Source organism: Arachnia rubra, from assembly GCF_019973735.1.
GTDB lineage: Bacteria > Actinomycetota > Actinomycetes > Propionibacteriales > Propionibacteriaceae > Arachnia > Arachnia rubra.
Window position 1 is genome coordinate 3,252,019 of the sequence record NZ_AP024463.1, and the last position, 57,671, is coordinate 3,309,689.

51 protein-coding genes, 1 tRNA gene and 1 riboswitch (1 of these 53 running past the window's edge) are annotated in these 57,671 nt (G+C 62.7%); of the genes, 31 read left to right on the forward strand and 21 right to left on the reverse strand.

The window, feature by feature from the left end:
• Positions 1 to 64 precede the first annotated feature (64 nt).
• From SK1NUM_RS14805 to SK1NUM_RS14810, 3 genes are all read left to right on the forward strand, one after another.
• Positions 65 to 511, forward strand: a complete 447-nt coding sequence (locus SK1NUM_RS14805) for a hypothetical protein (protein WP_212323723.1) — start codon at positions 65 to 67, stop codon at positions 509 to 511.
• A gap of 264 nt (positions 512 to 775) precedes the next feature.
• The gene (locus SK1NUM_RS15285) at positions 776 to 904 is read left to right on the forward strand and encodes a hypothetical protein (RefSeq protein WP_263407056.1); all 129 of its coding nucleotides are present in this window, start codon (positions 776 to 778) and stop codon (positions 902 to 904) included.
• 148 nt (positions 905 to 1,052) lie between these two features.
• Positions 1,053 to 1,274 (forward strand): helix-turn-helix domain-containing protein, encoded by a 222-nt coding sequence (locus SK1NUM_RS14810; RefSeq protein ID WP_212323725.1) that lies wholly within the window; start codon positions 1,053 to 1,055, stop codon positions 1,272 to 1,274.
• A 258-nt stretch (positions 1,275 to 1,532) separates the two neighbouring features.
• Here SK1NUM_RS14810 and SK1NUM_RS14815 read toward each other — a convergent pair whose 3' ends face one another.
• A complete protein-coding gene (locus tag SK1NUM_RS14815) occupies positions 1,533 to 1,772 on the reverse strand; it encodes a hypothetical protein (protein WP_212323726.1) in 240 nt (79 codons plus the stop codon).
• Positions 1,773 to 1,896: 124 nt separating this feature from the next.
• Between SK1NUM_RS14815 and SK1NUM_RS14820 the strand changes: the two genes are divergently transcribed.
• Positions 1,897 to 2,133 (forward strand): ribbon-helix-helix domain-containing protein, encoded by a 237-nt coding sequence (locus SK1NUM_RS14820; RefSeq protein WP_212323727.1) that lies wholly within the window; start codon positions 1,897 to 1,899, stop codon positions 2,131 to 2,133.
• Positions 2,134 to 2,150: 17 nt separating this feature from the next.
• On the opposite strand, the gene SK1NUM_RS14825 is transcribed toward SK1NUM_RS14820, so the two are convergent.
• The 3 genes from SK1NUM_RS14825 to SK1NUM_RS14835 are packed head-to-tail and all read right to left on the reverse strand — an operon-like array spanning position 2,151 to position 6,715.
• Positions 2,151 to 4,121 carry a glycosyl hydrolase gene (locus tag SK1NUM_RS14825; RefSeq protein ID WP_212323728.1) on the reverse strand — a complete coding sequence of 657 codons (1,971 nt, stop codon included), beginning with the start codon at positions 4,119 to 4,121 and terminating at the stop codon, positions 2,151 to 2,153.
• Positions 4,118 to 4,861: an HlyD family efflux transporter periplasmic adaptor subunit gene (locus SK1NUM_RS14830; protein ID WP_212323730.1), complete on the reverse strand. Its 744-nt coding sequence runs from the start codon at positions 4,859 to 4,861 to the stop codon at positions 4,118 to 4,120. The genes SK1NUM_RS14825 and SK1NUM_RS14830 overlap by 4 nt, the downstream gene beginning before the upstream one ends.
• Positions 4,862 to 4,864: 3 nt before the next feature.
• On the reverse strand, positions 4,865 to 6,715 hold the full coding sequence (locus SK1NUM_RS14835) for a glycosyltransferase family 2 protein (protein WP_212323732.1): 1,851 nt from the start codon (positions 6,713 to 6,715) through the stop codon (positions 4,865 to 4,867).
• A 465-nt stretch (positions 6,716 to 7,180) separates the two neighbouring features.
• Between SK1NUM_RS14835 and SK1NUM_RS14840 the strand changes: the two genes are divergently transcribed.
• From SK1NUM_RS14840 to SK1NUM_RS14855, 4 genes are all read left to right on the forward strand, one after another.
• Positions 7,181 to 8,041, forward strand: a complete 861-nt coding sequence (locus SK1NUM_RS14840; RefSeq protein ID WP_212323734.1) for an N-acyl homoserine lactonase family protein — start codon at positions 7,181 to 7,183, stop codon at positions 8,039 to 8,041.
• Positions 8,042 to 8,226: 185 nt separating this feature from the next.
• Positions 8,227 to 8,610 carry a Cd(II)/Pb(II)-sensing metalloregulatory transcriptional regulator CmtR gene (cmtR, locus tag SK1NUM_RS14845; RefSeq protein WP_212323737.1) on the forward strand — a complete coding sequence of 128 codons (384 nt, stop codon included), beginning with the start codon at positions 8,227 to 8,229 and terminating at the stop codon, positions 8,608 to 8,610.
• Positions 8,607 to 10,646, forward strand: a complete 2,040-nt coding sequence (locus SK1NUM_RS14850) for a heavy metal translocating P-type ATPase (protein ID WP_223927646.1) — start codon at positions 8,607 to 8,609, stop codon at positions 10,644 to 10,646. Before cmtR ends, SK1NUM_RS14850 begins: the two co-directional genes overlap by 4 nt.
• Before the next feature lie 432 nt (positions 10,647 to 11,078).
• Entirely contained in the window at positions 11,079 to 12,347 is a 1,269-nt protein-coding gene (locus SK1NUM_RS14855; RefSeq protein WP_212323739.1) for a hypothetical protein, read from the forward strand.
• Between the two features lie 52 nt (positions 12,348 to 12,399).
• Here the strand turns inward: SK1NUM_RS14855 and SK1NUM_RS14860 are convergent, their stop codons facing one another.
• Positions 12,400 to 13,092, reverse strand: a complete 693-nt coding sequence (locus SK1NUM_RS14860; protein ID WP_212323741.1) for a metal-dependent transcriptional regulator — start codon at positions 13,090 to 13,092, stop codon at positions 12,400 to 12,402.
• A 300-nt stretch (positions 13,093 to 13,392) separates the two neighbouring features.
• Between SK1NUM_RS14860 and SK1NUM_RS14865 the strand changes: the two genes are divergently transcribed.
• Entirely contained in the window at positions 13,393 to 13,965 is a 573-nt protein-coding gene (locus tag SK1NUM_RS14865; RefSeq protein ID WP_223927647.1) for a manganese efflux pump MntP, read from the forward strand.
• 102 nt (positions 13,966 to 14,067) lie between these two features.
• Positions 14,068 to 15,039 (forward strand): sugar-binding transcriptional regulator, encoded by a 972-nt coding sequence (locus tag SK1NUM_RS14870; protein ID WP_212323744.1) that lies wholly within the window; start codon positions 14,068 to 14,070, stop codon positions 15,037 to 15,039.
• 270 nt (positions 15,040 to 15,309) lie between these two features.
• Here the strand turns inward: SK1NUM_RS14870 and SK1NUM_RS14875 are convergent, their stop codons facing one another.
• Positions 15,310 to 16,608: an AAA family ATPase gene (locus tag SK1NUM_RS14875; protein ID WP_212323745.1), complete on the reverse strand. Its 1,299-nt coding sequence runs from the start codon at positions 16,606 to 16,608 to the stop codon at positions 15,310 to 15,312.
• Between the two features lie 237 nt (positions 16,609 to 16,845).
• Here SK1NUM_RS14875 and SK1NUM_RS14880 point away from each other — a divergent pair, with 237 nt between their 5' ends.
• Entirely contained in the window at positions 16,846 to 17,757 is a 912-nt protein-coding gene (locus SK1NUM_RS14880; protein ID WP_223928030.1) for an enoyl-CoA hydratase/isomerase family protein, read from the forward strand.
• Positions 17,758 to 18,028: 271 nt separating this feature from the next.
• The gene (locus SK1NUM_RS14885; protein ID WP_212323747.1) at positions 18,029 to 20,146 is read left to right on the forward strand and encodes a prolyl oligopeptidase family serine peptidase; all 2,118 of its coding nucleotides are present in this window, start codon (positions 18,029 to 18,031) and stop codon (positions 20,144 to 20,146) included.
• Positions 20,147 to 20,204: 58 nt separating this feature from the next.
• On the opposite strand, the gene SK1NUM_RS14890 is transcribed toward SK1NUM_RS14885, so the two are convergent.
• Genes SK1NUM_RS14890 through SK1NUM_RS14900 form a run of 3 tightly spaced genes read right to left on the reverse strand, consistent with a single transcriptional unit; the run spans position 20,205 to position 21,753 of the window.
• Positions 20,205 to 20,513, reverse strand: coding sequence for an AzlD domain-containing protein (locus SK1NUM_RS14890; RefSeq protein ID WP_212323749.1), 309 nt, complete (start codon positions 20,511 to 20,513; stop codon positions 20,205 to 20,207).
• A complete protein-coding gene (locus SK1NUM_RS14895) occupies positions 20,513 to 21,166 on the reverse strand; it encodes an AzlC family ABC transporter permease (RefSeq protein WP_223927648.1) in 654 nt (217 codons plus the stop codon). Before SK1NUM_RS14895 ends, SK1NUM_RS14890 begins: the two co-directional genes overlap by 1 nt.
• A 26-nt stretch (positions 21,167 to 21,192) precedes the next feature.
• The gene (locus tag SK1NUM_RS14900) at positions 21,193 to 21,753 is read right to left on the reverse strand and encodes a TetR/AcrR family transcriptional regulator (protein ID WP_223927649.1); all 561 of its coding nucleotides are present in this window, start codon (positions 21,751 to 21,753) and stop codon (positions 21,193 to 21,195) included.
• A gap of 212 nt (positions 21,754 to 21,965) precedes the next feature.
• On the opposite strand from SK1NUM_RS14900, the gene trxB reads away from it, so the two are divergent.
• From trxB to SK1NUM_RS14925, 5 genes are all read left to right on the forward strand, one after another.
• On the forward strand, positions 21,966 to 22,898 hold the full coding sequence (gene trxB / locus SK1NUM_RS14905; RefSeq protein ID WP_212323755.1) for a thioredoxin-disulfide reductase: 933 nt from the start codon (positions 21,966 to 21,968) through the stop codon (positions 22,896 to 22,898).
• Positions 22,899 to 22,931: 33 nt separating this feature from the next.
• Positions 22,932 to 23,252, forward strand: a complete 321-nt coding sequence (trxA, locus tag SK1NUM_RS14910; protein ID WP_212323757.1) for a thioredoxin — start codon at positions 22,932 to 22,934, stop codon at positions 23,250 to 23,252.
• Complete coding sequence (locus tag SK1NUM_RS14915; RefSeq protein ID WP_212323758.1) at positions 23,252 to 24,088, forward strand: hypothetical protein; 837 nt, start codon at positions 23,252 to 23,254, stop codon at positions 24,086 to 24,088. Before trxA ends, SK1NUM_RS14915 begins: the two co-directional genes overlap by 1 nt.
• 82 nt (positions 24,089 to 24,170) lie before the next feature.
• Positions 24,171 to 25,469 carry an aminotransferase-like domain-containing protein gene (locus SK1NUM_RS14920; protein WP_212323760.1) on the forward strand — a complete coding sequence of 433 codons (1,299 nt, stop codon included), beginning with the start codon at positions 24,171 to 24,173 and terminating at the stop codon, positions 25,467 to 25,469.
• 73 nt (positions 25,470 to 25,542) lie between these two features.
• The gene (locus SK1NUM_RS14925) at positions 25,543 to 26,481 is read left to right on the forward strand and encodes a D-alanine--D-alanine ligase family protein (RefSeq protein ID WP_212323761.1); all 939 of its coding nucleotides are present in this window, start codon (positions 25,543 to 25,545) and stop codon (positions 26,479 to 26,481) included.
• A 235-nt stretch (positions 26,482 to 26,716) separates the two neighbouring features.
• On the opposite strand, the gene SK1NUM_RS14930 is transcribed toward SK1NUM_RS14925, so the two are convergent.
• The 11 genes from SK1NUM_RS14930 to rpmH form a co-directional block, all read right to left on the reverse strand.
• Positions 26,717 to 27,637, reverse strand: coding sequence for a ParB/RepB/Spo0J family partition protein (locus tag SK1NUM_RS14930; protein WP_212323762.1), 921 nt, complete (start codon positions 27,635 to 27,637; stop codon positions 26,717 to 26,719).
• Positions 27,637 to 28,647 carry a ParA family protein gene (locus tag SK1NUM_RS14935; RefSeq protein ID WP_280526532.1) on the reverse strand — a complete coding sequence of 337 codons (1,011 nt, stop codon included), beginning with the start codon at positions 28,645 to 28,647 and terminating at the stop codon, positions 27,637 to 27,639. Before SK1NUM_RS14935 ends, SK1NUM_RS14930 begins: the two co-directional genes overlap by 1 nt.
• 2,323 nt (positions 28,648 to 30,970) lie before the next feature.
• Entirely contained in the window at positions 30,971 to 31,165 is a 195-nt protein-coding gene (locus SK1NUM_RS14940; RefSeq protein ID WP_212323763.1) for a hypothetical protein, read from the reverse strand.
• A 1,638-nt stretch (positions 31,166 to 32,803) separates the two neighbouring features.
• The gene (locus SK1NUM_RS14945) at positions 32,804 to 32,947 is read right to left on the reverse strand and encodes a hypothetical protein (RefSeq protein ID WP_212323764.1); all 144 of its coding nucleotides are present in this window, start codon (positions 32,945 to 32,947) and stop codon (positions 32,804 to 32,806) included.
• A gap of 1,310 nt (positions 32,948 to 34,257) precedes the next feature.
• Entirely contained in the window at positions 34,258 to 34,659 is a 402-nt protein-coding gene (locus tag SK1NUM_RS14950) for a hypothetical protein (protein ID WP_212323765.1), read from the reverse strand.
• Positions 34,660 to 36,961: 2,302 nt separating this feature from the next.
• On the reverse strand, positions 36,962 to 37,609 hold the full coding sequence (rsmG, locus tag SK1NUM_RS14955; RefSeq protein WP_212323767.1) for a 16S rRNA (guanine(527)-N(7))-methyltransferase RsmG: 648 nt from the start codon (positions 37,607 to 37,609) through the stop codon (positions 36,962 to 36,964).
• Between the two features lie 44 nt (positions 37,610 to 37,653).
• The gene (locus SK1NUM_RS14960; RefSeq protein WP_212323768.1) at positions 37,654 to 38,124 is read right to left on the reverse strand and encodes a Jag family protein; all 471 of its coding nucleotides are present in this window, start codon (positions 38,122 to 38,124) and stop codon (positions 37,654 to 37,656) included.
• 36 nt (positions 38,125 to 38,160) lie between these two features.
• Entirely contained in the window at positions 38,161 to 39,252 is a 1,092-nt protein-coding gene (gene yidC / locus SK1NUM_RS14965; RefSeq protein WP_212323771.1) for a membrane protein insertase YidC, read from the reverse strand.
• Positions 39,253 to 39,528 (reverse strand): membrane protein insertion efficiency factor YidD, encoded by a 276-nt coding sequence (yidD, locus tag SK1NUM_RS14970; protein ID WP_223927650.1) that lies wholly within the window; start codon positions 39,526 to 39,528, stop codon positions 39,253 to 39,255. It abuts the gene before it with no gap.
• 8 nt (positions 39,529 to 39,536) lie between these two features.
• A complete protein-coding gene (rnpA, locus tag SK1NUM_RS14975) occupies positions 39,537 to 39,881 on the reverse strand; it encodes a ribonuclease P protein component (RefSeq protein WP_212323773.1) in 345 nt (114 codons plus the stop codon).
• Positions 39,882 to 39,889: 8 nt separating this feature from the next.
• Positions 39,890 to 40,027, reverse strand: coding sequence for a 50S ribosomal protein L34 (rpmH, locus tag SK1NUM_RS14980; RefSeq protein WP_212323775.1), 138 nt, complete (start codon positions 40,025 to 40,027; stop codon positions 39,890 to 39,892).
• A 382-nt stretch (positions 40,028 to 40,409) separates the two neighbouring features.
• On the opposite strand from rpmH, the gene dnaA reads away from it, so the two are divergent.
• The 5 genes from dnaA to SK1NUM_RS15005 all read left to right on the forward strand — a co-directional run bounded on the left by dnaA (position 40,410) and on the right by SK1NUM_RS15005 (position 45,641).
• Positions 40,410 to 41,744 (forward strand): chromosomal replication initiator protein DnaA, encoded by a 1,335-nt coding sequence (gene dnaA / locus SK1NUM_RS14985; protein WP_212327895.1) that lies wholly within the window; start codon positions 40,410 to 40,412, stop codon positions 41,742 to 41,744.
• Between the two features lie 532 nt (positions 41,745 to 42,276).
• Positions 42,277 to 43,437, forward strand: a complete 1,161-nt coding sequence (dnaN, locus tag SK1NUM_RS14990; RefSeq protein ID WP_212323786.1) for a DNA polymerase III subunit beta — start codon at positions 42,277 to 42,279, stop codon at positions 43,435 to 43,437.
• Positions 43,438 to 43,576: 139 nt separating this feature from the next.
• Positions 43,577 to 43,810, forward strand: a complete 234-nt coding sequence (locus SK1NUM_RS14995) for a hypothetical protein (protein WP_212323788.1) — start codon at positions 43,577 to 43,579, stop codon at positions 43,808 to 43,810.
• A 117-nt stretch (positions 43,811 to 43,927) separates the two neighbouring features.
• The gene (gene recF / locus SK1NUM_RS15000) at positions 43,928 to 45,097 is read left to right on the forward strand and encodes a DNA replication/repair protein RecF (protein WP_212323789.1); all 1,170 of its coding nucleotides are present in this window, start codon (positions 43,928 to 43,930) and stop codon (positions 45,095 to 45,097) included.
• Complete coding sequence (locus SK1NUM_RS15005) at positions 45,090 to 45,641, forward strand: DUF721 domain-containing protein (protein ID WP_212323790.1); 552 nt, start codon at positions 45,090 to 45,092, stop codon at positions 45,639 to 45,641. Before recF ends, SK1NUM_RS15005 begins: the two co-directional genes overlap by 8 nt.
• A gap of 53 nt (positions 45,642 to 45,694) precedes the next feature.
• Here SK1NUM_RS15005 and SK1NUM_RS15010 read toward each other — a convergent pair whose 3' ends face one another.
• The gene (locus SK1NUM_RS15010; protein WP_212323791.1) at positions 45,695 to 46,192 is read right to left on the reverse strand and encodes a YfbM family protein; all 498 of its coding nucleotides are present in this window, start codon (positions 46,190 to 46,192) and stop codon (positions 45,695 to 45,697) included.
• A gap of 330 nt (positions 46,193 to 46,522) precedes the next feature.
• On the opposite strand from SK1NUM_RS15010, the gene gyrB reads away from it, so the two are divergent.
• The 9 genes from gyrB to SK1NUM_RS15055 form a co-directional block, all read left to right on the forward strand.
• The gene (gene gyrB, locus SK1NUM_RS15015; protein ID WP_280526533.1) at positions 46,523 to 48,565 is read left to right on the forward strand and encodes a DNA topoisomerase (ATP-hydrolyzing) subunit B; all 2,043 of its coding nucleotides are present in this window, start codon (positions 46,523 to 46,525) and stop codon (positions 48,563 to 48,565) included.
• Positions 48,566 to 48,594: 29 nt separating this feature from the next.
• Positions 48,595 to 51,234, forward strand: coding sequence for a DNA gyrase subunit A (gene gyrA / locus SK1NUM_RS15020; protein WP_212323792.1), 2,640 nt, complete (start codon positions 48,595 to 48,597; stop codon positions 51,232 to 51,234).
• A complete protein-coding gene (locus SK1NUM_RS15025; RefSeq protein WP_223927654.1) occupies positions 51,227 to 52,405 on the forward strand; it encodes a DUF3566 domain-containing protein in 1,179 nt (392 codons plus the stop codon). Before gyrA ends, SK1NUM_RS15025 begins: the two co-directional genes overlap by 8 nt.
• 51 nt (positions 52,406 to 52,456) lie before the next feature.
• Positions 52,457 to 52,530: transfer RNA gene (locus SK1NUM_RS15030), tRNA-Ile, on the forward strand.
• Between the two features lie 649 nt (positions 52,531 to 53,179).
• Positions 53,180 to 53,361, forward strand: a riboswitch (cobalamin riboswitch).
• A gap of 147 nt (positions 53,362 to 53,508) precedes the next feature.
• Complete coding sequence (locus SK1NUM_RS15035) at positions 53,509 to 55,047, forward strand: ABC transporter substrate-binding protein (protein ID WP_212323793.1); 1,539 nt, start codon at positions 53,509 to 53,511, stop codon at positions 55,045 to 55,047.
• A gap of 3 nt (positions 55,048 to 55,050) precedes the next feature.
• On the forward strand, positions 55,051 to 55,986 hold the full coding sequence (gene nikB, locus SK1NUM_RS15040) for a nickel ABC transporter permease (RefSeq protein ID WP_212323795.1): 936 nt from the start codon (positions 55,051 to 55,053) through the stop codon (positions 55,984 to 55,986).
• Positions 55,983 to 56,810, forward strand: a complete 828-nt coding sequence (gene nikC, locus SK1NUM_RS15045; RefSeq protein ID WP_212323796.1) for a nickel transporter permease — start codon at positions 55,983 to 55,985, stop codon at positions 56,808 to 56,810. Before nikB ends, nikC begins: the two co-directional genes overlap by 4 nt.
• A complete protein-coding gene (locus SK1NUM_RS15050) occupies positions 56,797 to 57,609 on the forward strand; it encodes an ATP-binding cassette domain-containing protein (protein ID WP_212323797.1) in 813 nt (270 codons plus the stop codon). The genes nikC and SK1NUM_RS15050 overlap by 14 nt, the downstream gene beginning before the upstream one ends.
• Positions 57,606 to 57,671, forward strand: partial view of an ABC transporter ATP-binding protein gene (locus tag SK1NUM_RS15055; protein WP_212323798.1) — the start only. It continues 762 nt past the right edge of the window; only the first 66 of its 828 coding nucleotides appear in the window; its start codon is at positions 57,606 to 57,608; its stop codon lies off the right edge, out of view. The genes SK1NUM_RS15050 and SK1NUM_RS15055 overlap by 4 nt, the downstream gene beginning before the upstream one ends.

Consider the following 57,671-nt stretch of genomic DNA (forward strand, 5'->3'; position numbering starts at 1 on the left):
GGAACAAGACTGGGCCTTGGGGGATGTTCTCTACTTCTCGATGACCTCACGGAAAGGAGAGGCCATGAAAAATAGATTCATCAGGCAGATTCTAGCGCTGCTGCTGGGATTCAGCCTGTTCCTGGTGCCAGCTACTGCCAGCGCAGATGAGGGGACCAGCCAGTCGGAGGAACAGGCGGGGTTCACCGACGCCCAAGTGGTTGAGCTTGAGCAGTACCTGAACACCTTGTTTGCTGAAGTGGTGGTCAAGGACGAACAGACCGGCCAGCTGCACATTGATTACGACGCCGCCAAGCGGCTGTATCCTGATCGGGACCTGTCCGTCCTGTCGATACCCGCCAGTCAGCTCGACACATCGAGTCACAACGGCGCCGGGCCACTTGACCTGAAGGATTACGCCTGGTGCGTGGTCAAAGGGGCTATCCCTTTTATCGGACTGCTTGACGTCAATTGGGGCCTATCCGCATGTGGGTCCGTCAGCAGAACTGGGGAGCTCTTTCTAGGTACCTAGGTAAAGAGATCCCCAAGCGCGCCGCCAAGATCGGCATCAAAGATGCCCTTGCACTGAGCCCATGGGGAGTTGCAGGTAAACTGGCAGCATCCGCAGTGGGTTGTGCCATTTGGCAAGGATGGTGATTCCATTTTGAAGAAGCAAGAACCTGGTCAAAAGTGGAAGCTTTGGGATGGTTCCCTCAAAGGTCATCTGCGCTTCTACAGGCCCTCGGCAACTAACTACGTCGTCCGTGGGGTTGGCACATTCGCAATCATTGCCATCATGTTCCCGCGCTCCCGTTTCCTCGGAGCAATCCTGATGGGATTGGGCTATGTGGTCGCAGAGTTCCTCTCCTACCAGATTGCCCTGGCCATCTACCGCCGACGACTCAAGAAGAAATACCACCGATGACACCGTAAGCCTCACGGGCGCAGCAGCTGCCTACGATCTCATGTGTCACGACCCATGAATTACGGTCCAAAACCTCACCTCACCACTTCAACCTTATGCCATTTATAAGTATGTAGACTTTTAAGTAGCATCCAGCCAGGCTAGGGACGTGACTCAGGGCGATCTCCAACGAACGGTGGGCGCGAATCTGCGCGCCTGGAGATTGAAACGTGGCCTGAGTCAAGAGGAGTTCGCTGAGATATTTGATTTTCACCGCACTTACATGGGAGGCATCGAGCGCGGTGAACGGAACCTCTCTTTGAAGAGTTTGGAACGCATCGCCGAGGTACTAAAAGTGGATCCCAGGGAGTTGCTAGACCCAACGAGGTGAGCAGCCCGTTCGAGCTCCATCCTTCGCGCCGGGCCCGAACTGCTTGTGGCTAGGCCATTCTTAGCGAAGTGCTGAGGGTGGCGGGACTAGCTAGCTGGTGGGGGGTGTAGGAGAAGCCCAACCACCCCTGGAGTTCCTTGATCGTACGGTCTCCCTCAACAAGGGATACATAGGAGGTGTTCCCAAACCACACCTGAAGATATTCGATGGTTTGTGGGCCCATGATGCCGTCGACGGTAAGCCCGTAACCCGACTGATTCATATGCTTTTGAAAGGCTTGGATGGTGGTGGAGCCGGACGCGTCGCTCCATTCCCAGCCAAACGATCGACTTTCATGGCGGGATCGCCCATGTGATCAGGCGAGCTCGTCATCCAGACGTTGTCATCCATCTCCATGCGGCTGGCCATATGAATCTCACGACGGGCCTCGGACCACACCTCGCTGAGCACTGGGACCAAGCGGTGCGACCAGGTGCGTTCAAGGTTGATGTCGGTCATGGCAACTCCTTTCGTTGATCACATGTGCGACACGCATATTGTGCAGTAGTACCAGCACAGGCGGTGGTGTGGGGCAGATGCACCCAAACCGCCGTCTGCTGGTCTATGCAGAGAAGGTTAACGAATGCCCACCAAGGAACCAGAGCTCAAAGCGCTTAAAGTGCGCAACGTATCGGTCAGATTGCCGGAAGATATCTTCGAGACGCTCGTGTCGGTTGCCCGCGTCGACGGCGAGACGATGGGTGAAGTCATCCGCAAGGCCATCAACAGTTATGCGGCTGACAGAAAATCCTCAGAAGACTGGGCTGAGAAGGTTCACGAACTTCAGCGACAGTTGAAGGCTGTGCTTCCACATGTCTGAGTGGAGTGAACCGGGACTCAGGCCTTCAGCGAGTACAGCCAGGCCAGCAGGAGGGAACGTGTGAAGCCATCGTCGGAAGGAACTTCGTCCACCAGGGTGAGTGCCTTCGCGCGAGCCTCCTCGCCGGCCAGGGCTGAGTAGGCCAGCAGGATGTCGCCGTAGGTGCGGGAGAACGTGTCAGCCGTCAGGGCGTTGTCGATGTTGGTCGCGACCCGGTCCGGGTCCCTGCCCAGATAGGTGGACGCCGGGGTCACGGGGAGGACCTGGATGGCCAGTCCGGCCTCCGGGTCGGGCGAGAACCAGGTGGCAAAGTCTCGTTTGCCACCGAAGTTGAGGGGCAGGTAGCTGTACTCCAGCGGCGCGTACAGCGGATCGCTCTTGTTGAAATTCAACCAGTACGCCAGGGCCGCGTTGGCCTCATTGGACTGCATCCAGGTGCCCTGATCCGCCATGGCCTGGTCGCCGCTGACTTCACCCCACAGCCGCAGACCCACCCAGGCCGCCACGGCCTCACTGGTGGACTCCTGGTTGTTGGCATCAGCGAACGGGGAGGTCCCGGAGGCCCACGAATGGGAGGCATAGGCGTCATAGACACGCAGAGCCGGGAACCGGTCCGAGGCCACAGGACGGGCGATGTCAGAGGACAGCAGAGTCATCACCGGCGCCATCTCGGAGACCAGATTGGGATCGTCCATTGCGACGAGGGCAGCGGCATACAGGAAATAGCCGTAGTGGAAATGATGATCGTTGAACTCGTCGCTGCCGAAGGTCGCCACCAGCCCGACCACACCATGATTGTTCTGGTCGTAGAAGAAGCAGCGGGCCGCCCCAGGCGTGGCGCATCCCGCCGGGTTCGTCCAGGTCCGCATCTCGGGCACCAGACGGTTGCGGACCGTCGCAGCCAGGTCATCGCGGCCGAGGGTCTTCGCCAGCTGCAGGAGCTGGGCATCCCTCGCGAGGGCCTTCCCTGCGAAATAGGTGTCCGCGGGGTAGGCGGGAAGATGCTGGACGTCCGTTTCAAGATGCGTGATGAGGTTCGCGCGACCGGCCTCGTCCAGCTTCCCCAGGTCGTAGGTTGCCGGCGCCGGCAGCTTCGGCGCCCCCCAGGTGACCGACGACCTCAGGCACGCCTTGAGCTCGCCATAGACGCTCTTGAAAGTGCCCAGGCGGCAGTCCTGGTCGGTGTCCGACTCCGTCTGATGGGGCATGGTGGCCACCAGGGTGGGGGCTCCGTCGGCGGTCTGCCACGTGATGGTCGTGAAGGTCTTCTCATCGTCGACCTGCCACGACAGGGCGGACCCCGTCACCGGATGGACCTGGCCGAGCACCTCGGCCTTCGATGCCCCGTCGGGGATCGCGACCCAGGTCACGGACTGCCCCTCCGCGATCTGGGTGGCGCCAGAACCGGACTCGGGCACCATGCCGAAATGCTCGGGCAGCGAAGAGGTCTCCAGCGTCACCGCACTCGACGCGGTGAATGTGACCTGGGGTGACCCCTGGGCCAGCGTGACGCGCCCCACGGGACCGTCCGCACCTCGCGCCTCGACGACGACAGTGGCCGTGTCATAGGCCACCACCTGCCAGCCTGTGATCCCGGGCACGGTGACGGATACCTCCGGCCGGTGCCCGCCGAACAAGGTCTTCTCGGTGGACTGCACCTCTGGCAGCCCAAAATTGAACCCGGTGGCCGTCAGCTGGAAGCTCAGCGGCAGGGGATAGACCGGCAGGGGCTCCGGCCCGAAGACCAGACCAGAGAACCACCGGTTGGTCGGGGGGTTGAGCCCCTCTGCGAGGCGTTCGGGTTTGAGATCCTTGCCTGGGTTTTGAGCCACCACATTGAGGGCTGCCGCCTCACCGGGCAGCTCACGCGGCCGGGTTGGGTCAGGCAATGACGGACGATCAGGCTGGATCCGGGGAACGCTGCCTGGCAGCAACACGACGGCCACCAGGCAGACAGTCCCCAGCAGGAGGCTGAAGGCCCGCCTCAACGCAGACCAATCTTCAACAGGAAGTCGTAGACAGCCTGCGTAGGACCAGCCAACGGACCGTCGTCGCGCAGCGTCATGATCGCGGTGACGGGCGTGCCACGCCGGGTGAGCAGCATGAGGTCCTCTGCCTGCAGAGCATCGCTGGAGACCGTCACCTCGGTGACGGTGTTACTGGTGGCTGAATCTGTGGCGATGTTGACGCTCATCACTTGCCCCTCCACAAGTTGGCCATTCGGTAGATGGATGGTCACTTTCCCGTTCGGTTCAATTCTTCCATAGTCCGAGGGATTGAGCTGGAACCTCGCCACCACGGTCTTGTTCGCGCTGGAGACGATCTCAGCCAGGGACTCAGCGCTGTTGACGTAGCTTCCCTGGACGGCCGTGAAGCTGTCCAGGTAGCCAGCGATGGTGGCGAAGAAGGTGATGGTGCCGTCCTCCAGGCTGATCTTGTATCCCTCGGTGCTGTTGGGTTGCGTGCCCTGGCTGGCCATGTCCTTCAGGTTGGCGCTGGTGATGGTGAAGAGCTCCTCACCAGCTGACACGTATTCGCCAGGATTGTGGTTCTGCTTTGTGACCAGACCCCCGTAAGGCGAGGCTATCACCGTGCGGGGAGCCTCGACGTGGGCCGTGATGCTGGCCACCTGATTCTGCCGCTGGTTGAACAACACGGTCAGCAGCCCGAGGATGAGAACGACGACAATGAGGCCGCCGAGGAGCTTGAGACGATTGAGGAAGGACACGGGTTAACCCTTTCGGTCATAAAGCTCGGGTAGGGCGGCAAGGGAGTCCTTGGCGGCTTGGGCACCCAGGATGGCCTCGGCGGTCAGGGGCTCAGTCGTCTGCTTGTCGGCCAGGGCGGATGTCCTCCGCGAGGACGCCAGCTCCGGTTCCATGCCGTGTTTGGGACGCGACGGATCCCCGCCACGTTTGCTGTTCCTCTTCTTCTGGCGATTCTCCAGGAAAGCAGTCACGACGAATGCCCCGAGGAAGAAGGCATTCAGGACGCACCAGAAGGTGGCGATATTGACGTGCCCCATCAGGTAGTCCCGGTAGATCGACATGATAGAGGTGCCGACCATGAGCACGAATGCCCACACCTGCACCATGATGAAGTTGAAGGCCGACGTCCTGCCGCCCGTGGTTCCCGTGGCAGACCACTTCGTGTCCACCTTGAGCAGGGCATTGAAGAATGCCTTGATGTAGATGGGGAAGGAGTTGGCGGCCAGCAGAAGGACCTCCCAGCGGAAAGTGCCTGCGATCACCGCAGCCAGCACGATCTGCATGACGTAGAAACCGGGATAGAACAACGCCCACTCGTACCATTTCACCGCCAAGGTCATGGGCCGCAGGTCGAAGAACACCTCCATGACCGGAACCAGCATGAGGAGGCCCGGCGCTATACCCGTGAAATAGAACGTGCATGTGACGAAATACATGAGCCGCTGGTCCATGTGGAGACGACGGCGCGGGCTGAGCGGGTTGTGCGTGAACAGGATCTCAAAGCCACCGGTGGCCCAGCGGAGCTGCTGCTTGCTGTAGGCCTCGATGGTGTCGGGGGTCTCACCGATGGCAAGCTCCTTGGGCTGGAAGATCGACCGCCAGCCGCGTTCATGCATGAGGATCGAGGTCCAGATGTCCTCCGACTTGGACTGCGTGTAGATCCCGCCGACGTCCTTGACCGCGGCACGGCGGAACAGCACGTTGGTGCCGACGCAGAAGGCAGCATTGAATTCATTGCGCCCAGGCTGGATAAACCGGTAGAAAACCATCTGGATAAAGCCAGCGCCCCGGGAGACAATGTTATTGAGATTGCCATATACCTGAGGCGCCTGGACGAATGCCACATTCGGATCCTCCATGAACGGTATCGTCTCGTAGAGGAATTCGGGCCTGGCAACAAAATCAGCATCAAAGATAACGAAGAACTCGGATTTGGCTAAAGATAATGCGTTGTTGACATTGCCCGCCTTGGCGCCAGAGCTGCCGAGTCGCCGCACATAGTTACAGCCGAGGGTCTTGGCCAGCTCGCGCACCTCGTCCGAATCCCCATCATCCAGAATCCAGGTGGTGTGGAGGCCCTGCATCGCCATGGCCGCTTTGACCGTGGTCGTGATGACGTCCAGCGACTCACCGTAGACCGTGATGAGGACGTCCACATCGATCTGGCGGCCATTCAGGTACATCGGCCACTTTGTGGGATCGTCGCTGACATCCAGCTGATAGTTGGCCTCTGGGTCGAACAGCCTCGCCTGGGCGGCCTGGAACCTGTAGTTGGGCTGGCGCCCGTAGCCCGAGAGCATCGTCCACAGGGCCATGGAGGCCTGGAAGATGAGGATCAGCTCGCATGTGATGACGATGAGCCAGGGGATGAGATCGCCCCGGAAGTTCGGGTTGAGGAGGAAGCCCGCGTAGGCCAGCACCCCGATTGAGGCGAGCACGGCAACCAGGAGCAGAGTGGGGGAATAACGGCCTGATATCGAGGCTCGGCGTTCCTCGGGATCAATGCCGTCAACGAGCGCGAGTTCGGTATTGGCGTTGACGGCTGACAGGTCAACCTTCGAGCGACGTCGCCGAGACCGGCGTGACGATGACACATGACCTCCTATCGGAGTTCTTTCGGCTACTACGCCGAATGGGGACCAGTTGAGTTGATTGAAGACAAAAGGTTAACCACTGTTAACTTCCGCCTGTGGGAACACTATATGTTGGAGAGGGTCGAACTTGCGATAAAACCCGTGTCATCCTTTATCTGTGGCGTGACGCCGGCAGAGGTCGAGGAGCCAGCGCGTTCCGGGGATGACGCCCGAGGCGCCCTCCGCGACCAACCGGCTGCAGAGGCATCGTCGATACACGGTTCCAGTGGGCCTTCCCACACCTCACCACGACGCACCGGAACCGGGAGGCTTATCCACGGACAGTCGACGAGGTCACGGCCCCCTTGCCGACGCCAGCATGTCATGAGCTATGAACAAGCTTCCGGAAGTCGTTTATTTAATTGGCGGCAGGATCTCCAGGCGTGGCACATTGCCGTCCGAGTAGTGATAAGTCAAAGTCAGACAATGAGCATTTCTGTCGAGGTTTTGCATACCGGAACGGTGATCGTGGACGAGGCGCTGCCTTTCCACCGGCCGACCGATCGCCCGATGGCATGGACCCACGCATTGCGTTCGAAGAGACATCTGATCGAAGCGCCGGTTTCCTGCTACCTGATCAGCACTGACCATGGCCTGATACTCCTCGACACCGGCTGGCATCCCATCAATCGCACCAGGTGGGGACAGATCAAGAATCTGCTGCATCAGTATCCAGTCAACAAAGCCGTACTGCCTCAGGGGCAAGCCATCAATGAGCAGCTCGAGGAACGCGGCATCAGGGTAGGTGACCTGGATATGGTGTTGATGAGCCACCTGCACTGTGACCATGCCGATGGCCTGCGGCTTGTCCGCGAGGCACCCCGGATCATGGTCTCCGCCCCCGAGCTGAGGGCCGCAGAGCAGGACCGGCTGCGCTATCTGCCACACGAATGGGCTGGCGTGGACATGCAGGCTTTCAGCTGGAATGGCCGCCTGGGACCGGCTAGGCGCTCCTTCGATGTATACGGGGACGGAACTGTCACCATGATCAACACCCCAGGACACTCCTGGGGCCTGTGCGCCACCTTGATTCGGAAAGAGAGAACAATTGCTGGTGATTTCCCCGAGGACTGCCCACTGGGCAGCGACCCGCGAGAGGCGATCCTGCTGATAAGCGACGTCGGCTATGGCCAGCCGTCGTTAAAAGAAGGCTTACGCCCATCAGTGGTGGTCAACGCTGAGGACGCAGAGAAATCCCTGACCTGGGTACGCTCGGTCATGAACGACCCTCGCGTCACCCACGTCATTGCCAACCATGACCCCACCATCAATCCAGGTCTCCTATAGAACCAGAATTCCCCGAGCCACCAGACGGATGAACCCCAGCGGACAAGAGTCCGGAATTCCATTCCCAGCTCTCGCCTTTGCCACGGCATCCGCCCCAGAGCCACGGCCTGACGAACATCCGGCGCACGACACCGGCTCAGGCATCCTTGGTCCCATTAGGTCAGTGTCTGCTGTATAGTCACTGCATGCTGACTCTTGCTTCCCGTGTCGACGTGATGAACCGGCTGGGCCGGGCAATGGCCGATGCGACACGGTCACGGATCCTGCTATTGCTGCTGGACGCACCGGGATACCCGGCCCAGCTCGCCCGCGACCTGAACCTGACACGAACCAACGTCTCGAACCATCTCGCCTGTCTTCGTGGCTGTGGGATCGTGGTCGCGGTCCCGGAGGGACGCAGAACCCGGTATGAGATCGCTGACCCGCACCTGACGCAGGCGCTACGGACTGTGGTCGATGTGGTCCTGGCCGTCGATGACGGACAGTCCTGCCTCGATGCGGACTGCGACGTCCCGATGTGCTGTGGCCCAGGATCTAGCCGCGCCAGCCAAGGCGAGGAGGAACGGTGAGCAGGGAATGCTGCGGTGATGACCGGCCCACAACCGCCACACAGGTCGATGCGTGCTGTGGTGGCCAGGAGTCAGCTGACGGCCACGCCTCCTGCGGCCATGAGGGACACGAGGAATCTGTGCCCTGGTGGCGTGACCGCGAGCTGCTGCTGCCGATGGCCTCCGGCATGTTCTGGGTAGCTGGACTGGTCCTGGACTGGACCGGCTCCGGGTCCCTGGCGCTCATCGGGTATGCGCTTGGACTACTGGCTGGCGCCTGGACGTTCGCGCCAGGCGCATTCAGGCGCCTGTTCACCTCGCGGGGACGTTCCCGGCTGGGCGTCGGGCTCCTGATGACCATCGCGGCCATCGGGGCGGTCCTGCTGGGTCACGTCGGCGAGGCCGCGGCCCTGGCCTTCCTGTTCTCCATCGCAGAGGCCCTGGAGGACCGGGCCATGGACCGTGCCCGGGAGGGGCTGAGATCCCTGCTGTCGCTGATCCCCGAGACGGCCCGTGTCTCCAGGCCGGACGGAGAAGACGTGATCCCAGCCGCCGAGGTGCGGCAGGATGATGTCCTCGTGGTCGGTGCTGGAGAGCGAGTGGCGACGGACGGCGTGGTCGTCAGGGGACGCTCATGGCTGGACACCTCGGCGATCACGGGGGAGTCGATCCCCGTTGAGGCCGGCCCCGGCAGCCCGGTGCTGGCTGGGTCGGTCAACGGTGCAGGCACCCTGCGGATCACAGCCACCTCGGATGGCCGGGACAACTCCCTAACGCAGATCGTCCGGCTCGTCGAGCAGGCGCATGCGGCCAAGGGAGAGCGGGCCCGGCTGGCCGACAGGATTGCCCGGCCGCTGGTGCCGCTAGTCCTGATTGCATCCGTCCTGGTGATGGCATTCGGGGTCATGACCGGTGATCCAGCACTCTGGACCGAGAGGGCGCTGGTGGTGCTGGTGGCAGCCTCTCCGTGCGCCCTGGCGATCGCGGTGCCGGTGACGGTGATCTGCGCCATCGGCTCCGCAAGCAGGTTCGGCGTGGTCATCAAGTCGGGGGCCGCCTTTGAACAGCTGGGGACGATCCGCGCCATCGCCTTCGACAAGACCGGGACACTGACCCGCAACAGGCCTCGGGTCGTCGCCGTACACACAGTTGCGGAGTTCTCGCGCGACGAGGTGTTGGCGACGGCAGCGGCATTGGAGGCCAGCTCAGCACACCCACTGGCAGAGGCAATCACCGCGGCTGCACCGGACAGGGCCGTGGCAGACGAAGTGGTTGAGCACCCTGGCCAGGGAATCACCGGCCGGGTCGGTGGGAGATCCGTCCGGCTGGGCAGTCCGAGATGGATTGGCCCAGCCTCCCTCGGTGAGCAGGCCCAGGGAATGGCCAGCGAGGGAATGAGCGTTGTCGTCATCGAGATCAACGGGCACGCGGCTGGGGTCATCGGCGTCCGCGATGAACTGCGTCCGGAGGCGGCCGAGACCATCGCTGCACTCCGGCGGCAGGCGATCCACAGCGTGATGCTCACCGGCGACAACGCCGTCACAGCCCAGACGATAGCCTCCGAAGCTGGGATAGATCAGGTATATGCCGAGCAGCTGCCCGCCGACAAGGCACGCCATGTCCAGCGCCTGGCAAGTGAAACGCCCACGGCAATGATCGGCGACGGGATCAACGACGCGCCTGCGCTGGCGTCGGCGAGTGTGGGCATCGCGATGGGGGTCACAGGAAGTGCAGCCGCCGTCGAGTCAGCAGATGTCGCCTTCACCGGCACCGACCTGCGACTCATCCCAGCAGCGCTGGCCCATGCCCGGCGGGGACGGCGAATCATGACCAGCAACATCGGGCTCGCGCTGGCGATCATCGTCGTCTTGTTTCCGCTGGCGCTGTCCGGGGTGCTTGGCCTTGCCGCGGTCGTCCTGGTCCACGAGGTCGCTGAGGTGGTCGTCATCGGCAACGGGCTCAGAGCTGCAGCCACCGTGAGGTGGCCCGGGATGAAGGGGTCCGCATCATCGGATGGCGTCCCTCGCCAAAGCCACACGGTGGAAGTAACCGAGTAAAACCCACCAGTCCGGCGACCTCTTCCACCCGGCATCAACCCTGAGAGCCTGCCCTTGCCGTCACGGCTTTACCGGCCGTGACAACACAACTAAGGGATTTATTCACAAGGAACCTTCAGGTCACTAAAATCCCTTGTCAGCCAAGGTTTGCTTGTGGTCGTGATAACCTATCGAGAGATACCGCCGATAGGGAACACCCAGCCTACGGCGCTCGGATCATCCAGTACGATCCACAGCCAGGAATCATTTCATGGCCTCCTATGGTCTTGTCCAAACTTCAGGACGTGATTTCCACTTCCGGCCCGTCGTATTTGGCTCTGTTGCCCGCTCTGTAACAATGGATGTAGCCAGATCACTGGCGACTGCTTCGCGTTCCGGGGGGAACGACAGCGATTACTTGTCGACAGACATGGACGTGTCAGGGGAGAAACCGTGGTTGCCGCATGGAATGTGGGGGTCAGTGATGTGGGTATCCTGGTCAGCCGGATATTCGATTCGTCCCGCGATGGCGCTTTAGTCGTGGTGTCGCCAGCCAGTGACACAAATCGTCCGCGAATAGACCCGGATCTGCTGGCCCGGTATCTGGTTGCCGGCACCGAATTGGCCGTTCTCGACAGCATGACGGCATCTGAGCGGCTATCCGACACCGTCGATCCTCAATTCCAGGTTTATGGCGGCGGTATCCGCGTGATTCTCGCTGGCGCAGTGCGGACGGACCACTGGCGTCGGCACCGGCTGTTCCGCGTCTACCCTGGCGATGACGCAGAGCGGGCATGTCGTCAGATAGCGGAGTTCGTCGAGGCCCACCAGGGAGGCGGAAGGTCCCGCCAGGTGGGGACGAGCGCTGCCAAGCCAGCGCTGACCGACGACCAGGTGGCAGCTCTCAACCGGTTCAGGTCCTCCCTGGACATCACACCGGCTGCTCCTGAATCCATCGCCAAACCCATGAAATCAGGACTGACAAGCTCGGCGACACCAAAACCCGGGGTAATTCCCAAACCCCGCCCGTATCGTCCGGCCGCTGACACCGCACTGAAACCGGCCGATACCACGACGGCTACCACCCCTGCCGAATCCGTTGTCACGGGTATTGGCGCAGCCGAACTAAAAGCCCTGCTGAATAACCAGACCGACCGCATAGCGAACAAGCTTCGCCGTTCCATCATCGACGACCTGATGCTTCTTCTCGACACCGACCATGAATCCCTGGCCAGGGAACGCTCCCGCGCAGACGCAGCGGAAGAGGAACTGGATCAGCTGCGCCGCCGAATGGCAGACCAGGAAGAGCAGCGCGGATATCCCCAGGTCTTTGGTGATCCGGAGAAACAACTGCGCTGGGAAGTGGATTATGAATGGCTGACCGGAACACCCGAGGAGGAACGCGACGATTCACTGACCCCCTACGTATTGAGCGAGGGTTTCCTGGAGTCCATGGAAAGGGACCTGCTAAGGGGCAGGGCAAAGATCATCCAGGTGATCGTCGATATCGTTTCAGGACACGCCTGGGACCGCCGGAAAACCCATCAGTTCATCATCCCGGGCAGGTCGGTGATCCAGAAGTCCCTGCCCGAGGGCGCCGTCCCCTGGCGGACCTACGTGAAACGCGGCGCACCGGGCGCCCCCAGGCTCACCTGGTGGCAGCATCGTGACGGCGTCATCGAGCTGGCGCACGTCGGCCACCACGACGATCTGCTGCGCTGAGCAGCCTCAGCGGTTGTGGCCCAGGGTGGTGACTTGCCGGGCGGGGATGGGATCAGCTGGGTTTTACCGGTTTGACGTGGACTGCCTCGGCGACCGGCGCGCTGAGCTCGACCTCGGTCTCTAAGAGCCCGACGGTCATGAGCCCCGCGCCGGAGAGCCGCGACAATACCCGCAGCCGCGTCCCGATGGCGATACCCCGCTCCGCCAGGAAGCGCAGGATGTCGGGGTTGGCATCGGAGACCCGCACCACCTGGACGTCGGTTCCCGCGGCCACGCTGCTCATCAGGACGACACCGCTGCGGCTGGGATCGTGGTCGCGGGGGATGGGGTCTCCGTGCGGGTCGGCGTCAGGATGTCCGAGGGCCTCGTCCATCCGCTCGACGAGTGCCTCTGAGGCCGCGTGCTCCAGCCGGTCGGCCTCGTCGTGAACCTGATCCCAGGGCATGCCCAGCGACTTGGCCAGGTAGGTCTCGATGATGCGGTGGCGACGCACCACCGCACGCCCGATCCGTTCCCCCTCCTCGGTCAGTTCGATGGTCCCGTAAGGACGGTATTTGATCATCCCCTCCCGCGCCAGGCGCTTCAGGCTGGCTGAGACGGTGGATGCGGTGACCCCCAGGGCTGCGGCGAGCTCAGTGGTGTTGGGGTGGCGTCCGTCGTCGGGCCATTCGCAGGCCTTCCAGATCAGCGCCAGGTAGTCCTCCGTGACCCGGGTCACGTCAGCTCCGCCGGTGGCCGTCATCATTCCTTCTTCTGGGTCAATCGTCTGGTGACGGCAACAGCCGTCGTCGCCAGAGTGCGGCATCGCAGGCATGGATGTCCACTCTCAAGGACGATTTTCCCGGGAAAAACCGGCGTGTTGCAGCAATGTCCTAGTGTCGCAAAAAGTGTGGTCAGACACACTTTCAGTTACCTGTAGACACACTTTCAGTTACCTGTAGACACACCAGACCCGCCGGTTTCACAGTATTTCGCAGGAGCTGTTTTCCCCTGGGAAATCAGCTTGACAGAAATGATTCTCAATAAGAAGTCGGGAAGGCGTCTCATGTCCCTCTGGTCTATCTGGATGATTGGTCTCGGCGTGTCCGCGGACGCCTTCGCCGCCTCGCTCACCAGTGGCCTGAAGATGGGCCGGTTCAACTACCGTCACGCCCTGGCGATCGCCTTGACCTTCGCCGGTTTCCAGGCCGCGATGCCGTTGTTCGGCTGGCTCCTGGCCGCGAACTTCACCAGCGTCCTCGACCCCTACGACCACTGGATCGCCTTCCTGCTGCTCATCGGCATCGGCGGCAAGATGACGTGGGAGGCCTTCCAGGCCGAGGACGAGGAGGACGACGAGCACCGGGGCCGGCTCAACCTGCGCCGACTGTTGATCCTCGGCGTAGCGACCAGCATCGATGCGGCAGCCGTCGGCGTGTCTTTCGCAATGCTGGAGGTCTCCATCCTCCACGCGATCCTCTGCATCGGACTGGTGACGCTGGCGACGTCGTTCGCTGCAGTCGGCATCGGGCACCGGATCGGGGTCAAGTTCCGCAAGCCAGCGGAGTTCCTGGGTGGGGCCGTGCTGATCATCATCGGCGTGCGCATCCTGCTGCAAGGACTCGGCCTGCTGGCCTGACCTAGCCTCCTGGGCGACGCGAGGGCCCAGACCCCTGGGATCGGCGTCCGGACGGGTTACGCTGACGCCATCGTCACGTCATCCGCATCCCGGAGGGGCAGTATGGAACGCAACACTGAACTGCTGCTGCGGGTGGCGCGCATGTATCACGTCCAGGCCGAGACGATGGAGGCTATCGCCCATCACCTCGGGGTATCCCGCTCAACAGTGTCGCGGCTGCTGAAAGAGGCCCGGGAGCGGGGACTGGTGCGCATCACCATCACCGACCCAGGCCGCCCCATGAACCGCCTGACCGAGATTTTCCGCAATAGTTTCCACGTCCAGACGCACCTGGTCAACGTACGCCCCGGCTCCAGTTCTGTGCTGCGCCTCGAACAGGTCGCCAAGGTGGCCGCGCGACTGCTCGACGAGAGCGTCACCGACGGCGACGTCGTCGGAGTGGCGTGGGGCACCACGGTCTCCGCCGTCGCACAGCAGCTGCGTCCCCGCGACTTAAGTGGTGTGACCGTAGTCAGCCTGAACGGCGGCGCGAACCACCGCACGACGGGACTGCCGTACGTCGGCTCGATCCTGCAGCGCTTCGCCGCCGCGTTCCACGGTGATGAACAGCTCCTCGCGCTGCCGGCGTTCTTCGACGACCCCAGCACCCGCACCGCCATGTGGGCGGAGCGATCCACCCGGCACATGCTGCAGGTGCGATCCGCCTGCACCAAGGCGATCTTCGGGGTGGGGGGCCTCGGCTCCGGTCTCCAGTCGCACGTGTACTCCGCCAACTACCTCGACGAGACCGACCTCGACCACCTGAAAGCCGCTGGTGTCGTCGGGGACGTCTGCACCGTGATGCTGCGGGCCGACGGCTCCTGGAGTGGCATCCCCATCAATGACCGCGCCACCGGCATGACACCGGCGGAACTCCAGATGATCCCGCGCCGCATCTGCGTGGTCAGCGGACCCGGTAAGGCGGTCGCGGTGCTGGGCGCGCTGCGCGCCAGGGTCGCGACAGACCTGGTGATCGACGAGGAGACCGCCCGGGCAGTGCTACACGAGATGCGCCCAGGGTCGCAGACCGACTGAGAGAATCACATCACTGGGGAAGCGCCAACGCACACAGGCGCCATGATTCTCGATCGCATCTCGGTTAAGAACCACGGCGCAGGAGATAGTCGATAAGAACTGGAAGTGCAGTCGAGGGGACTGGCCCTACCTGGCAGGGAGCAAGTCCTGGATCAGCCTGCAAAGCGCGGCGGCAAGCTGCATCATGCGACGCGACGAGTACCCGGCGACGTTCTTGTCTAGGCTGTCTACCTCTACCGGCTCTACCAGCCCGGCCCCGGGACTTCGGGTTCATGCGCCGAGCAGGTTGGTGATCAGACTTGGGGCAGGGGCGGGAATCGCACCGTAGCGACCCGTCAGGTAGCGGCGCGCGACGTTGGCGTCTTTGTGTCGCTTGAAATCGGCCAGACTGTAGAGCTCGCTGGAACCATCACGTTCCTTCTCCGTGAACCACACCTGTTCCGGCTCCAGCGTGACGCTGGCCAGGGGTGACAGCAGATAGGTGTCATGACTGGTGAAGATCAGCTGGGCACCAAATCGGTTGATCTCCGGATCAGCGAACCACCCCAGGAGAACCTCCATCAGGTGGGAGTGCAGGCTGGCATCAATCTCATCGACGACCATCACATTCCCACGACGCAGGCACTGCACGGCATAGAGCGCCAGCGACAGCCAGGCAAGCGTGCCATTGCTCTCGTCGTAGATGGTGAATGTATAGCGTCTGTCGCCCGAACCCAGATGCGTGAACTCTAGGTTCCGCACCACCATCTCCGTCTGCTCCTCAGACAGCCGGATCTGAGCCCCAGCGTCGCCTTCCGGCTCCTCGGACAACAAGTTCTTGAAGCGCCTCAGGAACTCGGCGAGTTCCGGCGTAATCTGATCCTCTCGCACACTGAGACCACAAATACCGACGTCCGCCACCTGAAGCAGGACCCGGACCAGCTCCTCTCTGATCTCTCCCGAGGCCACCGACTCTGCGATGTCCTGCGTCCGGTGGCTATGTACCGTGTCACCGAAAGGAACCACCTTGGTTTCGTTTAGAGCTCGTGTGATGGGGGTGAGTCTTGGATGCTCCAACAATGCCGCACGGCTCAGGGCAAGTTCACGACGGCTAAGCGGCCCGATCGAGCCAACCCCGGGGGCAAGCTTGATATCGGTTCCCCGGCGTAAGAGCAATGACCGGAATCGGCTCCCGGGCAGGTCGCGCAGCCACTCCGATTCAATGCCGCCACCTCCCAGCTCAAAACCGTACTGGTAACGGGTCTCACCGACCACAAAGTCGAACTCGTAGCAGCTGGGCTTCCCGGGATGTACCTCATCCAGAGCGAAAGGCACGTGAGGCACGGTGTCGTACTGCTGCCATTCACCTGCCGAGAATTCCACGACCGCGAGGGCGTAGCGCAGGGCGTCGAGCACCGTCGACTTGCCCGACGCATTCGCCCCGAAGATACCGGCTACCGGATAGACCTGCTGATTCCACCCCTCACCCTCGCGGGGACGCAGCGTACGCAGGGTAGGACGTGTCAGATCCAAGACCGCTTCGTCACGCAGGCTCTTGTGGTTCGTTGCAGAGAATCTCAGCAGCAACATAACGCCTGATCCTATACCCAATGGACCAATTTGCGCGGAAATCGTGCTAAAAATACCTCTCCGCCGCTAAAAACCGTCGGAAAGGGCCGGTTGCATGCATCCACCGCTGCTCGCCGTCGGCCCGGTCGTCGCCCCATCCGCCTGGGTGGCGGTCCCAGCATGGCCGCTTCTGACCACACCACCCAGGACATGAGGGTGAGAACCATACACAGACCTCATAGGCTGTTCTCATGACAGATCTTCTCGTCACCACCCTGGACGACGGGGGTCGCGACTCTCACACTTAACCGTCCCAGCGCCATCAACTCCCTCAATCTCGAGATGCTCCAGGCAGCCAGCGAGATTCTGACGTCATGGGCCCACGACGACTCCGTCCGGGAGGTCGTGCTCCGCGGCGAGGGAACCCGCGGTTTCAGCGCAGGGGCCGATGTCCGTGAACTGTCGAAGACAGTCAGCGACAACGGCCCCTGGCTGCATTTCTTAGAGGTCGAATACCTGCTTGACCTGATCGTCGCCCAGTTCCCAAAGCACATCACCGCGCACCTGAACGGCATCACGATGGGTGGCGGCCTCGGCTTGACGGCGAACGCGGACCGCCGGATAGTCGACTCGACGACGCTGATGGCCATGCCGGAGACGAAGATCGGGTTCTTCCCCGACGCGGGTGTGATGTATTGGCTGGCCAGGGCAGGGGCGCTCGGCACCCACATGGCGCTGACGTCCGGGACGATCGGCGGCGGCGACGCCCTGCGCATCAAACTGGCCGACGAGTCGGCGGACGGTGACCTAGCAGCTCCTCTCTGCGATGCCGCTTGGATCCAGGACTGCTACGCCGGCGACGACGCGGTGGAGATCGCACACCGCCTTGAGGAGCACACCGACCCGGCCGCCCAGCAGGCAGGCCGCGAGTTGCGGGCCCGTTCGCCCTTCTCGGTGCACATCGCGTTGCGGGCACTGCGCCGCGCCGCCACCCTCGACCTGAACGGGGTGCTGCACCAGGACCTGCGGCTGGCGGAGCACATGATCCCCGTCGACTTCGTGGAGGGCGTGCGCGCACTCCTGATCGACAAAGACAACCAGCCCGCCTGGCGCTACGCCACCCTGGAGGACGTCCCCGCCCAGGTCATCGACGACGTCTTCTCCTACTGACGACTGACGGTATCAGGAGCGCCCACCGGCCAAGTCCGCCAGTCACGGCCGGCGCTGGGACCGAAACCGAATACCCGCGTCCCACCTGATGTGTCTGGTGCTGTGTGGTGGGAGTTTGTCAGTGGGAGGCGGTTCCGGGGCGGATGCGTCGCGAGGCAACCGAGTGAAACGCTACCGGGTCGTACCGTGAGCGAGGTGAACGACGCGAGGCGCCGCATCCGGGAGCGAAAAACACCGGCGAACTCACACCACACGGCACTAAGCTCGGCCCATGAGCGATCACCACCCTCACACCCCTGGCCTGCCTGCCCACGACGGTTCCACGGATCCCTGGCTGCATCTCGAGGACATCGCTGGCCAGGATGCCCTGGAGTGGGTGCGCGAACACAACGTACGCACGTCGGAGGAGCTCAACGCCGACGGTGAGGTGACGGCCCTGGCCGCGGACCTGAAGGCGATCCTCGACTCCCCAGCGAGTATCCCGAATGTGGTGCGCCGCGGCGGGCAGCTCTACAACTTCTGGACCGACGCGGACCATCCCCGGGGCCTGTGGCGGCGCACGTCGCTGGAGTCATACCGCACGGAGGAGCCCGACTGGGAGGTGCTGATCGACGTCGACGCCCTCAACGCGGCGGAGCAGCAGGACTGGGTCTGGCACGGCGCCACCGTCCTGCGGCCCGAGGAGGGCCAGCCGTGGCGGCATGCGCTGATCGCCCTGTCACACGGCGGCTCCGACTCCGACGTCACCCGCGAGTTCGACCTCGTCGCCAAGCGATTCGTGCCACCTGCCGAGGGAGGCTTCGAGCGTCCCGACGCGAAGGGCACTCTCAGCTGGATCGACGCCGACACCGTGTTCGTCACCACCGACTTCGGACCCGACACCGTGAGCAGCTCCGGCTATCCGTTGCAGGCGCGGCGGTGGCGCCGGGGCACCCCGATGTCCGAAGCCGAGATCGTCTTCCAGGGCGACCCGGCGGACATGCAGGTCGGCACGGACCGCGAGCACGACCCCGGTTTCGTGCGCGACTGGGTGTACCAGGTCCGCGACTTCTACGACTACGACCTGCTCCTGCTGAACCCCGATGGCTCCCTGAGCCTGATCGAGGTTCCCGCCGACTGCACTGCCGTGCCCCACCGCGACCTGCTGCTGCTCACACCCCGCACCGACTGGGAGGTCGACGACGTGCTCGTGCCCGCGGGGTCGCTGGCGGTGGCTCCGCTGGCATCCTTCCTACCGGGCTGGGAGGGACAGGGACCGAGGGTCAAAGTGCTGTTCTCCCCGTCGGAGTCGACCTCGATCGCCGACTTCTTCGTCACGCGGAACTTCATCGTGGTCACGGCGCAGGAGGACGTGCGGCACTACCTGCTGACGTTCTACCACGACGGCGACCAGTGGCAGTCGCGGCGCATCCACCGCGACCTGCCTGGGTCGGTGTGGGCGTCCGCCGTCGACGACGTCGAGGGCGATGAGCTGTGGATCACCGCGACGGGGTTCCTGCAGCCGCCGACGCTGTATCTCAGCGACCTGGCCCCCCTTCTCGACGACCAGGATCCGTCGCCGCTGGTCAGGATGAAGGCGGAGCCGTCGCACTTCGACGCCGCCGGGCTGGCGGTCAGCCAGCATTTCGCCATTAGCGACGACGGCACGCGCGTCCCCTACTTCCAGATCAGCCGCGACGACCTGCCCCCAGCCGGGGAGAACCCGACGCTGCTGAACGGCTATGGAGGATTTGAGGTGTCGATGGCGCCACAGTATGGCCCGCTGACCGGCAAGGCCTGGCTGGAGCGAGGCGGCACCTATGTGGTCGCGAACATCCGTGGCGGCGGCGAGTACGGCCCCAGCTGGCATCAGGCCGCACTGAAAGAGAACCGGCACCGCGCCTATGAGGACTTCGCGGCGGTCGCGCGGGACCTCGTCGCCCGGGGCGTGACCATCCGGGAGCGCCTGGCGTGCCTCGGCGGGTCGAACGGCGGATTGCTGACCGGCAACATGCTCACCCAGTACCCGGACCTGTTCGGGGCGGTGGTGATCCAGGTCCCGCTGCTGGACATGCGCCGCTACACCAAGCTCCTGGCCGGGGCGTCATGGAAGGCCGAGTACGGCGACCCCGACACCGGCGACTGGGACTACATTCGCACCTTCAGCCCCTACCACCTGCTCGACGAGTCGGTGGAGTACCCGGCGACGCTGGTGACCACCTCCACCCGCGACGACCGCGTCCACCCAGGGCACGCCCGCAAGTTCACGGCGGCGCTGGAGTCGATCGGGGCGGACGTCCGCTACTGGGAGAACACCGAGGGCGGACACGGGGGTGCGGCCGACAATGCGCAGACAGCCTGGATGAACGCCCTGATCTGGACCTTCCTGCGACGGACCATCGGGGCCTGAGTCCGAAAGGACCCACCTGCGCCGCACCGACGACGGCGCGACAGGCAGTCGCCGGGCGCTATCCGGCGATGCCCAGGACCCTGACGAGGGCGGCAGCAGCGGCACCCAGCAGCACGACCAGCAGGAACGGTGCCCGCAGCCGCAGCGCGATGATGGCGACCACCAAGGCCGCCAGGCGGGCGTCGACCAGAATCGTGCTGCCGGTGGTGAAGGTGGAGATGCCAATCAGCCCGGCCAGCACCCCGATGGTCATGCCCGCCATGGTCAGCACGGTGCGTTCGTCGTCGAAGAGGCGGCGCGGCACCAGGAGGCCCGCCATCTTGGTCGCGCAGCATGCGAGGGACGCCACCAGCACCCAGCCCCACATCACCGCGTCCCCTCGGCCCGGGCGGAGCGCCGGATCTGATGCCAGGCCGCCCCGCCACCGACCACGACCGCCGACAGGACCGGCAGCCCAGCCGGCAGCACCGGCACCAGGGCGACCGTCACGACGGCTGCGACGACGGCGGTTGCGACCGCGTCACGCGCGACCAGGCGCGGCCACAGCAGCCCACAGAACGCGGCGATGGCGGCACCGTCGAGTCCCCAGGCCTTCGGATCGCCCATGAGGTTGCCCAGCAGCGCCCCGGCGAGCGTCATCACGTTCCACAGCGTGAACACCCCGACCCCGGTGGCCCAGAAACCCAGCTTCCGCAGCCGCTGGTCCGGCTGGGCGGCAGCCACCGCCGCCGACTCGTCGGTGGTGACGTGCGCCATCAGGATCCGCTGGGCGAGCCGGGGATGGAACCAGGAGTTCACCTGCATCACGTAGACGGCATTCCGCAGCCCGACGAGCACGGCCGCTCCGGCGGCGGGCAGCCCACCGCCGGCGAGCGCTCCGACGAAGGCGAACTGCGATCCTCCCGTGTACATCAGCAGGCTCAGCACCATTGTCTGCCAGACGTCGAGCCCGGCCGCGACCGCGAGCGCACCGAAGGACACCCCGTAGGCTCCCGTCGCCACGCTGACGGACAGTGCCATCCGCCAAGTGGCAGCGATCTGCGAGGTCAACGATCCCCGCCGGTGATTCCTGCGACGAGGCCCCGGGCCGCTTTCTCGCCCAAGTCGACGACCACGTCGACAGGCATCCCCGTGTCGAGCTGGCGGAAACCAGCCTCCAGGAGACCGCGGGTCAGTCCGGCGGCGATCCGCAGCTGCGTGGGGTCCTTGACGAGGGCCGCCCAGGCCTGGGCGATCGCGTCACGCATCACCGCATGTGAGTCGTCCATCACCTTCGCCGTGGCGGGCGACGGCGCGATGGATCGGCTGAGCCCCATCAGCCAGCCATGCCCGGTCCGGGCGGCCTGCTGAAGATTGGCGCGCACCCACACGACGATACGCTCCGCGGGGTCGTCGACGGCCTCCAGCTCGGCGGCGACGGCGTCGATCCAGGCTGGCAGATGACGGGCCAGCACGAGCCCACGTAAGTCATCCACAGAATCGACATAGCGATAAATGCTGTTGCGCGCGATCCCAGCTGCGGAGGTGACAGCGCCAGCTGTCAGCCTCTGGGGTTCGCCGGAGCGCATGATCTCCTCAGCGGCATCAATCAGTCGGCGCTGAACCATTGCGCGATGCTGAGCAACGGTAGGGGCTGCGATCTTCGGCACGCGGATCCTTCCTGAGTCTTTGGCGACCAATATTAGGACTTCGTCGCGAAACCGCACCAGACCCGATCGTGGTTCACTGCCAAATGCGCCGCTGACATGCCCTTCGAACCATCGATGTGGCCGGGCCACCTCACCTAGACTAGAGCGGCACGACTGATTTGAGGGGAACCATGACCGTCCACGAACTGATCATCATCGGCTCCGGCCCAGCCGGCTACACCGCCGCCATCTACGCGGCCCGTGCCGCGCTGAACCCCATCGTCTTCGAGGGCGCCCTCGACGGCGGTGGCGCGCTGATGAACACCACCGAGGTGGAGAATTTCCCCGGCTTCCCCGATGGCGTGATGGGACCGGACCTGATGGGCAAGATGCGTTCCCAGGCTGAGAAGTTCGGCGCCACGCTGATCACCGACGACGCTGAGGCCGTCGACCTGACCGGCAGGGTCAAGCACGTCACCGACTCCGCGGGCAAGGTCTGGGAGGCGAAGGCCGTGATCCTGGCCATGGGGTCGGGCTACCGCAAGCTGGGCGTCGACGGGGAGGAGCGCCTCTCGGGACGTGGCGTGTCCTGGTGCGCGACCTGCGACGGCGCATTCTTCCGTGACAAGCCCATCGCGGTGATCGGCGGCGGCGACTCGGCGGTGGAGGAGGCCACTTTCCTGACCCGTTTCGGCTCCAGCGTCACACTCGTCCACCGCCGCGACGAGCTGCGGGCGTCGAAGGCAATGGCCGCCCGCGCGGAGAAGGACCCGAAGCTAGACTTCGCATGGAACTCGGTGGTGGAGTCCATGAACGGCGACAACCGGGTGGAGTCCCTCACCCTGCGCGACACCGTCACGGGCCAGAGGAGGCAGTTGGACGTCGCCGGGGTGTTCGTCGCCATCGGCCACGACCCGCGCAGCGCGCTGGTCAAGGGGCAGGTGGACCTCGACGAGGCGGGCTATGTGAAGGTCGCCGACGGGTCCCAGGCAACGAACCTGCCAGGCGTGTTCGCCTGCGGCGACCTGGTGGACCACACCTACCGCCAGGCCATCACCGCCGCCGGCACCGGATGCCAGGCGGCCCTTGACGCTGAGCGCTGGCTGGCCGCGAGCGATGCGTGACCGTAGACTCGCCAGGAAAGCAAGGAGAGTGAAATGGCCGTTGTCGATGTGACCGAGGCGACCTTTGCCGACGAGGTGCTACTGGCTCAGGAACTAGTGGTGGTGGACTACTGGGCCGATTGGTGCGCCCCATGTAAGCAATTGGCACCGATCCTCGAGGAGCTGGCCCGTGAGTATGAGGGCCGCGTGAAATTCACGAAACTGGACACCTCCATCTATGCCAGTTTCGCTGCACAGCAGGGCATCCTCAGCCTGCCCACCCTGGAGTTCTACAAAGCCGGACGAGTAGAGAAATCCCTGGTGGGAGGCAAGTCGAAGAACGCGCTCAAGAAGGTCATCGACGAGCTCGCCTGATGGCCGGTCATTCCCCGCGTTATGGCGAGGTGCCCCCTCGCCGTAGTGCGAGCAGCCCCGAGTCGCCTCTGGAGCCGGAGTTCCCGGCTCCGAGGCGGACGGCGGAGAGCGTCCCGACACCTCCCAGGTTCACAGGACCGCGGCGCAGCGCCGTCAGCCCGGAGAGCCCGGACAAGACCACTGTCTTCAGGCGCATAACGGCCCCGATTCCCCGCAGGTCCGCCGCCTCGCCATTCTCACCGGACGAAGAACCCGCTGGGTGGCGCAACGTCCCGAGGGATGAGGCCGGGGACGGCGAGGACGACGAACACAGCACAGACGAGACGCCGGCCACCCAGCCACATCACCAGCCGCCACCCATCCCCAGGTTCGTGAAGGTCGCGGGCGTGATCGCGGCGGTCGTCCTGCTGGTGGTCGCAGGCTGGATAGGCCTGACACTGGGCAAACCAAGCCCAGAGGCATCACCGACATGGGAGCTGAAGCTCCCGGTGCAGGTGGGCGACTTCGTGGCCGGCGAGGCCAAGGAGTCCCCGGCACCCGACGGCAAAAGTTCCATCATCCGGGCGACCTACTCCGATGGCAACACCAAATTCGTGCTGCTGTTCCAGCGGCCAGGGCCGGCCTCGAACCTGGACTCCTATCTGGGGGAGGTCGGCATCTCCGACATCTCCCAGGTCCACGATGCATCATGTGGCATCTTCGTGGACTCGAAGAACCCGGTGTGCGCCCGCGTCCTCGACTCGACCGCCATCATGGTCATGGGCTTGAGTAACCAGGACAACGAGTCGCTCGCCGGGCTGATCGACACCGTCTACGCGACGGTCAAGAAGCAGTGACCCTGCTGCACCCGTCTCACAGATTTCACAGACGGCGGCCGCGGCTATCCGCAGTGCCTGTGTTCCAGCTAGCCTATGCCGGATGAACTCCATGCGCCACGACACCCGCCTCGATCCGTTCGTCGAGCACTATTCGGCTCGCGCCCAGGGTCTGAGGGTGTCGGCGGTACGGGCGCTGTTCGCGGTGGCCAACCGTCCGGAGATCGTCTCGCTGGCCGGCGGGATGCCGAATATCAAGGACCTGCCACTGGATGAGATCAGCGACCACATCGCCCGCATGATCCGCGACCACGGCATGCAGGTGATGCAGTACGGCTCCGGGCAGGGAGAACCGCGGATCCGGGAGCAGATCTGCGAGGTGATGGCGGAGGAGAGCAGCGTCGCAGACCCCGACGACATCACGATCACCGCGGGCTCCCAGCAGGCCCTCGACCTGGTCACGCGCATCTTCTGCGACCCAGGAGACGTGATCCTGGCAGAGTCGCCGTCATATGTGGGAGCGCTCGGTACATTCCAGAGCTATCAGGCCGAGGTGGTGCACGTCGCCTGCGACGGCGACGGCCTGATCCCCGAGGCCATCACCGAGACCGCCAGCAGGCTCCGTGAGCAGGGGAAGCGCATCAAATTCCTGTATACGATCCCGAACTTCAACAATCCGTCGGGGGTCACGCAACCCGTGGAACGCAGGCGCCGGATCATTGAGTGCTGCGCCGACGCCGGGGTGCTGGTGGTGGAGGACAATCCGTACGGCCTGCTGACCCTGGACGCCGACCCGCTTCCGGCGATGCGTTCCCTCGACCCCAGCGTCATCTACCTGGGGTCCTTCTCCAAGACCTTCGCACCGGGTTTCCGCGTGGGCTGGGTGTGCGCCCCGCACGGGGTGCGGGAGAAGCTGGTGCTGGCCCAGGAGTCGGCGACGCTGTGCCCACCGGTGTTCTCGCAGTTCGCCATCAGCGACTACCTGGAGAACTCCGACTGGCGCGGCCAGATCAGGGTTTTCCGCGACATGTACCGGGTACGCCGTGACACGATGCTCGCAACGCTGGAGCGCGAGATGCCAGAGGGCTGCTCCTGGACTCGTCCCGCAGGTGGTTTCTTCGTGTGGGTAACGCTGCCGGAGGGCCTCGACGCGTCCGCGATGCTGCCACGTGGGGTGAACGCCCGGGTGGCCTTCGTACCCGGTCCTGCGTTCTTCGCTGACGGACAGGGCTCACGTAACGTGCGGCTGTCCTACTGTTTCCCACCACCAGACCGGATCGCGATGGGGGTGGAGCGCTTCGCCCAGGTGGTGCGGGGCGAGCTGGAGATCCTGAAGACCTTCGGCATGCACACTCCATCGCACACCAACCCAACCACCGGACCCGGCCCGGACCTGACATGACCCAGCTGCCAGCGGACGGGAACGATGAACGGCGGCCGGCCGCTGTTCGCAACCACCATGAGAGACTGATCCCATGACTGTATTCGTGATCGCCGGGGGCCTGAGCCACGAGCGCGAGGTGTCGCTACGCTCCGGGAAGCGCCTGGCGGCGGCACTCCGGAAGCAGGGCCTCGGTGTGGAGGAGGTCGACGTGAACGCCGAGCTCGTCTCCCAGCTGCTGGACGCCGCCGACCCCGTCGCCGTGCCGGTGCTGCACGGCGGGCTGGGTGAGGACGGCGCGTTGCGGGAGGCCCTGTGGACACTTGGGGTGCCTTTCGTCGGCAGCGACGGGGCGAGTTCCCGGCGCACCTTCGACAAGTCGGTCGCGACACGTCTGGTCAAATCCGCCGGGCTGGCGACCCCGCGGCAGGTGGCGCTGCCCGACGACATCTTCCGGGAGCTCGGAGCCCAGGCGATCATGTCGGCGATCGGGGACCGGCTCGGTTTCCCGTTGATGGTCAAGCCCGCCCGGTCCGGGTCGGCGCTGGGGGCCACGAAAGTGGACTCGGCCGATGAGCTGCCGTCGGCTCTCGTCGGTACCTTCGCATACGGGAAGATGGCGGTGATCGAGGAGTTCATCACGGGGACGGAGCTGGCCGTCACCGTCATCGACGACGAGACTGGGTCGCGTGCGTTGCCGCCCGTCGAGATCAGGCCCACGTCGAACGTCTACGACTACGAGGCCCGTTACACCGCGGGAGCAACCCGTTTCGTCACCCCAGGGGACCTGCCCGACGAGCTGCTCGAAGCCGCTGGCCGGCTCGCGGTCCAGACGCATGAGGTCCTGGGACACCGGGACATTTCCCGCGTGGACATGATCGTGCGCGACGGGGTTCCGGTGTTCCTGGAGAGCAATGTGGCCCCGGGACTGACGGACACCTCGCTGGTGCCGCTGGCGTTCGAGGCGGCGGACCTCGACCTGGGTGAGGTGTTCGCACGCCTGGTCGAGCGTGCACGGCTGCGCAGCCACTAAGCCGCGTCCGAGGCAGGGAGAACCGACGGCGGGAGAATGACCTGGGAGGACCAAGACCCCAGTCCAGCTCCTAGGGAGGGGCCTACCTTTTCCTCGTCCTTGGGATGGCTGCGCTCATTTTGCCTCTCAGGCAAAATCCCTTGTCAGAAGCACGGGAGTCAACCTCAGCTCTTAAAAACCCGCTTTATCGACATAACTGCTAAGAGCTACATCGTTTAGCGCGTCGTCTACGCTGTCATGGCTCGACGGTGCGCCCGTCAATCACAGCCATGATCCGGTCCAAGTCGTCGGCAGAGGCAAACTCGATGGTGATCTTGCCCTTGTTCTTACCGATGGCAACCTTCACCCGGGTATCAAAATGGTCGGAGAGCACAGCCGCGACCGCGGCTTCACGTTCTGAGGGCAACCGCCGGACACGCTGCGTCGGTTCCTCGTCCGTTGGGACGTTGCCGAGCCGGACCATTTCCTCTGTGCTGCGCACTGAGAGCCCCTCGGCGACAACGCGCTCAGCAAGCAGCTCTTGCGCTCGCTGATTCGTCAATCCCAGCAGTGCTCGTGCATGCCCGGCGGAAAGCACACCGGCAGCCACCTTGGTCTGCACGGTGGAGGGGAGGCTCAGGAGCCTGAGGGTGTTCGAGATCTGCGGCCGGCTACGGTGAATCTTCTGGGAGAGCTGTTCTTTGGTGCAGTTGAAGTCTCCCAGGAGCTGCTGGTACGCGAGGGCTTCCTCCAGGGGATTGAGGTTGGCCCGGTGAAGGTTCTCCAGAAGCGCATCACGCAGCAGGGCATCATCATCGGTGCCACGGACAATAGCTGGAATCGTCTCCTTGTCCGCAAGTTTGGAGGCGCGGAACCGGCGTTCGCCCATGATCAACTCATAGTGATCGGGCTCCACCTCACGCACCACGACGGGCTGCAGCACCCCGAACTCTTTAATGGAGGCAGCCAATTCGTTGAGATCATCCTCATCGAAGACGTGACGTGGCTGCCGGGGGTTGGGTACGATCTGCTCCAGCGGCAGCTCCACAAAGTAGGAGCCATCCCGGAGCCGCTCGGAGGGAGCAGCAGGCTTGCTCTGGGTTTCCGGTTCGTCGGTCCGGGCGAAAAGATCCCCGAGGCCCTTTCCAAGACCAACGTGCTGTTTTGCTCTGGCCATCAGGCTGCTCCTTCAGTCTCGATGGATCGGGCGATCTCTTCGGCGGCCTTGAGGTAGGCGACAGCGCCAGGAGACTTGGGGTAGTAGGTGAGGACGCTCTGGCCATAGGACGGGGCCTCAGCGATCCGCACCGAACGTGGGATTTCCACGTCAAGCGTTTCCTCCCTGAAATGCGACCGTACCTCGGTGGCTACCTCATGGGAGAGGTTCGTGCGATTGTCAAACATCGTCAGGAGCACCGTCGTCAACTGTAGTTGATCATTCAGGTTTCCCTTGACCCGTTGGATAGTACGCATCAGCTGGGAGACACCCTCGAGAGCGTAGTACTCGCATTGAATGGGCACCATGATCTCGGTAGAGGCAACGAGAGCGTTGAGCGTGAGAAGCCCCAGCGAAGGGGGACAGTCGAAAAAGACGTAGTCAACCCCAGATTCCTCGATATATTGAGCCAGCGCCCTCTTCATTCTGGACTCACGGCCGGACTCATTGACGAGTTCCAGTTCCGCGGTGGAAAGGTCGATCGTGGCGGGGAGGACGTGCAGATTCGGCGTGTGGGGAGACTGGACGGCGAGGTCCTGGATCCGTTCTCCACGAAGCAGTACCTCGTAGGTTCCCGGGGTTCCAGGGTCATGTTCGACGCCGAGAGCAGTGGATGCGTTGCCCTGTGGATCGATGTCAATCACAAGCACGTTGAGGCCGCCAAAGGCGAGGGCGGCAGCGATGTTCACGGTCGTGGTCGTCTTCCCGACGCCGCCCTTTTGGTTGGCGACCACGAAAATGCGGGGTTCTTCCGGACTCGGCAGCGCTGACATCTGAGTCTCGTCCCCGTACTCAGCGCCATACTCGTCATCAGCCACCCAGTCGTCATCGGCACGATCAAAGTAAGCGCGCCGCGGTCCGATGGGGGTCTGGATGGCCGTTTCACGTGAAACGCTCTCGTGGTCCTTCCAAGGCTCGACTTCTGCGTCTTGTTTCGGAGTACGCTTGCGCTTGCGAAAGAACAGGGCCATGTAGTCCTCCTCCTTTGATGCTCACCAACTTTAGCTTGAGTCAATGACGCGGACTGAAACTCAACGGCGTTTCACGTGAAACAGAATGCGCAGATCCGAATGGATGACGTTGTCGCCGACACCTCGAGACTGGTACCAGTGCGTTTCACGTGAAACGCACTGGTACCACAAAGCCTTGTACCTGCGATCCTGTGACCAAGGCAAGTACGGGATCCCGCCGGCAGGGGCGGGGGTGAGGTGAAAGAACTCCGGACTCATCCATCGCAGATCACCCCGCCGGACGCAGCGCATTGCACTTCACGGCAAGGGTCTGGTGGGGGTTGGCTGTGTCTACCGCCAGGAGATCCCCGGCAACATCAGTAGCTCTCACAAGGAATCACGAAGAGACCGGGACCAACCAAGGCATTGTGAATCAACAATCACCATCACCTATCAGACACCCGACGCCGGTGAGATATGGACCACACCTCGCGGCAGCAGACTCATCCTGACAAGATGGTCTTACCGACGAATCTCTATACCCTGATATCAACTTAGAGATTCCGCCGGAACGCATGGGCGTTGCGTGTAATCTTGCGCAGCGGGTCGTCGTTTCGCCGGTTTTCCAGCCACGGATGCGTGGTGCCTCGCATCGTTCACCTCACCCAGGACACGACCCAGTCCAGTTTCATTCGATTGTCTTGGCAATACCCCTTCCAGAACTACTTCTCGCTAAGTTCCACACACGACACAGGTGCCGCTGGCAGAAGCTCAGCGAAGGTAGGTGCTCCCGGAACGCTGTGAGAGAGGTGACGTCCAGCAGAGGCGTCAGAGAGAAGAAAAGCACTCGGGTAAATCTGACACTCGACTGGCAGGTGCTCCTGACCTCGGCAAGGGGCGCTGCCAGCGATACCCCGAGACCAGATGATGCCTGCATGCTACGAGTCGACTAGTTCTTACCTGGTCTTCGTATCATCTGCTCAAGAATCCCCAGACGATTCCATTACCTGGGACCGCTTCCGAACGCGCAGAACATCCGATGGCTCTGGGCAGGCATAAGGAGATGCTAGGCACCGCTACACCGGACAACTGGGACCACACCATGAGCGATCTTGGTTCGTCCCTGCTCTGACCAGCTCCGGTAACCTCCTTGCGATAGCCAGCAAAACCATCGAAACCCACGAGGTCGCGATGCATAACAAGTGCCCATGAGAAAGCGAGTCAGCCAGGCCAGGGTGGGGTCAGGTTCTTTGGGCAGCAACCGTGGCTGGAGGTTTGACTGTCGTAACCAAGCCTATTAAATGTTATAGCGATATATAAATATCTCTGTATCTGGGTATTTCTACGGGCTATGTGAGCCACCAGCTTTGCGTAGAAGCCCCCAACGACGGATGTGAGGGAAGCGACGCTCAACCCCATGGGTAAGGTGCAAGGGAAGAGGCATGCAAGCAACGATGATCCGAAGCCAAGACAGCGGATAGGCAATGCGAGCCAACTTGGCTCTCCCAGACGAACTGACAGATGGGCCTAACCCTGGCCATCAGTCGCATGTCGGGGAGAGGTCGTTCCGGGGCGGATGCTATGCCAAGGCAGCCAGGCAAAACGTCATGGGCACCCCGTGGGCAAGGCGGGGTTTAGCTCCGGGGCCTCTGCGGGTGCAAGCACCACAGCACCATACTGCTCCCGCAGACAGCGATGCAGACTATCTACGTCGTAGATATACACACCTCAAGGTCATCTGTCGCTGGCCATCAGCAGCGAGACAAGAAGGCATTTGTAGGTCTCCCCGTGAGGGGTCGGTTGCCCAGTTACCATCCATGCTTCGGGCACCGGTCAATACACACGCCCATACATGAGGCTCCCACGGCGGAACTAGAAGCTATTCGCTCCTAGGAGCTCCGATCAGTCCTTCGGCATCAAGTCGAGGCATCCATTTCCTTTCGATGGAGGGGACTTTTCTAACCCGTTGTGGCTGTCTGCGTTTCACGTGAAACGCAGACAGCCTTGCTAGTCGTGTACCGGGAGTTCGTTAGTAGGAGGCAACCCTGGGGCGGATGCTGTGCCAAGATGACCGAGTGAAACTGCTACTAGACGTGCTGTGAGCAAGGTGAGCGAAGCGAGACGCCGCATCCAGGATCGAAAACACCCATGAACTAACGCCACACAGCGCTAGAGTCGTAGGCCCGGGAAGTCATTAGCAAAGACAGCAACCACGGACTACGTAGACACCTGATCAAGGCGGATCCGAACAGTACAGGACCTACAGATCGATGATGACCGCCACCAGCCAGGATGAATTAGAGCACTTGCCGACTGAGTATCTGTCGTTTCTACCCCACAGTAGTCAAGGCCAGCTATTGTCCGTGGCATCGACGATGATGCTCTGCTGCGTGATGCGCTTCTGGAGAACCTTCACTGAGCCACCTCCCCTGAGGAAGTCGCGTATTAGCAGCTCCCGGGAGACTTCAACTGCACCAAAGAACAGTTTTCCCAGAAGATCCAGCAGCAGGCATGAGTAGAGCGCTGGTCGGGAGCTCACAGCACCCACTCACCCAGCAGTGCTTCCACCAGCATCATGGTTATTAAGAGGTCCCTCAATGGAATCGGGTAGCACCAAGCTCGGCACTGTACTGTTCATTGTCGACGCGAACCGGAGCGTGTATCGCTTGCCCGAGTTGCCGCCGTGACGGAACACGGCCTGCAACACACCTACATCGGCGGGGCCCGCCCCCATAGCTGAAGATATCCGGCGAATGTATGAGGCGCGGCACAAGGATCCGCTGACGTTCAGCTGACCTCTATCTGGTTTGCCTTGCGCTCGATTACTCGAACAGCATCTGTCGGGACCGATTCTCCGGCATGAAGTTGACTGTAACCAGCGTCCAGAGGCTTCGCCCACCCTACTAGCGTCGGTTCCTGTCATTTCACCGATGTTCTCCAGCCTCCAGTGCACCGTTTGACTTCGTTCAAGGAAAGCCCCCAGACCCCGGATCACCGTCGATACCAGGCTCGTAGAGGATTCTTCCCGCCGCATCACCGCAGCCGGGCGCATTCGGGTGGTCCTGACTGATGAGCTTAAGAAGGAATAACCCCGTTTCACGTGAAACGGAGCGGTGTACAGCTACCAAGCGCAAAGCCAGCAAATAGAGGTAACTCAGATCGAGCACAAATGCATCACGGACCATACAAGATAGTCTTCGTTCTCGGCGATGCTGCTCTCCCCGCATGGGTTCCCTGATCTTCTTGAGTGCTCTGCACGATAGGGCCGCAGGGGTCCACGGTGCTGCCCAGCCCTCAGGCGACTGCATGCCGGGTGCCCCTTCCCAAATTTCCAGCGCATTGGTCACAGCGTCGCCTTGGAACTCCAGTATGTCAGGCAAGGAGTTGTAACCAGTTCTCAGAGGTCCCACCTGTGGTGGTGAGGCAGCGTCAATACCGTGCTGGCAAAGTCGAGGGGTCTGCCAGTCCGGTCCGGCAAGGCCACATAACCAGGATGATGTCTGGATGTTGCGAGTCAATCAGACTCTCATTAGCGGGATCCCCCCACGTCATAGCTTTTGAGCTCCGCTTGTATGGCTACCGGCTGGGTCAGGGCAGCGCGTCCCCTGGCCTCACCTGAAGACTTGCCGCTACCCGGCAATCTTTATCTTTCAGCCCTTTGATTCTGGATTATCCGCTGAGCACCTTGGGTTTAGAGTACGGGATCCGTGGAATTCGCATATGCCACAGCCCCAGCAGACAGCCGCCATGTTTTACGGTAAAGCACCTGACGAAGCCAGCCGCTCAGGAATTCCCCCGGCCATCATCGAGAGTTTCGCTGCCGTTTCACGTGAAACGGCAGCGAGTAGGCCCATTGCCTAGGGGTGATACCGGCATGCGGCGCTACAGACAAAGACCTGGCGGAGGTGAGCTGGAGATTTGGAAATGACACGATACCCACTCGAAGCTCTACGAGGTCGATCAACAGCCGCGCTCCCATCCTGCTCACTAGACACCCAAGAAGCTCTCGCTCAACGGGCAAGCGACGCCCACACTCACTGTCACGATAGAAGCAAGGTGGCATTTGATCCCGTAACGCTGTCTCCAAGCACCTCACACTCTCTACCGCAAGGATTCTCTCAGCCCGACGATTCCACGGCCGAATCTGTGCCGACAAGCACGCAACGTATACAGCCGCTCAATAGCCCGCAGGATAAGGCGGCATGATGGTGCATGTCGTACTTAAGCTCTTCACGAGCTTCAGATCCCGCTCATAGGCGGGTGGTGGGCAAGCAACGTCCACCACGTCCGTCGATTTCGCCGTGAAAATACGCTGAATCATGCGCCGCTCCCTACCCCCCACCAGGGGCCTGGGTGCCACGTCAGCTAAACCCCCTCAGTAGGTCCGTGCGACCCCTTCGATCGCACCTGCCAAGCTCAAGGCATCGTCATGGGTGTAGCAAGGTAGTGTTCGCATGGCAGCTCCCACCTCAGACCTGACGAGTGAATTTGGCGGTAATAAGGGGACCCGGGCTTTCTGGAGTCTCCCTGCAGCTCTTCCGAAGTCCTGAAACCGGGCGGAAGCCCAGCAGGAGCACTAGTCCTATCGGCTGATTCTGATTGAATTCGACCACGTGACACAGAAGTAGAAGCTCCGTGACGAGGCACTCTCTGGAAGCTAGTCCACCGTGATGGCCACCTTACCTATGACTCGGGCTCTCTTGGGTATGCCAACCCGGATCAGTGCAGCCCAGCCATTGACGATTTCATTGCGATGGTCAGCGTACAGCACAGCGCTCTTATCATGCCTTGTCAGAGCGGATTCTGGAGCGGCTCGTATCACAACACCACGGCATCGGAGTTATTTCTAAATTCCTATCTGCCTCAAGCCATATATAGGTAAGTAGGCAAAACTATTTATCTTTTAGAGGTCTGGAGGCCATCGTCGTCTACCGTGGCTGGGGCTGGTTCCGGACCTTGAAGAGCCTTATGCCGTGTGTCGGGAGGTTCCCCAGTAAGTCGGCTCCGGGGTGGATGCTGCGCCAAGACAACCGAGCGAAACGCTACCGGGGCGTACCGCGAGCAAAGTGAACGAAGCGAGCGCCGCATCCAGAGCCAATAGACACCGGCGAACTAACGCCACACGACACCAGCTTTCCTTCCTGGTCTCACTACGCGCTCTCTCCGTTCACCAGGTAGGTTTCCTCGGTCAAGACAAGGTCAGCCCCTCATGGTATGAGGGGTCCAGGGATTTCAGAGCCCAGCCATGGCTCGAAGCAGGTGTTGAGGCACACCACCAAAAACAATCCTCTACGACGGCCTATACACCTTCCCACGGACACAAGCATTGAACCCGACTGGGAACACACCAGCATGTGTGGGAAGTCCCTTCTCAGCGGTTCTCCCCTCCGCGGGGATGACGCATCAAGCAGGCGGTTACTAGCATCATGCAAGACGTAAGAAAACACAGTAAACATGGCATCGGGTGTCCCGTCGGGTGCTTCCGGCCCCGGATACGGTCACCTCCTCGCCTGCGGCACCCCTAGTGTTGCGTGACTCAACTACCTCGCGAAACATCCACTCTGGAACCAGCCCTCGCTGACGAGCCTCCGATACACGACTCCAGGGCTAGCCGCAACGTGTGCCCATCCATCAGCGAATCTCTATCCTGCTACGATCCACCAGTCCACACACCGCTATGTACTGACGCGTTTTCTCTACGTCAGGAGCGCAGCCGCAATGGTGGGGGTAAGTCCATTGATCGGTCGTTTCACGTGAAACGCCCTCCGCCCCACTCCACATCAGACAGCTGATCTGCACGACGTGCAAGAGCCTCCGAGAAACATGCAACACAGTAGTCAGATCGTCTTCAAGTTGTACCGATAAAGCAATATACATATAAATACTCTCCAAGGTCGCTGTCGACGATTTCCCGAGGATCTTCGTTGTGGCTGGGCCGGCTCTGATGGCATGCAAAAGTTCGTCAGTAGCAGTAAGAGGCAGGTCCGGAACAGATGCTGCGACGAGGAAACCAGGCGAAATGATGAAGGTCATACCCACACCACGAGCAAGGCACGCCAGAGAGAACATCCGGCACAAAGACGAAGACACGCATCACCACTGTGAATCACCCGACTCGCATGGCTAAAATCCTGCTCTAACGTGAAGCCATGATGTTGACCATCGTCGGTGGGCGTCTTTGCCGCGGAAGTTTACCGATGGCAGCTCTGGAGAACCTGACGATATGAAGCAACAAACCAAGCGCCCTTTGGCCAGCCGACCGGGTGGTGCATCGATGATTACAAGCAGACAGTGACTGCGATGCGTTCCCTGGACAAATCGCTCATAACCTCGTGAATAACCAGGATCCCCAAAAAACCTGCGCTGCACCCATCCCCTACCCATCCGCCGCAACGCCCTGGTACCTGGTCACGTGTCATCATTCACCGGTGACTTCCGGCTCCGGATGCAGCACCTCGCTTCGGTCACCTCTCTCACGGTACGGATACAATCTGGTAGTGCTTCCTCCACCCGGCCACGTTGGCACAGCATCCGGTCTGGCTACCTCTCGTTGACGAACGTCCGGCGCAGTCATCAGGGGCATGCAAGCTTGACTCTGCGGTTGCGTTTCACGTGAAACGCACCGCTACTCTCCCAGGCGAAGAATCTAAAAGAGAAAAATCCTCACCATATAGCGACGCTGAAGCTCATTCACGGATAGCCGGGAAGACAGTGAAACCCCTTGCCGGAGCCAGATTGTCCGAGGCGATGAATAAGCCTTGCCGGTCAGGTCAGCACGTGGCATGAAGCTATCCCTTACCCGCCAGCCAGTATCCTCGTCTTTGCCAGTCGGTGTCTGGCAGAGATAACTCACGGTTCTGCTAGCGAGGATTTCCGCGTAATCCCGAGGCGGCGGACCGGCATCACTATGCCGTCAGCGTGTGGCCCCAGCATCTCTTCCGATGCGGCCCACCTCACACAACTGCCCATGACAGCGGCAATGCTTCTCATCCCCTAGCCTGACCGGTGTCTCACCAAATCGAGAACTCAACTCAACAACCTGGAGACCTCCGCCACGAGGATGACGACGAGGCAGGCCACTCTAGACACCATCGCGGTGAACCACAGCCACGATGCACATTGGCATGTGTCGATGATGAATAAAGTCCAAAACACCTGACGTGCACCATGTCAGCCGACTCTCTCAACAGGATTGTGTGAGTACACCCACGACGCTGGCAATAGTCTGATGGAACGACGATCAGATCCTGCTGCTGCCGCATTGCACGAAGGACTGTCACCGACGAGATCAGAGAAAACACCCGCTGCCTTGCACCCGCTAATGCATAGCAGCAATACTCTCGCAATTTATGCCATACGGGCGACTTGCAATAGCCCAAAATGCCTTGTCAGCCGCAGACGATGATGAGTCACATGGAAATTTTCCGGGCAAACTGAGCCGAAGCCGCGACATGAAGCCGCCCCGTGGATACATCTCAGCTCCATGCTCCGGGCAACCTCGTTGCCCTCGAAGTGGGGACGCCACCCTCGTCGTCTCAGCCACCGCGCCACAGCAGAGCCGCTAGGCGCTAGGCGCAGGGTGTCCTCGGCCGCGATCACATCAGCCGCTACCAGGGCCTCGTGCAACATAAGACTGGCGAGGAAATTACTTGCAATGAGTCTCTACGTCAGGGTCAGGAGGGTTACTCATGAATTACTCCATCCGTGACATCTCCCCTTGTCAAGCGCGGGTTGCCAGGGACTCAGCAGCATTGCTGAATAAGCCTCTAGAGTTGCTTGCAGTCGTGAACGAACTACTAAGGAGACTATTCACGAAGGACTTTCAGTCCGGTTCCGGTAATCCCTCTATCAATCCTGGAGGCTTATTCGCGCCTACAAAAGACTCCTCGCAACGAGGGGCTCTGTTACCTTGCAGACCACCATGGATAAGCCTCCAAGGTTGCTTGCGGTTGTAATCAGCTTCCTGACTCCATGGTAGTACCCCATGTGGGGTAATGGTAATTCCTTTGCCGACCTTTAGCCATCCGCTACCCCACACTCCTGGATGCTCTTATTTATAGCTACCGCCACGAGGAGTTCTGTTGCCCCGAAGATCACCCGTAAATATAACCCTCTTGGTTGCGTATATGGATACCTCGTCAATGAAAAACGTTTCCAGCGGATATCATGACGCCTCTGCTCGATTTGGTACGCCCGGCCCAGTGAATACACTCAGTCACGGGAAACGAGGCACCGAAGACGGACGGTACGCCTCAGCTAACACGACGGCCAAAATACCATCTGACAAGGCTATCTGTCTCAGAGATAGAGCACCAATCGTTCAAGAGATTTGTCGCTAAATTGATTTAATCACTCGTATGGCGCGTGTTCCCTCGACCTCCGGAGCAGCACGGACCTGAAGCACCTGGGCAGTCAGCTGGTATCCGTTCAAGCGCTTACCGGCTTTCGCGATCTCCTCCTCCGCACCAGCCCCTTTCAAGGCGAGTAGCTCACCGTCAGGGAAAAACATCGGGGTGGTCCATTTCAGCAATTTCTCCAGAGGAGCCACGGCACGGCATATCACCGCATCAAATACCTCGTCGCAGTCTTCGGCGCGCAGCCGCTGCACTTCCACCTGGTCTGCGAGACCGAGTTCCTCGACAGCGATATTCAGGAAGTTGAAGCGCCGTAGCAAAGGCTCCAGCAAGACCACCCTAAGATCAGGGCGGCACAGCGCCAGCGGAATTCCGGGAAGACCAGCGCCGGAACCGATATCCGCCGCGTCCACTCCCTGCCCCAGGACATCGACCAGGGCTAGGGAGTTGGAGATATGGCGACTCCAGACTTTGTCCGCCTCGCGCGGCCCCAACAGGCCCCATTCAATGCCGCGGTTACGCAGAATTCCGGCGTAGGCCTCCAGCCTGTCAGCCCCTTGCGGGAATCTCCTCCTCAGGGCATCCCGTGCGACCTGTTCGGCAGCGCCCTGATCCTCTGTCTCCTGCATATAGATCGGTATCCGCTCTTCTGCTTTGCTACCGAGATCGCTCGTCAGGGTTTGGAGACCACCACGCGGCGGAAGGGAGGCTCGCCCTCCGACTCGCTGGTCAGGCCAGCCGCGGCCACCTCGTCATGGATGATCTTGCGCTCGTAGGCATTCAGCGGTGCCATTCTGACGGGCTCGCCATTCTCCAGCACCTCCGCGACCGCGTCCTTCGCGAGCGCCACCAGCTCAAGACGCCGCCGCTCCCGGAAACCGCCGATGTCCAGGGTGAGCCGGGAGCGATGTCCCGTCTCGGTCATCACGACCAGGCGGGACAGCTCCTGCAGTGCGTCGAGCACCTGGCCGTCCTTGCCGACCAGGCGGTCGTCCTCGGTGTCGATGACGATGTAAGCACGCTTGTTGCTGACGGAGTTCTCGATATCACCGTCGAGATCTGCGATGTCCAGCAGCTCTTCGAGATAGTCAGCCACCAGGTCGCCCTCGGCGAGGAGGGTCTCGTTGTCGGTCTTCTCACTCATGTCACTCCGATCGGATCGCCCCCGCAGGGACCGGATTCACTTCTTCTTACGAACAGACCGACTGGTGTTGCGGGGCTGGCGACGCACCTGGCTCTGCCCTCCCGACCCGTTCGAGCTGTCGGTTTTCAAGGTCGTGCGGCTGACCTGCTGGCGCACGACGCGACGGCGTCCGTTCTCGTCGGCCTCCGGCTGGGCAACCGCCATAGCAGGCCGCCTGTTCTTGCGGCGTTTCGCGTTCCGCGCCTCCATGATGGCCTTCGGGTTTTTGCCCTGGGCACGCATCCGCTCCTCCCAATCGATGTAGGCGGGCGTGTTGGGTGTTGGATTGTTGCGGATGAGGATTCCCTGCTGAGCCATCGTCCAGAAGTTGCTGACCGTCCAGTAGATGAGCACACCGATCGGAAGCACCGCCGACGAGGCCGCATACATGATCGGGAAGAAGTAGAGCATCATCTTCTGCGTCTGTGCCATGGGACCGGTCAACGCCTCCGGCGGCATGTTCTTGCGCATCAGCTGAAGCTGCGTCAGGAATAGCGTGGTCACCAGTAGGGCGATCAGGACGACGCCCAGCAGCTGGGTGGGACCAAAACTGTCCATAGGGAAAATGCGGCCCGACAGCCTCGCACCGGAAAGGCTCGCCTCCTGCAGCGACGTCACGAGATCCGGGTTGACGTGGAACCAGTAGCCCCGCACCTGATGGTCCGCGACGCCCTGCAACACCCGGTACAGGGACAGGAAGACCGGCGCCTGCAGCAGCATTGGGAGACAGGAGGCCGTCGGGTTGACCCCCTCCTCCGCATAGAGCCGCTGCATCTCTTGTGCGAGGCGCTGCTGGTCTGCGCCGTACTTCTTCCGCAGATCCTGGATCTTAGGCTGCAGCAGTTGTAGAGCCCGCGAGGAATTGATCTGCTTGACGAACAACGGGACCATCAGGGTCCGCACCATCAAGGTCAGGCAGACGATGGACAACGCCCATGAGATCCCGGAGTCTGGCCCGAACAGCGGGCTCCAGAGCCAATGGAACAGCACCAGCAGTCCGGAGATGGCCCAGTACAGGGGCTGCATCATCGCGGAGAGCATTCCATAGATGCTGTCCCAGATGGACAGCGGCACCATGAGGTCGATCATCTAGGACACCTTCTGCCCGGAGAACACCCGGGCCTCGTCTCGTCGGACTTCCTCGGCCCATGTGGCGGCCTCGGGAGTCCCGGGAACATATTCGACTCCACCTGCCGACCATGGATGGCAGCGCGCGATGCGGTGCACGATCAGGAAAGCCCCCTTGATCCCACCGTGAAACTCGACCGCGCGCTCGCCGTAGGCGGAGCAGCTGGGATGAAACTTGCAGACCTCCCCATACAGCGGGGAAATAAACTTGCGCCAGGCCCGGATGAACCAGAGCATCGGGTATTTCAACACGTCGCCCTCGTGAAAGCTCGCTTCCAGGCGGACTCGAGGTCGCCGGACAGTCTCTCGGGTTCCATGGCGGCGGATGGCAGGGCCCGCACCACCACGTCAGCGGCAAACGGGACAGGAAGACCGCCGACGAGATGTCGCAGACGGCGTTTCACCCGGTTGCGGGTCACCGCATTCCCGACTGCCTTGGACACAACAAAACCCACCCGAGTCTCCTCGGGTGGATTCTGGGTGCTCACTGCTACGTGAACCACAACACTCGGGGTGCCGGCCCGCACACCCTGCCGGAACGTCGCGGTGAAGTCACCGGAACGACGCAGGCGGCGGGATCGGGGCAGCACTACCAGGGTCAGGCAGACAGTTCCACACGACCCTTGCGACGGCGGGCACTCAGGATGGCGCGACCGGCGCGGGTGCGCATGCGGGCACGGAAACCGTGCGTGCGGCTACGACGACGGTTGCTCGGCTGGAAGGTGCGCTTGCTCATGGCGATGACTCCGTAAGGTGATCTTCAACTCAAGGGCCCCGAGGGGTCCCGGGGAAGGTCCGCTCCCTTCGGCAGCGGCTGTCCAACGATACGCGCAGCGTGGGATTTCCACAAACCGTGACGACGCACTCCCAGGCGCAGCAAATTACATCATTGTAGTCCACGAAAAGGGCGTTTCCCGTGTTGCGGATGGCTTCCAGGAGCACTAGTTTCATGTTCCACGCGGCTGGCTTATCCACAGTGCTCGGCGGCCGCCGTCCAGGGTGGGGGGACTTATACCCTGTTGTGGACAACCCTGTGGAATACCGTTCTGCCCTGGGCAGAGTGCCTCGTCAGGAAGGAGTCGCCCGTGTCCGTACCCCCCGTGCCCGAGCTGGACGCCATGTGGGAACGGATCGTTGGCGAAGTCCCCATCTCCTCCCGGGCCTGGCTGCGCCGCACCAAGCCTCTCGCGATGCACAGCAACACCGTGATGCTGGCCGTCTCCGACGAGACCACCCGCGAGCGCATCGAAACCAAGCTACGCACCGAGATCGAAACCAGACTCAGCACCGTGACAGGAACCAGGACCTACCTGGCGTTCGTCATCGACCCGGAGTTGCACGTCGAGGCGCCCGAGCAGAAAGCCACGCCCGCTCCGAAACTCATCGACGAGAAGGTCCAGCACCGCCGCCCTCCCAGCGCGAACTCCGACCTCAAACTGAATCCCCGTTACACGTTTGAGTCCTTCGTCGCTGGATCCTCAAACCGCTTCGCCCATGCCGCGGCAGCTGCCGTCGCAGAGCAGCCCGGCAAGTCCTATAACCCGCTGATGATCTATGGGCCGTCCGGGTTGGGGAAAACGCATCTGCTCCATGCGATCGGGCACTACGTCCGCAGCTATTACGAGAACCTACGTGTGCGTTACGTGTCTACCGAGGAGCTCACCAACGACTTCATCAACGCCATCTCGGACAACCGGACGGCCGAGTTCCGGCGGGCCTACCGCGACGTGGACGTACTGCTGGTCGACGACATCCAGTTCCTGGAGGCGAAAATCCAGACGCAGGAGGAGTTCTTCCACACGTTCAACACACTCCACAACGCACAGAAGCAGATCGTGATGTCCTCCGACCGTCCCCCACGACTATTGGAGGCGCTCGAACCGCGTCTTCGATCCCGTTTCGAGTGGGGCCTGATGACCGACATCCAGCCCCCCGACCTGGAAACACGCATCGCCATCCTCCGGAAGAAGGCGGCATCACAGCGGCTGACCGCCGGTACGGAGGTGCTGGAGCACATCGCGTCCCACATCACCACCAATATCCGCGAGATCGAGGGCGCCCTGACCCGCGTCGCTGCCCTGGCCAGTCTCAACCAACAGGAGATCACCCTCGAGCTGACAGAACGGGTGTTGCGGGATCTGATGCCCGACGGCAACGACATCCACGTCGACGCCGACTCGATCATCTCCGCAACCTGTGACTACTTTGGCATCTCAGCCGACGAGTTGACGGGCGCCAGCCGGGTCGCCGCCCTGGCCCGGGCCCGGCAGATCGCCATGTATCTATGCCGGGAGCTGACCGATCTGTCACTGCCGAAGATCGGCTCCCGCTTCGGGGGCCGCGACCACACCACCGTCATGCACTCAGTGAAGAAGATCGACACGAAGATGGGCGAAGACCGCCAGCTCTTCGATCAGGTGACCGAGCTCACCAACCGCATCAAGCAGAACTAAGCAGATCCTCAGCCCCGCAGCGACCCCATGCCTGGGGGCGCCGGATGCTGCCCGCACGGCAGGCGGTGAACAGCAGGCGCAAGACATCCGTCGAATGGATGCAGCCTCCCATGAGTTATCCACACATCTGTTTAGTTCGTGGTGGACACCGCGGTGGACAGGGAGCAGGTGGAAAGTAACCCACAGATCCTCCCCGTGTAGTTTTCGAGTAATCCACACCCTATCCACACCCAGAATAGTGCTCTGACAAGGTGTTTCAACAGTTTTCCACAGCTTCCACAGGCGTTACTACGAGTATGAGGATGTAATTACAGAAAAACCATCAAAGTCACACCGGTGGAAGTGTGGAAGACCTCCGGTCACGCCAGGACCAAACGGCTGACGCGGCCGGACCGCATCCACTGGCAGGATGAAGCCGTCCGGCAGGCTGACTGAACTGGGACCTGTGAATCCATGTTGATCCGGGTTTCTACCGGTATGCTGACGGGAAACCACGCCGTGGTGGCTGGTGTCAAATACTGAAGGGGACGATGTGAAGATTCGAGTGGAGCGCGACGCATTGGCCGACGCCGTTGCCTGGGTGGCTCGCAGCTTGCCGAATCGTCCCACGGCCCCGATCCTCGCGGGGCTGCTGATGAACGCCTCCGGCGATGAGGTGACACTCTCTAGCTTCGACTCCACCACGTCGGCGCAGGTGACGATGCCGGCCGAGGTCACCGACGAGGGGACGGTGCTGGTGTCGGGGCGCCTGCTCAATGAGATCGCGCGTTCCCTGCCCAACAAGCCTGTCGACATGACCGCCGACCACTCCCAGGTCGAGCTGACGTGTGGTTCCGCACGGTTCAGCCTCCAGACCCTGCCCGTCGACGAATACCCGACGCTTCCTGAGATGCCGACCCAGACCGGTCTCGTCGACGCCTCCGTCTTCGAGAAGTCTGTCAGCCAGGTGGTGATCGCCGCCGGGCGCGACGAGCTGCTCAACGTCTTCACCGGCGTTCGGGTGGAAATCAACGGCGACCAGCTCTCGCTGCTGGCCACCGATCGCTACCGGATGGCCCTAAAAGAGCTCACCTGGCAGCCGTCGTCACCGGACATCGAGGGTGCCGTGCTCGTACCGGGACGTGTATTGGCCGATACCGCGAAGTCGCTGACCTCCGGCAAGACGGTGACGGTGTCGCTGTCGACCACAGAGTCCGAGGGTGAGGGTCTGGTCGGTTTTATTGGCGAGGGTACGAGGGGACGGCGGGAGGCCACTACCCGGCTGCTGAACCAGGCCTTCCCGAAGGTCCGTCACTTGATGGATGTCGTCGGCACTGTGACCGTGCGTGTCCCCACCGCCGACCTGCTGGCTGCTGTCAAGCGCGTCTCGCTTGTCGCGGAGCGCAACACACCGTTGCGGATGATCATCGAGGACGACCACATTGCCCTTGAGGCCGCTACCGGCGACCAGGCGCACGCGTCCGAGGCTATCGAGGCGCAGGTTGAGGTCACCGGCGAGGAGAAGTCCATTGAGGCTGCCGGGTTCAACCCGCACTACCTGCTCGACGCCCTCGGGGCTCTCGATGCTCCCTACGCGCACTTCTCCTTCACCGCTCCTGGCAAGCCGTGCCTCATCACGGGCCTGGCGACGATCGACGGTGATCAGCTGTTCGATTATCGTCACGTCATTATGCTCATGCGCCTGCCCAGCTGATATTGCAGGAATAAATAATTTAAAGATCTTCTTTTCCGCCTGGCATATCTGGCTTGAACCAATGGCCGACACACCCCCTGTGGCGCTTGGCTTCGTGATCGCTTAGCCTGGTGTTCAGGCATACGAAAGGAAAAGACACATGATCTCCCTTGGAGGCCTTCTCATCCTTCTCGGCTTCGGATCACTGATTCTGCCGATTTTCAACCTCCAGTTCAAGCTATTGTTTTTTGTCGAGGGAATGCAACCTTGGTTCGGGATAATCCTGGGAATTATAGGAATCATTCTCGTGGTGCTTGGTTTTATGCAAAACAACAAGCAGGAGCAGCCCCAGCAGTCTTACCCACCTCAGCAGGGTCAGCCGCCACAGCAGTGAGCTGAGGTCCAATGTTCGGGAGGGAGCGGTTGCTCCCTCCCTTTTTCATGCGGCGCTACGAGTGTCAACGGGTGGCTAGCTTCTTCCGGTGAGATCTGCCCGTAGGATTTGAAGACGATGTTCGTCACTCACCTGTCAGTCACCGACTTCCGCAACTACAGTGCCGCTGAGCTGAATCTCGTCGCCGGCGTGAATGTGTTCGTCGGATCAAACGGGCAGGGTAAGACCAACTTGGTGGAGGCCGTCGAATACCTCTCGACAATGTCGTCTCACCGTGTCTCCGCCACCGCACCTCTGATCCGCGCCGGCGCTGAGTCCGCGATCCTGCGAGCCAGGGTGCAGGCCTCTCGTGGCGACGAGCGTCTCATCACGCTCGAACTTGAGGTAACCAACGGCCGCAGCAATGTCGCGCGCCTCAACCGGGCTCCCCTGGCGCGCCCTCGTGATCTCATCGGGGCGCTGCGCACCGTCGTCTTCTCGCCCATAGACCTGGCCATCGTGCGCGGTGATCCATCGGACCGCCGGGCCTGGCTGGACACCCTCGTCACCACTCGCTGGCCGCGCATGGCCGGAGTGCGTGCCGACCTGGAGAAGGTCCTGCGGCAGCGCAATTCACTGCTCAAGGCGATGTCCGGGAAGTCGATGCGGCAGGCGGCGACCGAGGAAGAGACAACACTACAGGCCTGGAATGAGGCACTCGCGCGGATCGGCGCCGAACTGCTGCACGCCCGCCTCGACACCTTAGCCGACGTTCTGCCGCACGCTGCCGCGGCCTACGAGACCATCGCCCCGGTGAACAACCAGATCTCGGCGCAGTACAAGACCTCCCTTGACCTGTCCGGCATCCCCGTCGACGCCGTCCGCGGCACCCTTGAGGCGCGACTGCTGGAGGCCATGGCGCAGCGGCGGCGCGACGAGATCGCCCGCGGGGTCACCCTCGTCGGGCCGCAGCGCGACGACGTCACCTTGTCCATCGGCTCCCTACCGGCCAAGGGGTACGCCTCCCACGGGGAATCGTGGTCCCTCGCGCTGGCGCTGAAGCTAGGTGGTTTCGCCCTGGTCCGCGCCGACGGCATCGAGCCCGTCCTGGTCCTCGACGACGTCTTCTCAGAACTCGACGCCACCCGCCGGGAACGCCTAGCCGGAGCTGTGGCCGACGCAGAGCAGGTGCTCATCACGGCCGCCGTCGGGGCGGATGTCCCCGATTTCCCGTCGGCGCTACGCTTTCAGGTACACGACGGCACCGTGCGGCCGGCTGGCGAGGCAGCGGAGGTGACAGATGACTGAACCGGTTAGTGACGACGACCTGCCCGCGGAGGACGTCTACGACCCGACCGGGCTGGAGCTGGCCAGTGAGATCGCGCACCAGACGGCGCGCACCTCCCCCCTGCTGCCGGAGGTCCCGGCGCTGCCCCCGAAAATCCCGAAACGCCGGCGCTGGGCCGGGGAGCAACGATCCGGCGCCCACCCCGACGACCGCGACCCGCAGCCGATCGGCAGCGTCCTGGACGCCGTCGCAAAAAGACGTGGCTGGCACCGCCAGATCTCCCTGGCCACCGTGCTGCGCGACTGGTCCGGGCTCGTCGGCGCCGTGAACGCTCAGCATTCCGTCCCCGTCGAGTTCCATGACGGGACCCTGACCATCCAGTGCGACTCCACCGCCTGGTCCTCGGCGATGAAATACAGCGCCGGGCCGCTGGTCGCCAGACTCAATCAGGCCCTCGGTGACCGGATGGTCCTGCGCATCGAGGTCCTGGGCCCGCGCGCGCCGAACTGGCGGCGCGGCCGCCGCTCCATCCAAGGCCGGGGACCCAGGGACACCTATGGATAATCTCAACCGGTATGAACGGATCCTGATGGTCTCGGATCATCGCCGTGACGCTCTCACCAGATGGCCACGATGACACTGTGACCGTGGTCTCTTGCCTGGCGATAGAAGTCACGGAGCTGATGGAAATAGCCCGTCAGTTCGTCTCGCAGGAGCTCAGGGTCTTCATCCCATATGGCCGGGTAGACCCCGGCGGCCTCGAAGGCCTGGAAATCCGCTGCTCGGATGAGGGCATTGATGTCGACCAGCTCTATCGCATCGGCGATACGCGCGACATCCGCTGCCGGGATGCCGCTGGCGAAGTAGTAGCCAATTTTCAGCGGTTTGATCCCGAGGATCACCTCGCTGTGCAGGCCCTCTTCAACGGCATCTTGTGTCCTGATGCCGGTGAGTAGGTAGTGCAACCCATCCCAGAGCTTGCCCAGGTCGCAGGAGGGGACATCGTCCTTCTTTTCCAGTTCGGCTATCTGTACGGGAAGCTTTTCCTTGTTCAGAAAGCTGATCTGTTTGAAAGTTTCGTCGTCAACGGCTGTATAGACTCCGTACACGCCCATGGGAACTCCGATCTTGGTTTGATGACATGGGACTCTAATGATGGGTTCTGACAAAAACTGCCATGGTCCGGGTCCGGCTCGTTGCAGGAGTCCTGTGGTGTGTGGTGTGGCCCGTCTGGAGATAGTGCTGCGGGAGATGAAGGTGGTTCAGAAAGCCTTCTGGCGCGCTGGGGCCCCGGGGGGCTGTATCCCGAGTCATCCTCACCCCTGCTGGAAGGTCAGAGCGTGGATTCTGGCCGGATGGCGGGGGGTTTCGGGAGAATGTCATCCGGGTTTCGCGGTAGACTTGGCAAGGTTGTACGCGCCGTCGGTTCATCCGGCGGCTGTTTCATGGAACGGGAGCACCGCGTGACAGAAGAGCAGGCGAGCGAGCTGGAGCCTCAAGGCGATCCAGGCCAGGGTGACAGCGCCCACACCGACGCGGTCTATGACGCCGACCAGATCTCGGTGCTGGAGGGCCTGGAGGCGGTCCGGAAGCGTCCCGGCATGTACATCGGCTCGACGGGGGAACGCGGGCTGCACCACCTGGTCTACGAGATCGTCGACAACTCCGTCGACGAGGCCCTGGCCGGGTACTGCGACCAGATCGACGTTGTTCTCCTCGACGACGGTGGTGTGCGGGTGGCCGACAACGGCCGCGGCATCCCTGTCAAGGAGCATCCCGTTGAGAAGATCCCGACCGTCACCCTGGTGCTGACTGTCCTGCACGCGGGAGGCAAGTTCGGTGACGGCGGCTACAAGGTCTCCGGCGGCCTTCATGGCGTCGGATCCTCCGTCGTCAATGCCCTCTCGCGTGAGTTCACCGTCGAGGTTTCCCGCGACGGCCACCGCTACGCGCAGACCTTCGATCTGGGCGTGCCCCGCGGTGATCTGGAAGAGCTTGAGGAGACCGAGGACACCGGTACCACCGTCACCTTCTACCCCAGCCCCGACATCTTCGAGACCACCGTCTTCAACTATGACACCCTCGCGACGCGGTTCCGGGAGATGGCGTTCCTCAACAAGGGCCTCAGGATCACCCTGACCGACCTGCGCACCGTCGACCGGGAGGGCGAGGACGCCGACGAGGAGCAGCGCAACGACTCCTTCCGTTTCGAGCATGGCCTGATCGACTACGTGCGCTACCTGTCGCAGTCGAAGGATCCCATCCATCCGAGCGTCATCGACGTCGAGTCCGACGACGACGTCCAGGGCATGAGCCTGGAGATCGCGATGCAGTGGAACTCTTCCTACGCCAGCTCGGTGCACACCTTCGCGAACACCATCAACACCCACGAGGGCGGCACCCACGAGGAGGGTTTCCGTGCCGCGCTGACCAACACCGTCAACCGGTGGGGCGAGACCTGGGGCTTGGTGAAGAAGAAGGAGGACCGGGTCTCCGGTGACGACATCCGCGAGGGTCTCACGGCGATCATCTCCATCAAACTGGCTGAGCCGCAGTTCGAGGGCCAGACGAAGACCAAGCTCGGCAACACCGAGGCGAAGTCGTTCGTGCAGAAGGCCCTCAACGACCGGCTGGGTGACTGGTTCGAGCGCAATCCCGCCGAGGGCAAGGACATCGTCCGCAAGTCGCAGGCGGCGGCACAGGCCCGGATCGCTGCCCGCAAGGCCCGTGACATGGCCCGCAACCGCAAGGGCCTGCTCGGCGGCGGCGGCCTGCCGGGCAAGCTCGTCGACTGCCAGTCCCGCAACCCCACCGACTGTGAGGTGTTCATCGTCGAGGGCGACTCCGCGGGCGGCTCGGCGCGCGGTGGCCGTGACCCGAAGACGCAGGCGATCTTGCCGATCCGCGGCAAGATCCTCAACGTCGAGAAGGCGCGCCTGGACAAGATCCTCGCCAACAAGGAGGTCGAGGCCATCATCAACGCCCTCGGCACCGGCATCCAGGAGGACTTCGACCTCGACAAGCTGCGCTACCACAAGATCGTGCTGATGGCCGACGCCGACGTCGATGGCGCCCACATCCGCACGCTGCTGCTGACACTGCTGTTCCGTTTCATGCGTCCCCTGATCGACGCCGGGCACGTCTACCTGGCCCAGCCGCCGTTGTTCAGGCTGCGCTGGACCAACGCCCCGCACGAACTTGCCTACAGCGACGAGGAACGCGACGAGATGCGCGACGTCGGCCTAGCCGAGGGCAAGAAGCTGCCTAACGTCAACCCGATTCAGCGTTACAAGGGCCTCGGCGAGATGAATGCTGACGACCTGTGGGAGACCACCATGGACCCCGCCAAGCGCATTCTCCTCCAAGTCAATCTGCAGGACGCCGCCATGGCCGACCAGATGTTCTCCATCCTGATGGGTGAGGACGTCGAGCAGCGGCGCAGCTTCATCCAGCACAATGCCCGCGATGTCCGGTTCCTGGACATCTGACCCGCCCGAGACGAGAGAAGGAGCTTGGAGTGGCTGACGAGACCACGGAGCGCCCCGAGGGCGTCGATGAAGAACTTGAGGCCGAGGCGCAGGGCCTGGAGAAGCTGGCGGGACACACCACCCCTGTCGACCTCCAGGTGGAGATCCAGAAGTCCTACCTTGACTACGCCATGTCGGTGATCGTCGGGCGTGCACTGCCCGACGTCCGGGACGGCCTGAAGCCCGTGCACCGGCGGGTTCTGTATGCCATGTGGGATGGCGGCTACCGGCCCGACCGGGGCTGGAACAAGTGCTCCCGCGTGGTTGGTGAGGTGATGGGTCTCTACCACCCCCACGGCGACAGCGCGATCTACGACGCCTTGGTGCGCCTGGCCCAGCCGTGGGCGATGCGCTATCCTCTCGTCGCGGGTCAGGGGAACTTCGGTTCCCAGGGCAATGACAAAGCAGCGGCTATGCGCTATACCGAGTGCAAGATGGCGCCGCTGGCCGTCGAGATGGTCCGCGACATTGAGCAGGACACCGTCGACTTCAAACCCAACTACGACAATCGCGACTCCGAGCCGGTCGTATTGCCGTCGCGGTTCCCGAACTTGCTGGTGAACGGGTCGACGGGCATCGCGGTCGGGATGGCGACCAACATCCCCACCCACAACCTGCGTGAGGTCAACGACGCCGTCCAGTGGGCCCTGACCCACCCTGGTGCGACCAAGGAGGAGCTCCTCGAGGCCGCGATGGCCCGCATCCAGGGCCCCGACTTCCCCGGCGGTGGGCTGATCGTCGGCCGGCGAGGCATCGAGGACGCTTACCGCACGGGTCGCGGGTCGGTGGTCATGCGGGCCATGATGGAGCTGGAGGAGGACTCCTCCGGCCGCCAGATGATCGCCATCACGCAGCTGCCCTACATGTGCAACCCGGACAACCTGGCGACGAAGATCGCTGAGCTGGTGAACGCGGGACGCCTGACGGGCATCTCAGACATCCGCGACGACACCTCCGCCCGCACCGGCCTGCGCCTGGTGATCGTCCTGAAACGCGACGCCCAGCCGCGGGTCGTGATGAACAACCTGTACAAGCACACCGCGCTGCAGGACACCTTCGGCTGCAACATGCTGGCGCTCGTCGATGATGTGCCCCGCACCCTCAGGCTTGACCAGTTCATCGCGCAGTGGGTCAAGCACCAGATCGAGGTCATCCGCCGCCGCACCGCTTTCCAGCTGGCGGAGGCCGAGAAGCGAGCCCACTTGGATCGCGGCCTGGTCAAGGCCCTCAACATGCTGGACGAGGTCATCGCGCTGATCCGGGCGTCGCGAACGGCCGAGGAGGCGTCCCAGGGACTCCAGGAGCTCCTCGACATCGACGAGCTGCAGGCCCGTTTCATCCTCGACCAGCAGCTGCGGCGGCTGGCGTCGATGGAGATCCAGAAGATCATCGACCGTCTGGCTGAGATCGAACGGCTGATCGCCGACCTGAAGGACATCCTCGCCTCTGAGGAGCGGCAGCGGGTCATCGTCGGCGAGGAGCTGCAGGAGATCACCGACAAGTACGGCGATGAGCGGCGCACCCGCATCGTCGCTGCCGACGGCGACTTCTCCGAGGAGGACTTCATCCCCGACGAGGACGTGGTGGTCACCATCACCCAGGGCGGCTACGCGAAACGCACCCGCGCCGACCAGTACCGGGTGCAGAAACGCGGCGGCAAGGGTGTCCGCGGCGCCACGCTGCGGGCCGACGACGAGGTGGCGCACCTGTTCAAGGCAACCAACCACGAGTGGCTGCTGTTCTTCACCAACCTGGGACGTGTGTACCGTACGAAGGTATGGCAGCTGCCCGAGGCGGGGCGTGACGCCAAGGGTGGTCACGTCGCAGGACTGCTCAGCTTCCTGCCGGACGAGCACATCGCGCAGGTGCTGACGCTGCGCTCCTACGACGATGAGCCTTATCTGTTGCTGGCGACTCGCAAGGGTTTTGTGAAGAAGACGGCACTCAACTCCTATGACTCGCCGCGCCAGGCGGGTGTGATCGCGATCAACTTCCGGGAGGAGGGCGATGAGCTGATCGGGGCCTCGCTGTGCTCGTCGATCGACGATGTGCTGCTGATCTCCCGCAAGGGCCAGGCCATCCGGTTCCAGGCCTCCGACGACCAGCTGCGACCCATGGGCCGCGCCACCTCGGGGGTCACCGGTATGCGGTTCCGCGACGGCGACGAGCTGTTGTCGATGGCGGTCCTGGGCGGTGACGCCGACCTGGGCGGGCGCTACGTGTTCACCGTCACCGACGGTGGTTTCGCGAAGCGCACCGCCGTCGCCGAGTACCGGCAGCAGGGCCGCGGTGGCCTTGGCATCAAGGCGATGCGCCTGTCCGACGGCCGCGGGTCCCTGGTCGGCGGGCTGATCGTCGCTGACGGCGATGAGGTGATCTCGATCAAGCAGTCGGGCCAGGTCGTGCGGTCCGCCGTCGCAGACGTGCCTGTCAAGGGCCGTGACACCATGGGGGTCAAGTTCGTGGGGCTCCGGGGTGAGGACGTCGTGGCTGCGATCGCCCGGTATCCGGAGTCCGAGGTCGCGGAACTCTCCGATGCGGGTGCCGAAATGACTGCCGAACCGGGTACGGTGAACCAGACAGCAGTCGAGACGGCCGGAGTGGTCGAGGAGGTAAGCGGCGATGAGTGACAAGACTCCCCATTGGCCCGGTGCAGATGGGAAGCCAGGAGTTGACTTCGGACCCAAGCCGCTATCGACGAACAAAGACGACAAGAGATCCACTGAGGAGACTGCGCAGACCCCTGCGGTGAAGAAGTCCGAGACCGGGCAGAACAGGCAGGGAAACCAGAACAGGCAAGATGGGCAGAACAACAAAGCCCTGGCGGTGCCCGGCAAGAGCAGCAAGCAGATGAGCCGGAACCCGGGCCAGTCCGGCAAGTCCTCGGGCCGGGGGAAGGGTCCGGCTCAGTCGGGGAAGCCCGCCGCGGTTGCCTCCAGGCCAGCTCCCCAGGCGCTGCCAGGGCCGGCCAGCCAGTCCTCCCGGCCCCAGGGCGGGAAGAAGCCAGGTCCGGATGGGAACCAGGCCGCTCCAGCCGGGCAGCAGCCAGCCCAGAAGGGGCAGCAGGGTCAGCAGCCGGGAAAGCAGCAGCCCGGTCCCACGTCCCTGCCCGGGCAGTCTCCCCAGGGCGGGAAGGGGTCCGCTGGGCAGCCTGCGAGTCAGCAGGCCGGTGGGCCTGCTGGTGGTAAAAAGCCCCAGGTAGCGACCGCGGCGGCCACTGCTGTGGCCGGTGGGGCCGCGGGTGCCGCGGCGGTCGGCGCGGGCCTGGCCGCCAAGTCAGCTGACAAGGCGGCAGAGGCAGCGGCTCCGGCGGCTGCTCCCTGGACGAGCCCGCCGGCTGGCTCCTCCAACACTTCCACACCAGAGGCCGGGTCAGGAAGCAGGGACAAGTCCCACCGGCCGGAGGGGAGCCTGTCAAAAGCCGGTGAGGCGCGTCGCACCCGCAAGGCGCGGCTGCGTATCTCCCGCATCGACCCGTGGTCGGTGATGAAGACGACATTCCTGTTCTCCATCGCCTTCGGCATCATGCTGGTGGTCATCGTCGCAGTGCTGTGGGGCTTCGTCGCGGCGTCTGGGGCGCTCCAGTCCATCAATTCCATGATGACCCAGCTGATCGGCGACTCCGGCACACAGTTCCAGGTTGAGGACTACATCAACGCTGGACGGGTGATCGGATTCGCCGCAGTCCTGGCCGCTCTCAACGTGGTAATCATCACGACGGTCGCAACTCTCTTCGCGTTCCTCTACAACCTGGCGGCGGCCGTCATCGGTGGTCTTGAGGTCACCCTGGCCGAGGACTGAGCGGAGTTGTCAGGTCAGCGATGGGTGCTGTAGAGTTCACCGTCGTTGAGAGGGCCTATAGCTCAGGCGGTTAGAGCGCATCCCTGATAAGGATGAGGTCGCTGGTTCAAGTCCAGCTAGGCCCACAGTCAATGCTTACACGAGTCAATGGCTTTGTGGCTGCGGGCTGTGGTCGCGGTCTGACTGAGTCATTCTTCAGTCATCTAGAACTCAGCGAACTGTCGATGCGAGTGTGACGTATCGATGGATCGCCCCTCGTAGCCGAGGCTGACAAGCCGCGGGGGTGTGTCAAGCATGCCGACATTATTGCACCACGCCGTATTTACGGATTTACGCTTTTGTGTAACTGCAATTCTGCTAGCCTGGGCATGCGAGACGATGGTCTCGTGTAACTCACGCCTAGCGTGGCTGCCCCTCGGTGTGGCCTCAGGGTTATGCCCTGGCACCCGCCCGAGGGAACCCCATCACACCCGCCCCGCCGTGTCCGCACGGCGGGGCACCCCATTTATCGCCCGGCTCCGCCATACCTTTCGGCATGGGGTAACAGATCATCCTCGGTCTTCGGGTGTCCCAGTGTCAGTCGATTCGGTCGTGGAGATACGGCCTCTGCGAACTCTTGTCGGGCAGCCGGCCCAGAGTGCCGTCGAAAGCTGCTGATGGGACGGAACAGGGCCTGGTGTTCGTGGGATGGCCGAATCGTGTGCCTGGCGGTCGTCTCGCGGAATCTTGGATATCAGTTCTCATTACTCTGGAGATAACACTTAACTTCGTGTTACGCTCAGCGCGCGAACTGGTGGTGCATGGGCCCCATGCACCACGGAACCCGGTGGAAATCCGGGACTGACGCGCAGCGGTGAGGGTGACGAGACCGGCAGCAAGCCACTGGGAACTATCCCGGGAAGGTGCTGGTGGAGGACGATCCCAAGTCCGAAGACAGCCAGTTCGTGATGTCGACGGGCTTCGCGGTAAGGCTTCGGAGCGGCGATATCCCAGGTTGTGCATGCCGTGCGGCCTCGGGGACATCGTTATGGAGCAGCTGTGGCAGCACCGTCGGAGATCTGAGCACCTACAACGCCGCTACTCGACGAAAGGCTGCACCCCCCATGCTCAAACGACCTGCCACCTGGCTGGCCGCGGCACTCACTGCCGTCGCCCTGCTCTTCAGCGCCTGCAGTGTGCCCTCGAACCAGGGCTCGGAGGGCAAGACCCTGAGGTTCATCACGGTCTACCCTGCCAACACCACCGATGCGCATCAAATCCAGGCCGCCTTTATCTTCAACTCCGGCACGGTTGAGACCCTGGTGGGCCTCGACCCGCAGACTCTGAAGCTCCGGCCTTGGCTCGCTGAGAAGTGGGACACCACCGATGCCCAGAACTGGACCTTCACCATCCGCAAGGGGGTCAAGTTCCACAACGGCACCGAGGTGACCGCCGAGAAGGTCAAGGCCAGCCTGGAGAACGCGGTCTCGGTCAACCCCGGCCTTAAGAAGGCCCTGCGGATCCAGTCCATGGAGGCATCGGACCAGTACACGCTCAAGGTCGTCACTGAGACCGTATACCCGGCGCTGCCCTCAAACCTCGTGCACTACAACTCCGTGATCGTGGACACCTCCGCCACGGATGCCAAGTTCCCCATCGGGACGGGTGCTTTCAAGTTCGAGAGCTTCGACATCGCCGGTGAGGCGGTGCTGGTGCGCAACGACGACTACTACGACGGCAAAGCGAAGCTTGACCGCGTGGTCATGACCGCCAACGAGGAGGCCCCCGCCCGCCTGCTCGCGCTGCAGTCCGGCGACGCCGATGTCATCTACCGCCCCGCCCTCGACTCACTGAGCACCATCGAGGGCGATTCCAACCTCCAGGTTGATAGCCACCTCGGCACCCGCGTCTACCACCTGCTGTACAACTACACTGGCGCCAACGCCTCGCTGTGGAACAACGAGGAATTCCGCAAGGGCATCGACGCGCTCGTGGACCGAGAGTCCATCGTCAAGGACGTCATGGGCGGGCAGGCGAAGGTCGCCTACGACGTCTTCCCCGGTGACTACCCCATGTCCCCGAAGTCCGAGCCGCATCCCTTCGGCGCCGAGGAGGCCCTCAAGCACTTCGAGGCCGCCGGCCTGCAGGTGAGTGACGGCAAGGTGACCCAGAACGGGCAGCCGCTCTCCCTCAAGCTGGCCACCTACGACGCTCGCCCCGAGCTGCCGCAGATCGCGCAGGTCGTCCAGGACCAGGCCCGGAAGGTCGGCATCGAGATGGAGATCAAGAAGGCCAGCAACATCGACGAGGAGCTCCCGAAGGGCGACTGGGACCTCGCGACCTACTCGTTGCTGACCATCACCCGCGGCGACGGCTCCTTCTTCCTCAACAGCTCCTTCGGCAAGGACGCGGCTCAGAACCACGGTCATCTCGACGACCCGGAGCTGCTCGCCAAGCTTGAGAAGTACAACATTGAGTTCGACGAGACCGCCCGCGCGACGCAGGCCAAGGAAATCGCCCAGTACGTCGAGAACAAGTACTACAACTCCTACATCACGGTGCCCTTCGAGTCCGCTGCGAGCAAGAAGACCGTGACCGGCTGGACGACACCTGGAAACGAGTTCGAGTTCCAGATGATCACCAAGGACCTGGACATCTCCTGACCCATGACATGGTTAAAGAAGCTGGCTGAGGCCGCTGTCTTCCTCCTGTTGCTGACGCTGGTCAGCTTCATGGTGGTGAAGCTCGCGCCTGGTGATGCCGCTCGCTCGCTGCTGCGGATGGACACCATCGCAGTCACCGGGCAGGACATCGAGGCGCAGCGTGAGCAGCTCGGCCTCAACGCGCCCATCTGGGAGCAGTACCTCTCCTACATAGCGAACGTGGCGAGGCTGAACTTCGGCACTTCCACCATGAGCAGCAAACCAGTCGTCACGGAACTCGCCAATGCCTTCCCGGGGACGCTCCTGCTGGCCGGGTGGTCGCTGGTGGTGGCCCTGGTGATCACGGCTGTACTGGGCATCTTTGCCGCCCGCAATGCTGGGAAGTGGCAGGACCGCCTGGCCCAGGGATTTTGTCTGGTCACATCCTCCCTGCCCGCCTTCTGGCTGGGCTTGCTGCTGCTGACCGTGTTCGCGGTCGGTCTCGGCTGGCTCCCTTCCCAGGGGTCGAGGCCCGGTGGGCTGATCCTGCCTGTCGTGTGCCTGGCCATCGTGATCGCACCCCCCTACGTGAAGGTGTTCCGCGGCAGCCTCGTCGAGGCCCAGGAGATGGACTTCGTCCGGGCATCGCGTTCGCGGGGCCTGCACGAAGCGACGGTGTTCGGCAAGCACGTGCTGCGGGCCAGCCTCATCCCCCTGGTCACCATCATGGGGATGAGCCTCGGCAGCCTCCTGGGAGGCACCGTGATCGTGGAGAAGATCTTCGCTATCCCGGGCATCGGCAAACTCGCCCTCGATGCCCTGACCAAACGCGACTACGCCGTGATCCAGGCCTTCATCCTGTTCATCGGGATCGTGGTGTTCCTGATCAACGCCCTGGTGGACCTGTCCTACCGGTGGCTCGATCCCGCCATCGCGCTCAAAGAGAGGAAGAAGGCATGAGCAGGGGAAAGCGAATCGCGATGATCCTCCTCGCCGTCTTCCTGGTGTTGTTGATCATCGGGCCGTGGATCGCGCCGCAGGATCCGAACCTGACCGCGACGGCCGACCGACTCCAGGGACCAAGCTTCGCCCACTGGTTCGGCACCGACCACTTGGGCCGGGACGTGTTCTCCCGGATCCTGACGGGCGGCCTCACCACCGTCGGGCTGAGTGCGCTGGCTCTCGGCCTGTCGATCCTCATCGGGATCCCGCTGGGGCTGCTGGCTGGTTACCTGGGCGGGCGGACCGATTGGGCCCTGATGCGGGTCGTCGACATCTTCCTGGCCCTACCGGAGTACATCGTCGCCATGGTCATCGTGGGCCTGATCGGTCCGGGGTTCCAGAACCTGCTGCTCGCCATCCTCGTCGTCAAGTGGGTGAGCTACACCCGCCTGGCCAGGAGCGTCGTCATGCAGGAGAAGGCGAAGGATTACCTGATGGTCTCCACCATCTGCGGGGCCTCCACCTTCTCGATCATGCGGCGGCACCTGCTGCCGCATGTCGTGGGACCGACCCTGGCGCTAGCGACGATGGACATCGGCAAGGTGATCATGCTGGTGGCGTCGCTGTCCTACCTGGGGCTGGGCGTCCAGCTCCCGGCTGCCGAGTGGGGCGCAATGCTGAACGAGGCCCAGACCTACTTCTCCAGGGCTCCGCACCTGATGCTGGCGCCCGGCCTGGCGATCTTCCTCGTGGTGTTCGCCGCCAACTGGCTCGGTGACCAGCTGCAGAGCATCTATGCCACCTCTGGGGAGCGACGGGAGGAAGTCAATGCCGCTGCTTGAGATCGAGGAACTGCGGGTGAGGACCCGCCACAAGGAACTGGTGCACGGCATCGACCTGGAGATCGAGGCCGGTGAGTGGCTGGCGGTCGTCGGCGAGAGCGGCTCGGGCAAGAGCCTGACGGCCTTCTCCATCGCCGACCTGCTGCCGCGCGGCCTCAGCCGCGACGCAAAGGTTCTGCGCTTCGGCGACCAGGACCTGCTGGGCATGCCGAAGAACGAGATGCGCGAGCTGCGCGGAGACGACATCGCCTACGTGTTCCAGGACTACCAGGCGGCGTTCTCGCCGTACTACCGGATCGGGCGGCAGCTTGACGAGGTGATGCGCAGCCACACCGCCTGGGACCCGAAGCGCCGCGACGAGCGGGCGGCGGAAGTCCTCGAACAGCTGAAACTCCCCGCGGAGCTGCTGAGACGCTACCCCTTCCAGGTCAGTGGCGGTCAGCTGCAACGCGCCGCCCTGGCGGCTGCGATCCTGCTCCAGCCGCGGCTGATCATCGCCGACGAGCCGACCACGGCTCTCGACGCGGTGAACGCGTCGCTGGTGCTGGAGCAGATCGCTGCCATCCAGGAACAGGAGGGCTGCGCGGTGCTGTTCATCACCCACAACCTGAGGGTGCTGAGCCGGTTTGCCGACCGGATGGTCATCATGCAGAACGGCGAGATCAAGGAGCGGGGCGCCACCAGGGAGATCTTCGAGTCCCCGCAGGAGCAGATCACCCGCAACTTGATCGCGGCCATCCCGCCGCTCCGGGACATCCCAGCCCGCCTGCCCGTCTTCGCGGAAGGAGCCACCTCATGAGCCAGCCTGTACCGGTGAGCCCGCCTGCGCCGGAGGCGAGCGCCCCCACCCCAGAGAATACA

Bases quoted from the DNA above. Each gene is read 5' to 3' on its own strand.
- SK1NUM_RS14805 (WP_212323723.1), top strand. From the start codon at position 65: ATGAAAAATAGATTCATCAGGCAGATTCTAGCGCTGCTGCTGGGATTC.
- SK1NUM_RS15285 (WP_263407056.1), top strand. From the start codon at position 776: ATGTTCCCGCGCTCCCGTTTCCTCGGAGCAATCCTGATGGGATTGGGC.
- SK1NUM_RS14815 (WP_212323726.1), bottom strand. From the start codon at position 1,772: ATGACCGACATCAACCTTGAACGCACCTGGTCGCACCGCTTGGTCCCA.
- SK1NUM_RS14820 (WP_212323727.1), top strand. From the start codon at position 1,897: ATGCCCACCAAGGAACCAGAGCTCAAAGCGCTTAAAGTGCGCAACGTA.
- SK1NUM_RS14840 (WP_212323734.1), top strand. From the start codon at position 7,181: ATGAGCATTTCTGTCGAGGTTTTGCATACCGGAACGGTGATCGTGGAC.
- cmtR (WP_212323737.1), top strand. From the start codon at position 8,227: ATGCTGACTCTTGCTTCCCGTGTCGACGTGATGAACCGGCTGGGCCGG.
- SK1NUM_RS14860 (WP_212323741.1), bottom strand. From the start codon at position 13,092: ATGATGACGGCCACCGGCGGAGCTGACGTGACCCGGGTCACGGAGGAC.
- SK1NUM_RS14865 (WP_223927647.1), top strand. From the start codon at position 13,393: ATGTCCCTCTGGTCTATCTGGATGATTGGTCTCGGCGTGTCCGCGGAC.
- SK1NUM_RS14870 (WP_212323744.1), top strand. From the start codon at position 14,068: ATGGAACGCAACACTGAACTGCTGCTGCGGGTGGCGCGCATGTATCAC.
- SK1NUM_RS14875 (WP_212323745.1), bottom strand. From the start codon at position 16,608: ATGTTGCTGCTGAGATTCTCTGCAACGAACCACAAGAGCCTGCGTGAC.
- SK1NUM_RS14885 (WP_212323747.1), top strand. From the start codon at position 18,029: ATGAGCGATCACCACCCTCACACCCCTGGCCTGCCTGCCCACGACGGT.
- SK1NUM_RS14890 (WP_212323749.1), bottom strand. From the start codon at position 20,513: ATGTGGGGCTGGGTGCTGGTGGCGTCCCTCGCATGCTGCGCGACCAAG.
- SK1NUM_RS14895 (WP_223927648.1), bottom strand. From the start codon at position 21,166: ATGGCACTGTCCGTCAGCGTGGCGACGGGAGCCTACGGGGTGTCCTTC.
- SK1NUM_RS14900 (WP_223927649.1), bottom strand. From the start codon at position 21,753: ATGGTTCAGCGCCGACTGATTGATGCCGCTGAGGAGATCATGCGCTCC.
- trxB (WP_212323755.1), top strand. From the start codon at position 21,966: ATGACCGTCCACGAACTGATCATCATCGGCTCCGGCCCAGCCGGCTAC.
- trxA (WP_212323757.1), top strand. From the start codon at position 22,932: ATGGCCGTTGTCGATGTGACCGAGGCGACCTTTGCCGACGAGGTGCTA.
- SK1NUM_RS14915 (WP_212323758.1), top strand. From the start codon at position 23,252: ATGGCCGGTCATTCCCCGCGTTATGGCGAGGTGCCCCCTCGCCGTAGT.
- SK1NUM_RS14920 (WP_212323760.1), top strand. From the start codon at position 24,171: ATGAACTCCATGCGCCACGACACCCGCCTCGATCCGTTCGTCGAGCAC.
- SK1NUM_RS14925 (WP_212323761.1), top strand. From the start codon at position 25,543: ATGACTGTATTCGTGATCGCCGGGGGCCTGAGCCACGAGCGCGAGGTG.
- SK1NUM_RS14930 (WP_212323762.1), bottom strand. From the start codon at position 27,637: ATGGCCAGAGCAAAACAGCACGTTGGTCTTGGAAAGGGCCTCGGGGAT.
- SK1NUM_RS14935 (WP_280526532.1), bottom strand. From the start codon at position 28,647: ATGGCCCTGTTCTTTCGCAAGCGCAAGCGTACTCCGAAACAAGACGCA.
- SK1NUM_RS14945 (WP_212323764.1), bottom strand. From the start codon at position 32,947: ATGATTCAGCGTATTTTCACGGCGAAATCGACGGACGTGGTGGACGTT.
- SK1NUM_RS14950 (WP_212323765.1), bottom strand. From the start codon at position 34,659: ATGACCTTCATCATTTCGCCTGGTTTCCTCGTCGCAGCATCTGTTCCG.
- rsmG (WP_212323767.1), bottom strand. From the start codon at position 37,609: ATGCAGGAGACAGAGGATCAGGGCGCTGCCGAACAGGTCGCACGGGAT.
- SK1NUM_RS14960 (WP_212323768.1), bottom strand. From the start codon at position 38,124: ATGAGTGAGAAGACCGACAACGAGACCCTCCTCGCCGAGGGCGACCTG.
- yidC (WP_212323771.1), bottom strand. From the start codon at position 39,252: ATGATCGACCTCATGGTGCCGCTGTCCATCTGGGACAGCATCTATGGA.
- yidD (WP_223927650.1), bottom strand. From the start codon at position 39,528: ATGCTCTGGTTCATCCGGGCCTGGCGCAAGTTTATTTCCCCGCTGTAT.
- rpmH (WP_212323775.1), bottom strand. From the start codon at position 40,027: ATGAGCAAGCGCACCTTCCAGCCGAGCAACCGTCGTCGTAGCCGCACG.
- dnaA (WP_212327895.1), top strand. From the start codon at position 40,410: ATGTGGGAACGGATCGTTGGCGAAGTCCCCATCTCCTCCCGGGCCTGG.
- SK1NUM_RS14995 (WP_212323788.1), top strand. From the start codon at position 43,577: ATGATCTCCCTTGGAGGCCTTCTCATCCTTCTCGGCTTCGGATCACTG.
- recF (WP_212323789.1), top strand. From the start codon at position 43,928: ATGTTCGTCACTCACCTGTCAGTCACCGACTTCCGCAACTACAGTGCC.
- SK1NUM_RS15005 (WP_212323790.1), top strand. From the start codon at position 45,090: ATGACTGAACCGGTTAGTGACGACGACCTGCCCGCGGAGGACGTCTAC.
- SK1NUM_RS15010 (WP_212323791.1), bottom strand. From the start codon at position 46,192: ATGGGCGTGTACGGAGTCTATACAGCCGTTGACGACGAAACTTTCAAA.
- gyrB (WP_280526533.1), top strand. From the start codon at position 46,523: ATGGAACGGGAGCACCGCGTGACAGAAGAGCAGGCGAGCGAGCTGGAG.
- SK1NUM_RS15025 (WP_223927654.1), top strand. From the start codon at position 51,227: ATGAGTGACAAGACTCCCCATTGGCCCGGTGCAGATGGGAAGCCAGGA.
- SK1NUM_RS15035 (WP_212323793.1), top strand. From the start codon at position 53,509: ATGCTCAAACGACCTGCCACCTGGCTGGCCGCGGCACTCACTGCCGTC.
- nikB (WP_212323795.1), top strand. From the start codon at position 55,051: ATGACATGGTTAAAGAAGCTGGCTGAGGCCGCTGTCTTCCTCCTGTTG.
- nikC (WP_212323796.1), top strand. From the start codon at position 55,983: ATGAGCAGGGGAAAGCGAATCGCGATGATCCTCCTCGCCGTCTTCCTG.
- SK1NUM_RS15050 (WP_212323797.1), top strand. From the start codon at position 56,797: ATGCCGCTGCTTGAGATCGAGGAACTGCGGGTGAGGACCCGCCACAAG.